Source organism: Streptomyces sp. AM25 (assembly GCF_058146165.1).
In genome coordinates this window covers 230687-287284 of record NZ_JBKIWN010000003.1, presented here as the reverse complement: position 1 = coordinate 287284, position 56598 = coordinate 230687, and the positions used below count along the sequence as shown (strand labels likewise).

At 73.2% G+C, this 56598-nt stretch carries 48 protein-coding genes (2 of these 48 only partly in view); 25 read left to right on the top strand and 23 right to left on the bottom strand.

Annotation, left to right across the window (positions count from 1 at the left end):
* The 5 genes in view from egtA to ACLHRZ_RS05250 are tightly spaced (at most 21 nt apart) and all read left to right on the top strand, a layout consistent with a single transcriptional unit that may run on beyond the window.
* Window positions 1–1037, top strand: partial view of an ergothioneine biosynthesis glutamate--cysteine ligase EgtA gene (egtA, locus tag ACLHRZ_RS05270; RefSeq protein WP_490417059.1) — the 3' portion only. Its footprint begins 241 nt before the window's first position; only the last 1037 of its 1278 coding nucleotides appear in the window; the start codon falls outside the window, past its left edge; its stop codon occupies window positions 1035–1037.
* The gene (gene egtB, locus ACLHRZ_RS05265) at window positions 1037–2368 is read left to right on the top strand and encodes an ergothioneine biosynthesis protein EgtB (protein WP_490417058.1); all 1332 of its coding nucleotides are present in this window, start codon (window positions 1037–1039) and stop codon (window positions 2366–2368) included. Before egtA ends, egtB begins: the two co-directional genes overlap by 1 nt.
* Window positions 2368–3111 (top strand): ergothioneine biosynthesis protein EgtC, encoded by a 744-nt coding sequence (gene egtC / locus ACLHRZ_RS05260; protein WP_490417057.1) that lies wholly within the window; start codon window positions 2368–2370, stop codon window positions 3109–3111. The genes egtB and egtC overlap by 1 nt, the downstream gene beginning before the upstream one ends.
* A gap of 21 nt (window positions 3112–3132) precedes the next feature.
* A complete protein-coding gene (egtD, locus tag ACLHRZ_RS05255) occupies window positions 3133–4107 on the top strand; it encodes an L-histidine N(alpha)-methyltransferase (protein ID WP_490417056.1) in 975 nt (324 codons plus the stop codon).
* Window positions 4104–4589: a universal stress protein gene (locus ACLHRZ_RS05250; RefSeq protein ID WP_490417055.1), complete on the top strand. Its 486-nt coding sequence runs from the start codon at window positions 4104–4106 to the stop codon at window positions 4587–4589. The genes egtD and ACLHRZ_RS05250 overlap by 4 nt, the downstream gene beginning before the upstream one ends.
* Before the next feature lie 272 nt (window positions 4590–4861).
* Here the strand turns inward: ACLHRZ_RS05250 and ACLHRZ_RS05245 are convergent, their stop codons facing one another.
* The 4 genes from ACLHRZ_RS05245 to ACLHRZ_RS05230 all read right to left on the bottom strand — a co-directional run bounded on the left by ACLHRZ_RS05245 (window position 4862) and on the right by ACLHRZ_RS05230 (window position 8182).
* Entirely contained in the window at window positions 4862–6367 is a 1506-nt protein-coding gene (locus ACLHRZ_RS05245; RefSeq protein WP_490417054.1) for an MFS transporter, read from the bottom strand.
* 77 nt (window positions 6368–6444) lie between these two features.
* Window positions 6445–6945, bottom strand: coding sequence for a nucleoside deaminase (locus ACLHRZ_RS05240; protein ID WP_490417053.1), 501 nt, complete (start codon window positions 6943–6945; stop codon window positions 6445–6447).
* 106 nt (window positions 6946–7051) lie between these two features.
* A complete protein-coding gene (cynS, locus tag ACLHRZ_RS05235) occupies window positions 7052–7522 on the bottom strand; it encodes a cyanase (protein WP_490417052.1) in 471 nt (156 codons plus the stop codon).
* Between the two features lie 75 nt (window positions 7523–7597).
* Complete coding sequence (locus ACLHRZ_RS05230) at window positions 7598–8182, bottom strand: carbonic anhydrase (RefSeq protein WP_490417051.1); 585 nt, start codon at window positions 8180–8182, stop codon at window positions 7598–7600.
* A gap of 127 nt (window positions 8183–8309) precedes the next feature.
* Here ACLHRZ_RS05230 and cynR point away from each other — a divergent pair, with 127 nt between their 5' ends.
* The 7 genes from cynR (at window position 8310) to ACLHRZ_RS05195 (ending at window position 22668) form a co-directional block, all read left to right on the top strand.
* The gene (gene cynR / locus ACLHRZ_RS05225; protein WP_490417050.1) at window positions 8310–9215 is read left to right on the top strand and encodes a transcriptional regulator CynR; all 906 of its coding nucleotides are present in this window, start codon (window positions 8310–8312) and stop codon (window positions 9213–9215) included.
* Between the two features lie 74 nt (window positions 9216–9289).
* Window positions 9290–9502: a dodecin gene (locus tag ACLHRZ_RS05220; RefSeq protein WP_490417049.1), complete on the top strand. Its 213-nt coding sequence runs from the start codon at window positions 9290–9292 to the stop codon at window positions 9500–9502.
* 126 nt (window positions 9503–9628) lie between these two features.
* The gene (locus ACLHRZ_RS05215) at window positions 9629–16159 is read left to right on the top strand and encodes an SDR family NAD(P)-dependent oxidoreductase (protein WP_490417048.1); all 6531 of its coding nucleotides are present in this window, start codon (window positions 9629–9631) and stop codon (window positions 16157–16159) included.
* Window positions 16156–20436, top strand: a complete 4281-nt coding sequence (locus tag ACLHRZ_RS05210) for a beta-ketoacyl synthase N-terminal-like domain-containing protein (RefSeq protein ID WP_490417047.1) — start codon at window positions 16156–16158, stop codon at window positions 20434–20436. The genes ACLHRZ_RS05215 and ACLHRZ_RS05210 overlap by 4 nt, the downstream gene beginning before the upstream one ends.
* Entirely contained in the window at window positions 20433–20729 is a 297-nt protein-coding gene (locus ACLHRZ_RS05205; protein WP_490417046.1) for an acyl carrier protein, read from the top strand. The genes ACLHRZ_RS05210 and ACLHRZ_RS05205 overlap by 4 nt, the downstream gene beginning before the upstream one ends.
* The gene (locus ACLHRZ_RS05200; protein WP_490417045.1) at window positions 20726–21514 is read left to right on the top strand and encodes an alpha/beta fold hydrolase; all 789 of its coding nucleotides are present in this window, start codon (window positions 20726–20728) and stop codon (window positions 21512–21514) included. The genes ACLHRZ_RS05205 and ACLHRZ_RS05200 overlap by 4 nt, the downstream gene beginning before the upstream one ends.
* Window positions 21511–22668 carry a glycosyltransferase gene (locus ACLHRZ_RS05195; RefSeq protein ID WP_490417044.1) on the top strand — a complete coding sequence of 386 codons (1158 nt, stop codon included), beginning with the start codon at window positions 21511–21513 and terminating at the stop codon, window positions 22666–22668. Before ACLHRZ_RS05200 ends, ACLHRZ_RS05195 begins: the two co-directional genes overlap by 4 nt.
* 4 nt (window positions 22669–22672) lie before the next feature.
* On the opposite strand, the gene ACLHRZ_RS05190 is transcribed toward ACLHRZ_RS05195, so the two are convergent.
* On the bottom strand, window positions 22673–23731 hold the full coding sequence (locus ACLHRZ_RS05190; protein WP_490417043.1) for a class I SAM-dependent methyltransferase: 1059 nt from the start codon (window positions 23729–23731) through the stop codon (window positions 22673–22675).
* 85 nt (window positions 23732–23816) lie between these two features.
* A complete protein-coding gene (locus ACLHRZ_RS05185) occupies window positions 23817–26948 on the bottom strand; it encodes a cytochrome P450 (protein ID WP_490417042.1) in 3132 nt (1043 codons plus the stop codon).
* Between the two features lie 120 nt (window positions 26949–27068).
* Here ACLHRZ_RS05185 and ACLHRZ_RS05180 point away from each other — a divergent pair, with 120 nt between their 5' ends.
* Window positions 27069–27737: a PAS domain-containing protein gene (locus ACLHRZ_RS05180; RefSeq protein ID WP_490417041.1), complete on the top strand. Its 669-nt coding sequence runs from the start codon at window positions 27069–27071 to the stop codon at window positions 27735–27737.
* Here the strand turns inward: ACLHRZ_RS05180 and ACLHRZ_RS05175 are convergent.
* Window positions 27716–28372: a (2Fe-2S)-binding protein gene (locus tag ACLHRZ_RS05175; RefSeq protein ID WP_490417040.1), complete on the bottom strand. Its 657-nt coding sequence runs from the start codon at window positions 28370–28372 to the stop codon at window positions 27716–27718. The genes ACLHRZ_RS05180 and ACLHRZ_RS05175 overlap by 22 nt on opposite strands.
* A gap of 124 nt (window positions 28373–28496) precedes the next feature.
* Window positions 28497–30050: an acetolactate synthase large subunit gene (locus ACLHRZ_RS05170; protein ID WP_490417039.1), complete on the bottom strand. Its 1554-nt coding sequence runs from the start codon at window positions 30048–30050 to the stop codon at window positions 28497–28499.
* 154 nt (window positions 30051–30204) lie between these two features.
* Between ACLHRZ_RS05170 and ACLHRZ_RS05165 the strand changes: the two genes are divergently transcribed.
* Both ACLHRZ_RS05165 and ACLHRZ_RS05160 read left to right on the top strand, forming a co-directional pair.
* Window positions 30205–32538: a GH92 family glycosyl hydrolase gene (locus ACLHRZ_RS05165; RefSeq protein WP_490417038.1), complete on the top strand. Its 2334-nt coding sequence runs from the start codon at window positions 30205–30207 to the stop codon at window positions 32536–32538.
* Window positions 32539–32634: 96 nt separating this feature from the next.
* Window positions 32635–34077: an amino acid permease gene (locus tag ACLHRZ_RS05160; protein ID WP_490417037.1), complete on the top strand. Its 1443-nt coding sequence runs from the start codon at window positions 32635–32637 to the stop codon at window positions 34075–34077.
* A 98-nt stretch (window positions 34078–34175) separates the two neighbouring features.
* On the opposite strand, the gene ACLHRZ_RS05155 is transcribed toward ACLHRZ_RS05160, so the two are convergent.
* Genes ACLHRZ_RS05155 through ACLHRZ_RS05145 form a run of 3 tightly spaced genes read right to left on the bottom strand, consistent with a single transcriptional unit; the run spans window position 34176 to window position 36845 of the window.
* Window positions 34176–35222, bottom strand: coding sequence for a methyltransferase (locus ACLHRZ_RS05155; RefSeq protein ID WP_490417036.1), 1047 nt, complete (start codon window positions 35220–35222; stop codon window positions 34176–34178).
* Window positions 35219–36511 carry an NAD(P)/FAD-dependent oxidoreductase gene (locus ACLHRZ_RS05150; protein WP_490417035.1) on the bottom strand — a complete coding sequence of 431 codons (1293 nt, stop codon included), beginning with the start codon at window positions 36509–36511 and terminating at the stop codon, window positions 35219–35221. Before ACLHRZ_RS05150 ends, ACLHRZ_RS05155 begins: the two co-directional genes overlap by 4 nt.
* Window positions 36504–36845 (bottom strand): antibiotic biosynthesis monooxygenase family protein, encoded by a 342-nt coding sequence (locus ACLHRZ_RS05145; protein ID WP_490417034.1) that lies wholly within the window; start codon window positions 36843–36845, stop codon window positions 36504–36506. Before ACLHRZ_RS05145 ends, ACLHRZ_RS05150 begins: the two co-directional genes overlap by 8 nt.
* A 115-nt stretch (window positions 36846–36960) precedes the next feature.
* Between ACLHRZ_RS05145 and ACLHRZ_RS05140 the strand changes: the two genes are divergently transcribed.
* Genes ACLHRZ_RS05140 through ACLHRZ_RS05110 form a run of 7 tightly spaced genes read left to right on the top strand, consistent with a single transcriptional unit; the run spans window position 36961 to window position 42090 of the window.
* Window positions 36961–38016, top strand: coding sequence for a methyltransferase (locus tag ACLHRZ_RS05140; protein ID WP_490417033.1), 1056 nt, complete (start codon window positions 36961–36963; stop codon window positions 38014–38016).
* Entirely contained in the window at window positions 38013–38345 is a 333-nt protein-coding gene (locus ACLHRZ_RS05135) for an antibiotic biosynthesis monooxygenase family protein (RefSeq protein ID WP_490417032.1), read from the top strand. The genes ACLHRZ_RS05140 and ACLHRZ_RS05135 overlap by 4 nt, the downstream gene beginning before the upstream one ends.
* Window positions 38346–38357: 12 nt before the next feature.
* Window positions 38358–38753 carry a cupin domain-containing protein gene (locus tag ACLHRZ_RS05130; RefSeq protein ID WP_490417031.1) on the top strand — a complete coding sequence of 132 codons (396 nt, stop codon included), beginning with the start codon at window positions 38358–38360 and terminating at the stop codon, window positions 38751–38753.
* Window positions 38753–40057 carry a beta-ketoacyl-[acyl-carrier-protein] synthase family protein gene (locus ACLHRZ_RS05125; RefSeq protein ID WP_490417030.1) on the top strand — a complete coding sequence of 435 codons (1305 nt, stop codon included), beginning with the start codon at window positions 38753–38755 and terminating at the stop codon, window positions 40055–40057. Before ACLHRZ_RS05130 ends, ACLHRZ_RS05125 begins: the two co-directional genes overlap by 1 nt.
* Entirely contained in the window at window positions 40054–41301 is a 1248-nt protein-coding gene (locus tag ACLHRZ_RS05120) for a beta-ketoacyl synthase N-terminal-like domain-containing protein (RefSeq protein WP_490417029.1), read from the top strand. Before ACLHRZ_RS05125 ends, ACLHRZ_RS05120 begins: the two co-directional genes overlap by 4 nt.
* A gap of 19 nt (window positions 41302–41320) precedes the next feature.
* Entirely contained in the window at window positions 41321–41626 is a 306-nt protein-coding gene (locus ACLHRZ_RS05115; RefSeq protein ID WP_490417028.1) for an acyl carrier protein, read from the top strand.
* Complete coding sequence (locus ACLHRZ_RS05110) at window positions 41623–42090, top strand: SRPBCC family protein (protein WP_490417027.1); 468 nt, start codon at window positions 41623–41625, stop codon at window positions 42088–42090. Before ACLHRZ_RS05115 ends, ACLHRZ_RS05110 begins: the two co-directional genes overlap by 4 nt.
* Here the strand turns inward: ACLHRZ_RS05110 and ACLHRZ_RS05105 are convergent.
* The 7 genes from ACLHRZ_RS05105 to ACLHRZ_RS05075 all read right to left on the bottom strand — a co-directional run bounded on the left by ACLHRZ_RS05105 (window position 42038) and on the right by ACLHRZ_RS05075 (window position 50449).
* Window positions 42038–42730, bottom strand: coding sequence for a response regulator (locus ACLHRZ_RS05105; protein ID WP_490417026.1), 693 nt, complete (start codon window positions 42728–42730; stop codon window positions 42038–42040). The genes ACLHRZ_RS05110 and ACLHRZ_RS05105 overlap by 53 nt on opposite strands.
* Window positions 42727–43815, bottom strand: a complete 1089-nt coding sequence (locus ACLHRZ_RS05100) for a sensor histidine kinase (RefSeq protein WP_490417025.1) — start codon at window positions 43813–43815, stop codon at window positions 42727–42729. Before ACLHRZ_RS05100 ends, ACLHRZ_RS05105 begins: the two co-directional genes overlap by 4 nt.
* A gap of 318 nt (window positions 43816–44133) precedes the next feature.
* Complete coding sequence (locus ACLHRZ_RS05095) at window positions 44134–44571, bottom strand: MarR family winged helix-turn-helix transcriptional regulator (protein WP_490417024.1); 438 nt, start codon at window positions 44569–44571, stop codon at window positions 44134–44136.
* A 72-nt stretch (window positions 44572–44643) separates the two neighbouring features.
* The gene (locus ACLHRZ_RS05090) at window positions 44644–46158 is read right to left on the bottom strand and encodes a cation:proton antiporter domain-containing protein (RefSeq protein WP_490417023.1); all 1515 of its coding nucleotides are present in this window, start codon (window positions 46156–46158) and stop codon (window positions 44644–44646) included.
* Window positions 46155–46514 carry a TcmI family type II polyketide cyclase gene (locus ACLHRZ_RS05085; RefSeq protein WP_490417022.1) on the bottom strand — a complete coding sequence of 120 codons (360 nt, stop codon included), beginning with the start codon at window positions 46512–46514 and terminating at the stop codon, window positions 46155–46157. The genes ACLHRZ_RS05090 and ACLHRZ_RS05085 overlap by 4 nt, the downstream gene beginning before the upstream one ends.
* A 100-nt stretch (window positions 46515–46614) precedes the next feature.
* Window positions 46615–49020 carry an excinuclease ABC subunit UvrA gene (gene uvrA, locus ACLHRZ_RS05080; protein WP_490417021.1) on the bottom strand — a complete coding sequence of 802 codons (2406 nt, stop codon included), beginning with the start codon at window positions 49018–49020 and terminating at the stop codon, window positions 46615–46617.
* Window positions 48971–50449, bottom strand: a complete 1479-nt coding sequence (locus tag ACLHRZ_RS05075) for a glycosyltransferase 87 family protein (protein WP_490417215.1) — start codon at window positions 50447–50449, stop codon at window positions 48971–48973. Before ACLHRZ_RS05075 ends, uvrA begins: the two co-directional genes overlap by 50 nt.
* 97 nt (window positions 50450–50546) lie before the next feature.
* Between ACLHRZ_RS05075 and ACLHRZ_RS05070 the strand changes: the two genes are divergently transcribed.
* Together ACLHRZ_RS05070 and ACLHRZ_RS05065 are read left to right on the top strand one after the other, a co-directional pair.
* The gene (locus ACLHRZ_RS05070) at window positions 50547–51692 is read left to right on the top strand and encodes a molybdopterin-dependent oxidoreductase (RefSeq protein ID WP_490417020.1); all 1146 of its coding nucleotides are present in this window, start codon (window positions 50547–50549) and stop codon (window positions 51690–51692) included.
* Entirely contained in the window at window positions 51692–52087 is a 396-nt protein-coding gene (locus tag ACLHRZ_RS05065; RefSeq protein ID WP_490417019.1) for a hypothetical protein, read from the top strand. Before ACLHRZ_RS05070 ends, ACLHRZ_RS05065 begins: the two co-directional genes overlap by 1 nt.
* Window positions 52088–52203: 116 nt before the next feature.
* Here ACLHRZ_RS05065 and ACLHRZ_RS05060 read toward each other — a convergent pair whose 3' ends face one another.
* The 3 genes from ACLHRZ_RS05060 to ACLHRZ_RS05050 form a co-directional block, all read right to left on the bottom strand.
* Window positions 52204–53199: a GNAT family N-acetyltransferase gene (locus ACLHRZ_RS05060; protein ID WP_490417018.1), complete on the bottom strand. Its 996-nt coding sequence runs from the start codon at window positions 53197–53199 to the stop codon at window positions 52204–52206.
* Between the two features lie 81 nt (window positions 53200–53280).
* On the bottom strand, window positions 53281–53721 hold the full coding sequence (locus ACLHRZ_RS05055; protein WP_490417017.1) for a VOC family protein: 441 nt from the start codon (window positions 53719–53721) through the stop codon (window positions 53281–53283).
* Between the two features lie 71 nt (window positions 53722–53792).
* On the bottom strand, window positions 53793–54155 hold the full coding sequence (locus tag ACLHRZ_RS05050; protein ID WP_490417016.1) for a VOC family protein: 363 nt from the start codon (window positions 54153–54155) through the stop codon (window positions 53793–53795).
* Between the two features lie 78 nt (window positions 54156–54233).
* Between ACLHRZ_RS05050 and ACLHRZ_RS05045 the strand changes: the two genes are divergently transcribed.
* Window positions 54234–54815, top strand: a complete 582-nt coding sequence (locus ACLHRZ_RS05045; protein ID WP_490417015.1) for a nucleosidase — start codon at window positions 54234–54236, stop codon at window positions 54813–54815.
* A 4-nt stretch (window positions 54816–54819) separates the two neighbouring features.
* Here ACLHRZ_RS05045 and ACLHRZ_RS05040 read toward each other — a convergent pair whose 3' ends face one another.
* Together ACLHRZ_RS05040 and ACLHRZ_RS05035 are read right to left on the bottom strand one after the other, a co-directional pair.
* Window positions 54820–55662 carry a MerR family transcriptional regulator gene (locus ACLHRZ_RS05040; RefSeq protein WP_490417014.1) on the bottom strand — a complete coding sequence of 281 codons (843 nt, stop codon included), beginning with the start codon at window positions 55660–55662 and terminating at the stop codon, window positions 54820–54822.
* A gap of 61 nt (window positions 55663–55723) precedes the next feature.
* Window positions 55724–56598: the 3' portion of a hypothetical protein gene (locus ACLHRZ_RS05035; RefSeq protein WP_490417013.1), read on the bottom strand. Its footprint extends 160 nt past the window's final position; 875 of the gene's 1035 nt are visible here — the last part of the coding sequence; its start codon lies off the right edge, out of view; it ends in the stop codon at window positions 55724–55726.

The following is a 56598-nucleotide window of genomic DNA, read 5'->3' as shown; positions in this document are numbered from 1 at the left end:
GCGGCCAGATCGAGCTCAGCTCGCGGCCCGCGGACTCCCTCGCCTCCTGCGTGGAGGACCTCTCCGCCGATCTCTCCCTCGCCCGCTCCGCCCTGCACGACCTGGGGCTCGTCCTGGCCGGGTACGGCAAGGAACCCTGGTACCAGCCCGACCGGGTTCTCATGGAGCCCCGCTACAACGCGATGGAGATCTACTACGACCGGATCAACGGCGCCGGGCGCACCATCATGTGCCGCACCGCGTCCGTCCAGGTCTGTGTGGACGCGGGGTACGAGGAGCCGGGGCCGATGGGGTACGGGCGGCGCTGGCGGCTGGCGCACCTGCTGGGGGCGGTGCTCTCCGCGGCCTTCGCCAACTCCCCGCTGCACCTGGGGAAGCCCACCGGGTGGCGGTCCACCCGGCAGGCCTGCTACGCACGGATGGACCCGGGGCGCACCCTGGCCCCGGCCGAGGACCTCGAACCGCGCTCGGCGTGGGCCGCGTACGCCCTGGACGCGCCGGTGATGTTCGTGCGGTCCGAGGCGGGTCCGTGGCCCGTGCAGCAGGGGCTGGCCCTGCGCCGCTGGGTCCGCACCAAGCGGCCACGTCCGGTCACCACGGGTGATGTGGACTATCACCTGACCACGCTGTTCCCGCCGATACGGCCGCGCGGGCACCTGGAACTGCGCATGATGGACGCACAGCCGGGCGAGGACGGCTGGCTGGTCCCGGTGGCCGTCACGGCGGCCCTGTTCGACGACGCCACGGCGGCCGATACGGCCCACCGCGTGGTGAAGGCCCTCGCCGACACGGCGGGGACGCGGCCGACACCGCGCAATCCGCTGTGGCTCAACGCCGCCCGGCACGGGCTGTCCGACCCGGAGCTGCACGCGGCGGCGGTGGTCTGCTTCGCGGCCGCCCGCGAGGCCCTGCCCAGGCTCGGGGCATCACCCCGCGTCCTGGCGGCCGTCGACGAGTTCACCGCGCGGTACGTGGAACGCCGCCGGTGCCCCGCCGACGACCTGCTCGACCACGTGAACGGCAAGGAGAACCATTGATGCACGCTGCCCCCGGGCCCGGGCCCGAAGCACAGCGGCAGCGCGCGGCGCATGCCCTGCTGTCGGCCCGTGAGCGCACCCAGGCGCTCACGGGCTGCGTGGACGAGCACGAACTGACGGCGCAGCACTCGCCGTTGATGTCGCCGCTGGTGTGGGACCTGGCACACATCGGCAACCAGGAGGAGCAGTGGCTCCTGCGGACCGTCGGCGGCCGCGCAGCACTGCGCCCCGAGATCGACTCGGTGTACGACGCCTTCGCGCACCCCCGCGCCGACCGCCCCTCGCTGCCGCTGCTCTCACCGCAGGAGACACACGGCTACGTCGCCGAGGTGCGCGGCCGGGTGCTGGACCTGCTGGAGCACGCCCCCGTGGACGACGGAAGCCCGCTGCTGGCGGGCGGCTTCGCCTTCGGCATGATCGCCCAGCACGAGCAGCAGCACGACGAGACCATGCTCATCACCCACCAGCTGCGCCGGGGCGCCGCCGTGCTCACCGCCCCCGAGCCGCCGCGGGCCGCCCCCGATGCGGCACTGCCGCCCGCCGAAGTCCTCGTGGAGGGCGGCTCGTTCACCATGGGCACCTCCACCGAGCCGTGGGCGCTGGACAACGAACGGCCCGCACATCCGCGCCTCGTACCCTCGTTCTTCATCGACACCGTGCCGGTGAGCAACGGCGCCTACCTGCAGTTCGTCGAGGACGGCGGCTACGCCGAGCCGCGCTGGTGGCACCCCGAGGGCTGGGAACAGGTACGCCGCCACGAGCCGGCCGCCCCGCTGTTCTGGCAGCGCGAGGGCAACGCCTGGTTCCGGCGGCGGTTCGGGACCGTCGAGCCCGTACCGCCCGAGGAACCGGTCCTGCACGTGAGCTGGTACGAGGCCGCGGCCTACGCGGCCTGGGCCGGGCGGCGGCTGCCCACCGAGGCCGAGTGGGAGAAGGCCGCCCGCCACGACCCCCGCACGGACCGCTCCCGCCGCTACCCCTGGGGCGACGAGGATCCCACCGCCGACCACGCCAATCTCGGCCAGCGCCATCTGCGCCCGGCGCCCGTGGGGGCGTATCCGCAGGGCGCGTCCCCGCTGGGCGTACGGCAGTTGATCGGCGACGTGTGGGAGTGGACGGCCAGCGACTTCCTGCCCTATCCGGGCTTCCGCGCCTTCCCCTACCGCGAGTACTCCGAGGTCTTCTTCGGCAGTTCCTACAAGGTGCTGCGCGGCGGCTCGTTCGCCGTCGACCCGGTCGCCTGCAGAGGGACCTTCCGCAACTGGGACCTGCCGGTGCGCCGGCAGATCTTCTCCGGCTTCCGCACGGCGCGGGACGCGGAGTCTGTCTGATGTGCCGTCATCTCGCTTTTCTGGGACCGGAATCACCGCTCGGCGAGACCCTCGTCGAACCGCCGCACTCCCTCCTGCGCCAGTCCTGGGCACCGCGCCGGCAGCAGCACGGCACGGTCAACGCGGACGGCTTCGGCGTCGGCTGGTACGCGCCCGGCGACCCCGTGCCCGCGCGCTACCGGCGGGCCGGCCCGATATGGGCGGACCTCTCCTTCGCCGACCTGGCCCGGGTCGTGCGCACCGGGGCGCTGCTCGCCGCGGTGCGGGACGCGACCGCGCCGGGCGCCGACGGGGAGGCGGCCGCGGCCCCCTTCGCCGCCGGTCGCTGGCTGTTCAGCCACAACGGGGCGCTGACCGGGTGGCCGGACTCCGTCGCTCCGCTGACCGCCCGTCTGCCCGCGAGCACCCTGCTGAGGCTGGCCGCGCGCACGGATTCGGCGTTCGCCTGGGCCCTGGTGGAGCACCGGCTGCGCGAGGGCGAGGCACCGGGGCCCGCACTGGCGGGCACCGTGGCCGGCCTCGACGCCGCGGCACCCGGCTCCCGGCTCAACTTCCTGCTCACCGACGGCACCTGCATAGCCGCCACCGCATGGGGCGACTCCCTCTGGTATCTGGCCGACCCGTCCGCCGAACGCACCGTCGTGGCCTCCGAGCCGTACGACGACGACCCGCGCTGGACCGAGGTCCCCGACCGCACCCTCCTCATCGCAGACCGCACCGACATCTCGCTGTCCTCGCTGTAACCGGCACAAGGAGCCCCGTCCGTGAGCCCGTTCGTCCTCACCCGTGCCCTCCCCCTCGACGCGACCGCCGCGGCCCTGCGCGCGGACGTGTCCTCAGGGCTGACCCGTACGCCCAAGGAGCTCCCTCCGAAGTGGTTCTACGACGCCCACGGCAGCGAACTGTTCGACGAGATCACCCTGCTGCCCGACTACTACCCGACGCGCGCCGAGCGCGAGATCCTCGCCGACCGTTCCGGCGACATCGCCCGCGCCACCGGCGCCCGCACCCTCGTCGAGCTGGGTTCGGGCTCGTCCGAGAAGACCCGCCACCTCATCCGCGCACTGCCCGGCCTCGACACCTACGTGCCCGTCGACGTCAGCGAGAGCGCCCTGCGCGGCGCGGCGCACACCCTGCTCGCCGAGCACCCGGACCTGTCCGTGCACGCCCTGGTCGCCGACTTCCAGTACGGACTGACCCTGCCGAACACGCCCGGGCCACGGCTGCTCGCCTTCCTGGGCGGCACGATCGGCAACCTGCTCCCCGACGAACGGGCCGTGTTCTTCCGCGCCCTGCGCGCGGCACTCGCTCCCGGCGACGCGCTGCTGCTGGGCACGGACCTGGTCAAGGACGAAGGGACCCTCGTCGCGGCCTACGACGACGACCGGGGGGTGACGGCCGCGTTCAACAAGAACGTCCTGGCCGTCATCAACCGCGAACTCGAGGCGGACTTCGACCCGGACGACTTCGGCCACGTCGCCCTGTGGGACGCCCGGCAGGAGTGGATCGAGATGCGGCTGCGGGCCCGCAGGGACGTCGTCGTGAAGATCCCCTCGCTCGACCTCGCCGTCCCCTTCGCAGCGGGCGAGGAGCTGCGCACCGAGGTCTCGGCCAAGTTCCGGCGCGAAGGCGTGCGCGCCGAGCTGGCGGCGGCGGGCCTGGATCTGACGCACTGGTGGACCGACGAGCAGGGCCGCTTCGCACTGTCCCTGTCCGTCCCCGCTAGCCTCCCTCTGTGAGCAAGGAGCAGAACGAAACACAGGACGCCCCCGTACCGGCGGGCTTCGAGCGCGGCACCGACGGACCCAAGGTGATCGTCGCGGGCGTGGACGGCTCGGACACGTCATGGCGCGCCGCGGCCTACGCGGCGGGCCTGGCCCGCCGGCAGAACGCACTGCTCGCGCTCGTCTACGTGCAGCCGATGCTGACGGGCGGCGCCGCCCTGGGCGCGCCCGTCGCGGAGATGACGGAGGAGGTCGCCGAGGAGCTGCTGGCCGAGATCCGGGCCACGGCGGAGCGGCTGCAGGGCGTGTACCGGCTGCGGTGGCAGTTCCACACCTTCGCCGGCGACCCGTACACGGGGCTGGTGAAGGCGGCCGACGACCTCAAGGCGGACGCCGTGGTGGTGGGGGTCTCGGAGCAGGCGGGGCACCGGATCATCGGGTCGGTGGCGGTACGGCTGGTGAAGGCGGGGCGGTGGCCGGTGACGGTGGTGCCGTAGGGACTGTGCGGGGTTGTGAGGGTCGTGGACGGTGCCGGCCCGGGCTCCGCACTGTTCGACGAGGGCGAGGCCGAGCGTCGAGGGCGGCGAGGGCACGGGTGGCAGTGGCTTCGGCGACGGCGGTGGGCCGGTAGCCCCGTTGCGGGACTACGAAGACGGTAATGGGGGAACCGGCGTGGCGGGGCGCTCGGACGTGCGCGCCGTTGACTGTCCGGGGCTTGATCTCCACCGAGCGGAGCCCGGTGGCCCGGGCGATGTGCTCCAGGGGCCGGTCAGTGGCAGGGGTGTTTCTGCGCTCCCGGGTGGAGACGCGGGCGGAGTGCCGCCCGCTCGCTGGGCAGGCGCCTGCAGCGGGCGCCGGTGGTTTCGTCGTGCCCTGCGCGGTGGTGGTCTCGCCCGTGCCCGGTTGTGTGCCGCGGGCCGGGGCGCAGCGCGAGGGCGGCCAGGGTGAGGATGGTGGCGCCGCAGGCGGTGATGATCCACCAGGCGGGGCGGCTGGTGCGGTCGAAGGCGTCGGTGCCGTGGCCGGTGGTGAGGGTGGCTCCGATGACGGCGACGCCGAGGGCGCTGCCGATCTGGCGGCTGGTGGTGGTGATGGCGGAGGCGACGCCGGCTTGTGCGGGGGGCATGCCGGCGACGGCGGTGTGGGTGATGGGGGCGTTGACCAGGCCGAAGCCCGTGCCGAAGAGGATGTAGCAGGCCAGGAGGAGGGGCGGGTGCTGCTGGGCGTGGAAGGCTGCGGCGAGCAGTCCGGCGAGGGTGGTGGCGGTGCCGGAGAGCAGCAGGGGCAGGCGGGGGCCGTGGGTGGCGGTCAGGCGGCCGGCCAGGGGCGGGCAGGCGATGGTCATGGCGGCCATGGGCAGCAGGTACAGACCGGCCTGCCAGGCGCTCAGGCCGTGGACGTCCTGCAGGAAGAGGGCGGCCAGGAACAGGAACCCGCTCAGCGCGGCGAAGGCGCACACGGCACTGAGGGCGGAGGCGGCGAACGGACCCTGGCGGAAGAAGCGCAGTTCTATCAGTGGCTCGCGGACGCGCAGCTCGGTGACGAGGAAAGCAGCCAGTGCCACGACGGCGGTGGTGGCGCAGCCGAGGACGAGCGGGGAGGTCCAGCCGGTGACGGGGCCTTGGATGATGGCGTAGACGCTGGTGGCGAGCAGCACGACGACCAGGAGCTGCCCGGCCGGATCGAGGCCGCGGGGACGGGGCGCGCAGGACTCGGGCACGCGGCGTGTGAAGGCCAGGGCGAGCAGGCCGACGGGGACGTTGATCAGGAAGATCCAGCGCCATCCCGCGGTGTCGACGAGCAGGCCGCCCAGGAGCGGGCCGACGGCCATGGTGATGCCCTGGACCGCGCTCCATATGCCGATCGCGCGCGCCCGTGCGCGGCGTTCGGTGAAGACGTGGGTGAGGATGGCCATGGCCACGGGCGTGAGCATGCATCCGCCGATGCCCTGGAGGGCCCGGAAGGCGATCAGCCAGCCGAGGGCGGGGGCGGCGGCGCACAGCAGGGAAGCGCCGGTGAAGACGGCCAGTCCTGCGCGGAAGACACGGCGGCGGCCGATGCGGTCTCCGGTGGCGCCCGCGCACAGCAGCAGTGAGGCCTGAACGATGATGTAGGCGTCGACGGTCCACTGCAGTCCGGCCGTGGAGGCACCCAAGTCGTGCTGGAGTGCGGGGAGAGCGGTGTTCAGGGCGGTGTTGTCGAGGCTGACCAGGAAAAGGGCCGAGCAGCACACGGCGAGGACCAACGACCGCTGTCGCACGGTGGGATCGGGCACGGGGCAGAACCTCGGGGAAACGTCGGAACGGGAGGAACGGGCGGCCCGGCGGCCTTTGGTCACCGGGCCGGGGGCCGTCAGGCGGTGGTGGGGGCGCCGGCCACGCGGCGCTCGCCGCCGTTGCGCTCCTGCCAGAACTTGTAGACCTCCACGGCCGCTTCACGGGACTCGTGGCGCATGGGCAGGCGGCGCTCGTCCCACGGCTTGGCGAACTCGCCGTAGAAGGAGTCGAGTTCGAAGTACTTGCGGTCGTCGACGTAGTGGGGCTCGTAGGCGTCGCGGGTGGTGAGGAAGACGACCTCGTCCGGCGAGCAGTAGTACAGCGAGCCCAGGCACATCGGGCAGGGGTGGGCCAGGACGTAGATGGTGGTGCCGGTCAGGTGCTCCGTGCCCAGCTTCGTGCAGGCCTCGCGGATGGCGAGGATCTCCGCGTGGGCGGTGGGGTCATTGCTCTGGGCGACCTTGTTGGGGCTCTCGGCGAGGATCTCGCCGTCCTTGACGATGACGGTCGCAAACGGACGGCCGCCCTCGGCGACGTTCTGCCGGGCAATGTCGATGGTGCGCTGAACGAAGTCCATGAACAGGCCTTTCTGTGAAGGGGGAAAGAAGTGCCCCGAAGGGGCGCGGGGAACTGCGCGATCAGCCACAACCGGCCCGCAGTCAATTCCCCGCGCCCTGACGGAGTCAGAACGGCTTGGTCGGCAGGTACTTGCCGTCCAGGGTGATCACCGCGCGCTCGCCGCCGTCGGGGTCGGCGACCTTCTTCACATCGAGCTTGAAGTTGATCGCGGAGATGATGCCGTCACCGAACTCCTCGTGGACCAGGGCCTTGAGCGTGGTGCCGTAGACCTGGAGCATCTCGTAGAAGCGGTACATGGTCGGGTCGGTGGGGATCCGGTTCGGCATCGAGCCGCGCACCGGGATGGTCTGCAGCAGCAGCGCCGCGTCGTCGTCCAGGCCCAGCAGCTCGGCGACCGCCTCGGCGGCGTCGGCCGGCAGCGGGTGCTGGCCGAGGACGGCAGCGGTGGTGAAGGCCACCGACAGGCCGGAGGCGTCGGCTATCTGCTTCCAGGAGAGGTCCTTACGGATCTTGGCATCCACGGCCTTCGCGGCCAGGGCCTCGCGAGCGGTCGGGTCGAACTGGGCGTGCACCATGAGAAGGGGTTCCTTTCGGGGTGAGCCGGTCCGCGGTCGCGGAGACGGCTGGTTCAGGGGGGTGGTCGGGGGTGATCAGGCCGCGGAGACGGCGCCGGCGCCGGTGAGGTCCTCGACACCGCCGGTGGGGATGTCGTAGACCCAGCCGTGCAGGGTGACCTTCTGCCCGGCCAGGGCACGGGCGACCGACGGGTGGGTGGCCAGGTTCGCCAGCTGCGCCAGCACGTTCTCCCGGACGAGCGCGGCGACTTCACCGCCGGTGGCGCGGGCCTGGGAGGCGTCCGCGTGCCGCAGCCAGTCCGCGATCGCGGGGGCACCGGAGAGGTCGTGGTGCTGGGCGAGGGCGGTCATCGCGCCGCAGGCCGAGTGCCCGCACACCACGATGTCGCTCACGCCCAGCACGGCGACGGCGTACTCGATACTCGCCGCCACCCCGTCGGAGCCGGGAGTGTAGGCGGGCACCAGATTGCCCGCAGTACGGATGACGAACAGCTCGCCGGGTTCGCTGCCGGTGATCAGCTCAGGCACGACACGGGCGTCCGAGCAGCTGATGAACAGCGTGTGCGGCGTGTGGTGAGCGGCAAGGTGGGCGAACAGGCCCTCCTTGGCCGGGAAGACGTCCCGCTGGAACCGCGCAACGCCCTCGGTGAGGTCATGCATGGGGTCACTCCCTTTCGGTGGCTGCCGCCCCGGCGGGGCTGGCGAGATCCACCATGCACGACCTGGATCTATAGCGTCCAATACTCACTAACCATTGATTTTATAGATGTAGTCTATAGTTGTCGGCATGGCTCTGGAACTGCGCCATCTGCGCTACCTGCTCGCCGTGGCCGAGCACGGCAACTTCACCCGCGCGGCCGAGGACCTGCACATCTCCCAGCCCACGCTCTCCCAGCAGATCAAGCAGCTGGAACGGACCCTGGACGTGCAGCTGCTGGACCGCACCGGCCGTACCGTCCGGCTCACCGACGCCGGTGAGGCCTACGTCCATCACGCCCGCCGCGCGCTACGGGACCTGGCAGCCGCCGAACGCGCTGTCCACGACGTACAGGACCTCGCCCGCGGCCACCTGCGCCTCGCACTCACCCCCACCTTCACCGCCTACCTCACCGGCCCACTCACCGCCGAACTCCACACCCGCCACCCCGGCATCACCCTCACCGTGCAGGAGACCACCCAGGACCGCATCGAAACCGGCCTGCTCGCAGACGACTTCGACCTCGGCATCGCCTTCACCGGCACCCACCAGCCCGGCATCACCGCCACCGAACTGTTCACCGAAACCCTCAGCCTCGTCACCGGCACCCAGCACCCCACCGCCGCCGGCCGCCCACTGCCCGTACATCACCTGACCGGACAGCAACTCGCCCTGCTGACCGCCGACTTCGCCACCCGCGGCCACATCGACGCCTACTTCGACCTGCACGGCGTCAGCCCGCGCATCACCGTGGAGGCCAACTCCATCCAGGCCCTCACCGAGATCGTCCAGCGCACGGCACTCGCCACGGTCCTCCCCGACGCCGTCACGCACGACCACCCCCACCTCACCCCCGTCCCCCTCGACCCACCCCTCCCCACCCGCACCGTCACCCTTCTCACCCGCACCGACGCCTACCAGAGCGCCGCCACCCGCGCCTTCACCCGCCTCACCCACGACCTCATCCGCACCCGCCCCTACACACCCGCGCCATAGCCCACCGGACCGGCCCCAGCCCGCCCGGCCCCGTTCAACTCGCGCCGACGAGGTGCACGGGGCACCGTGTACGCATGGGCAACCACACCTACCGGGTGACCGAGATCGTCGGCTCGTCGCAGGAGAGCGTGGAGGCGGCGATCCGCAACGGGATCGACCGCGCCGCACAGACTCTGCGGCAGCTGGACTGGTTCGAGGTCACCCAGGTCCGCGGCCACCTCCAGGACGGCGCGATCGCGCACTACCAGGTGGGTATGAAAGTGGGCTTCCGGCTCGAGGAGCAGTGACCGCGCGTCCCCGTACGGATGAACTTCCTTGATTTTTCTGGACGTTGACGGGCACGGCTCGGCACGCTTGCTGTCCTCATCCAGGGGATTAGGGGGCGGGCTCTCTTGGCGGTGGCGGCGCGTGCAGTGATCGGCGTCGGTCCCTTCGGCCGGCCGGATGCGCGGCTCGCCGCGGCCGTCCATGCGGCGGGCGGGCTCGGCGTCGTCGATCTGGGGGCGGACGGCGCGGCCGCCCGGGACGCCCTGGACCTCGCCCGCGCCTGGCTCCCCGGCGCCTTCGGCGTGCGCGTCCCCGCCGACTGCCCTCTTCCGCCCGAAGAGTTCCTGGACGGTCCGGCGGCCGTGCTCCTCGCCCCCGACGCCCCGTGGCCGGCCGGCCGGTTCCCGGCCGGTGCGGTCATCGCCGAGGTGCGCAGTCTGGACGAGGCCCGGGCGGCCGTGGCGGACGGTGCGGCGGGGCTCGTGGCCCGTGGCAGCGAGTGCGGCGGGCCGGCCGGTGACCTCTCCACCTCCGTCCTGCTCCAGCAGCTCCTCTCCGACGACCGGATCGCCGTGCCCGTGTGGGCCTGCGGCGGCATCGGGCCGCACACCGCCGCCGGCGCGGTCGTCGCCGGGGCCACCGGAGTCGTCCTCGACGTCCAGCTCGCCCTCCTCGACGAGGCGGACACGGATCCCGCAATCGCCGCCGTCCTGCGGTCCCCGGACGGCGCGGAGGCCCGGCACCCCGAGCTCCCGCTCGGCCAGGACGCCTTCCTCGCCCGCCGATTCGCGCACAAGTACCGGACGGCAGCCGTCGCGGTACGGGCCGTCCGGGACGCCGTCGACCACGCGGTGCGCGACCGGCGGGCCCCGGACGCACTGCGCCCCGGCTCCCCCATGAGCCGCACTCTCGGCACACAGCTGCCCGTCGCGCAGGGGCCGATGACCCGGGTCAGCGACCGGCCCCGGTTCGCCACGGCCGTCGCCGACGCCGGAGGGCTGCCCTTCCTCGCCCTCGCACTCGCCGGTGCCGACGCCACCCGGACCCTGCTGGCGGAGACCCGCGCCGCGATGGGCGACCGCCCCTGGGGCGTCGGCCTCCTCGGCTTCGCCCCCGAGGACGTATGCGCCGCCCAGCTCGCGGCCGTGCGCGAACTCCGCCCCAGCCACGCGATCATCGCGGGCGGCCGCCCCACCCAGGCGGCTGCCCTGGAGGAGCACGGCATCCGCACGTTCCTGCACGTGCCCTCGCCCGGGCTGCTGGAACAGTTCCTCGCGGCAGGCGCCCGGCGCTTCGTCTTCGAAGGCGCCGAATGCGGCGGGCACATCGGGCCGCGCAACGGCTTCCCCCTCTGGGAGGCCCAGCTCGCCGTCGTCGAGGACTTCCTGGACACCCTCCCCCACCAGGACCGGCCCGCACTGGACCTGCTCTTCGCCGGCGGCATCCACGACGAGCGCTCCGCCGCCATGGTCGCCGCGCTCACCTCCGGCATCCGCGCCCGCGGCGCCGCCACCGGCATCCTCATGGGCACCGCCTACCTCTTCACCGAGGAGGCCGTCGGCTGCGGCGCCGTCCGCCCCCTCTACCAGCGGCAGGCGCTCGCCGCCGAGCGGACCGCCGTCCTGCGCACCGGCCCCGGCCAGGCCACCCGCTGCCTGCCCAGCCCGTACTGCCGCACGCACGAGGCCCGCAAGGAGGAGCTGAGCCGGCAAGGCGTCCCCGACCGGCAGGCGCGGGACGAGCTGGAACGGCTCAGCCTCGGACGGCTGCGCATCGCCGGCAAGGGCGTCGAGCGCACCGGCGGCACCCTCGTCGCCGTCGACGAGGAACGGCAGCTCGCCGAGGGCCTGTTCATGGCCGGCGAGGCGGCCGTCCTGCGCAGCGCCACCACCGACGTCGCGACGCTGCACCGCCAAGTCTCGGAGAGGGCAGCCGAGTTCTACGGGCAGCGCGCCGCCGCGATCGAGCCTGCCCCTCCCGAGCAGCGGCCGGTTCCCGCGCCGCTCGGCATCGCCGTCGTCGGCATGGCCTGCATGTTCCCCGGCGCGCCCGACCTCCCCTCCTTCTGGGGCAACGTGCTCGCCGGCACCGACTCCGTCACCGAGGTCCCGCCCGAGCGCTGGGACGCCTCCCTCCACCACGGCCCGCAGGCCGCCGCCCACGACGTGTCGGCCTCCAAGTGGGGCGGCTTCCTGCCCCGGATCCCCTTCGACCCGCTCAAGTACGGCATCCCGCCGGCCTCGCTGGCATCCGTCGAACCCGTCCAGCTGCTGGCCCTGGAGGCGGCCGAACGGGCCCTGGCCGACGCGGGCTACGCCCGCCGCGCCTTCCCGCGCAACCGCACCTGCGTGGTCTTCGGCGCCGAGGCGGGCAGCGACACCGCGGACGCGGTCGGCCTGCGTGCCGTGCTCCCGTCCTACCTCGGGCGGCTCCCGGAGGAGCTGGCCGCGCAGCTGCCCGTCCTCACCGAGGACTCCTTTCCCGGCCTGCTCGCCAACGTCGTCGCGGGCCGCATCGCCAACCGGCTCGGCCTCGGCGGCGCCAACTACACGATGGACGCCGCCTGCGCCTCCTCCCTGGCCGCGCTCGGCGCGGCTTGCAGGGAACTGCGCACCGGCACCGCCGACGTCGCCCTGTGCGGCGGCGCCGACCTGCACAACGGCATCAAGGACTACCTGCTCTTCTCGTCCGTGACCGCCCTCTCCCCGACCGGCCGCTGCCGCCCCTTCGACGCGGACGCCGACGGCATCGCACTCGGCGAGGGCATCGCCTGCGTGGTGCTCAAGCGGCTGGCGGACGCCGAGCGGGACGGCGACCGCGTCTACGCCGTCATCGAGGCCGTCGGCAGCTCCGGCGACGGCCGCTCGACCGGGCTGACCGCACCCCGCCGCGACGGCCAGCGCGCAGCCCTGGAACGGGCCTACGCCCAGGCCGGGATCCCGCCGTCCGGCGTCGGGCTGGTCGAGGCCCACGGCACGGGAACGGTGGTCGGCGACCGCACCGAACTCGCCGCCCTCACAGAGGTGTTCACCGAGGCCGGCGCGAAGCCGGGCGCATGTGCCGTCGGATCCGTCAAGTCCCAGATCGGGCACACCAAGTGCGCCGCCGGACTGGCCGGTCTGGTCAAGACGGCCCTCGCGCTGCACACGGGCGTACGGCCGCCGACACTGCAGCTGCGCCGCCCGCACCCCGGCTGGCAGCCGGCGGAGAGCCCGTTCGTCTTCCATGACCGGGCACTGCCGTGGGCACGCCCCGCAGCGGAACGGGTCGCGGGGGTGAGCGCGTTCGGCTTCGGCGGCACCAACTTCCACGCGGTGTTGCGGGCGCACGGCGGAGCCGCGCCGCCGCGGAGCGGCCACGACGCCTGGCCCGCCGAGCTCTTCGTGCTGCGGAGTGCGGACGACGCCCGCGAACTGCTGCGGCTGACCGAGGTCAACGACCGTGCCGGGCGCCCGTGGCGGCTTCGGGACCTCGCCCTGACCGCCGCACGGCGTACCGGGGCGGCTCCGGCCGGTGCGGCCGTGGTGGCCGAATCCCTCGACGAACTCCCCGAGTTGCTGCGAACGGTGGTGGACGGCGCGGCGCGGCCGGGCGTCTTCCTGTCCACCGGGCGCACCACCGGGGAGACCGCCGTGCTCTTCCCGGGACAGGGCAGCCAGCGCCCCGGCATGTTCGCCGAACTCTTCACCGCGTTCCCCGAAACGCAGCGCCACCTCCACCGCGCCCCGGCCGACGCGATGTTCCCGCCCGCCGCGTTCGACACCGCGACGCGGGACGCACAACGCACCCGGCTCGCCGACACCCGCCACGCCCAGCCCGCCCTCGGCGCGGCCTGCCTCGCCGCCTACGAGGTGCTCAGGAGCCTCGGCGTGCGGCCCGGCATGGCGGCCGGACATTCCTACGGCGAACTGATCGCCCTGGTCTCGGCCGGCGTCCTCGTCCCGGACTCCGTGCCCGAGCTCAGCGCCGCACGCGCCGAGGCGATCACCGCGGCGGCGGGCGGCGCGCCGGGGGCCATGGCCGCCGTCGCGGCGGAACCGGACAAGACCGAGGCACTGCTCGCCGAGGCCGGGCTGGCGGGACAGGTGGTCGTCGCCAACCACAACGCCCCGGCGCAGAGCGTCCTTTCGGGCCCGATCCCCGCCGTCGAACAGGCCCTCGCCGCCCTGGCGGGCGCCGGAGTGGCCGCACTCCGCCTCCCCGTCTCCCACGCCTTCCACAGCCCGCACCTCGCCGCGGCCTCCGCCCGGTTCGCCGAGACGCTCGCCGCGCACCCGGTCCGTCCGCCCGCCTTCCCCGTCTGGTCGAACATGACCGCGGCCCGCTATCCGGCCGGTCCGGAAGAGGTGCGGGAGGTGCTCGCCGGGCAGATCGCCGCGCCCGTGCGCTTCGTCGAGCAGGTCGAGGCGATGTACGAGGCGGGGGCGCGCGTCTTCGTCGAGGCGGGGCCCGGCACGGTGCTCACCGGCCTGGTGCGGGGCATTCTCGGCCAACGGCCGCACGTCGCCGTCCCGTTCGAACCGCGGCCGGACGCCGGACTGCCCGGGCACCTGGAGGCGCTGGCCCGCCTCGCGGTGGCGGGCGTGCCGGTGGCGGCGGAGCGGCTGTTCGCCGGGCGGGACGCGGTGGCCGCCGATGCGGCTGCGGTACCGGCCCGGCCGGGCTGGGTGGTCGACGGCCACCTGGTCCGTACCGCCGACGGCGCACCGCTGCCCGGGGGCCTCCGCCCGGCCCGGCGCATCGCACTGTCCACCGCCGCACCGGCGGGCCCGGTGGACGGGCCGGACCTGCTCGTCGAATTCCTGCGCACCAGCCGCGAGTCGGTGGCCGCGCAACGGGACGTCCTGCTCGCGTACTTCGGCGCACACCCGGGGCCGGGGACGCCGGTGGCGGCTCCGGAGGCGCCGCAGCCGCTGCCCGTTCCCGTGCCGGAGGCCGAAGAGGGCCCGTCCAACCCGCTGGACGCGCCGGACGTGCTGGACATGGTCCGCGCGGTGATCAGCGAGCGGACGGGCTATCCGCTCGAACTCGTCGAACCCGGCCTGGATCTGGAAGCCGATCTGAGCATCGACTCGATCAAACGGACCGAGATCGTCGGCGAGCTAGGCCGCCGGCTGAACGGCCAGGCCGGGCCGGGGCCATGGGCCGACGCCGACTTGGAGGAGCTGCTCCGGGCCCGCACGGCAGCCGCCCTTGCGGACCGGTTGCGGGCGGGGGCGGAGACGGGCGGGGAGGACACCGGCTCCGGGGACACGGCCGCAGCCACCGCCCCCGTGCGGTTCCTGCTCCGCGAGACCCTCCTCGCCGACACGCCCGTACCCGGCGACGCGGCGCTGCAAGGGCGCCGCTTCCTCGTGATCGGTGGGGAAACGCCCCTCGCCGACGCGCTCGCCGACCGCCTCGGAGAGCTCGGCGCCACGGTCACGGGCGAGGGGCACGAGCGTCCCGACGGCGTCATCCACCTCACCGCACTCGCACCCGGCGCCGACCCCGTACTCCCCGGCCAATTCCCGCTTTTCCAAGCCGCGTTGCGGGACAGCCCCCGCTGGCTGCTGTGCGCGCGGCCCGCCGAGGAGGACGTCCGCACGGCGGGGCTGGGAGGATTCTTCCGCGCCGTCGCGCGCGAATATCCGGACACGCTCGTCCGGGCCGTCTCTCTCGCCCCCGGGCGCCCCGCACCGGCCCTCGCCGACGACCTCGTCGGCGAACTGCTCGCCCCGGACCGGGCCCCGGTCGTCCGCCACTCCTCCGACGGCACACGGCGGGGCATCGAGGCGTACGAGGCGGCGTGTTCCCGCGGCGACGGCGACACGCTCCCCGCCGGGCTCGGCCCCGGCAGCGTGGTCGTCCTCGCGGGCGGCGCCCGGGGCATCACGGCCCGGCTCGCCGTCGCCCTCGCCGCGGCCGGCTGCCGGGTCGAACTGCTCGGCCGCACCGAGGCGCCCGGCACCCCCGAGGACCCCGGCCTCGCCCGCGCCGGGGACAGGGCGGCCCTGCGTGCCGCGCTGGCCGCGCGCGGCGAGCGTGATCCCGCCGTGATCGAGAAGGAGGCCGGGCGCATCCTCGCCCGGCGCGAAGTCGCCGCCACCCTGGCCGGGATCGAGGCCGCCGGCGGAACGGCGCGCTACCACTGCCTCGATCTGCGGGACGCGGCGGCCGTGCAGAAGACGGTGGCGGACATCCACGCCGAGCGGGGGCGCGTCGACGCCGTCGTGCACGCGGCGGGCGTCGTCGAGGACCGGCTGCTCGCCGACAAGGATCCCGGCTCCTTCGCGCGGGTCCTCGGCACCAAGGTGGACGGCGCGCACGCCCTGTTCTCGGCCCTGCGCAGCCTGCCCGAACCTCCGCGGCTGACCGTCCTGTTCGGCTCCGTCGCCGCCGTCGCCGGCAACCGGGGCCAGGCCGACTACGCCGCCGCCAACGACGCCCTCGCCGTCCTCGGCCGCCAGTGGCGGCAGGAGACCGGGAGCCGCACCGTGACCGTCCACTGGGGCCCTTGGGCGGGCGACTCCGGACACCCGGGCATGGTGGGGCCGGAGCTCACCCGCGACTTCGCCCGGCGCGGCATCGCGCTGATCGACCCGGAGGAGGGTGTACGGGCGCTGCTGCGCGAACTCGCCCACGGCGACGCGGACATCGACGAGGTCGTCCTGACCGCACCGGGCGGACTCGCATGACCGCAGCACGCGAGCCGGTCGCCATCGTCGGCATGGCCGTCACCCTGCCCGGCGCGGACGACCTCGGCGCGTACTGGCGCAACATCGCCGAGGGTGTCGACGCCATCACCGAGGCCCCGCCGGGCCGTTGGGGCGCGGCGGCCGGACGGCGCGGCGGCTTCGTCGACGGCATCGCCGGCTTCGACCCGGCCGCCTTCGGCATGATGCCGTCGTCCGTCGACAGCACGGACCCCGACCAGCTGATCGCCCTGCGCACCGCCGCGGCGGCCCTCGCCGACGCGGGCGACGCCGCCCTGCCCGCGGACCGGGCCCGGGTCGGTGTCGTGCTCGGCCGCGGCAGCTATCTCTCCGTCGGGCAGGTCCGCCTGGACCAGCGGGTACGCACTTCGGCCCAACTGGTCCACACCGTGAGCGAATTACTGCCGGAGCTGGACGAGGAGCGGCTCGGGCGGCTGCGCGCGGCCTTCCTCGACGCGCTCGGCCCGCACGGTCCCGAGGACTCGCTCGGCATCGTCCCGAACTTCGCCGCGTCCCGCGTCGCCAACCGCCTCGACCTGCGCGGCCCCGCCTACACCGTGGACGCGGCCTGCGCCTCCTCGCTCGTCGCGGTGGACCACGCCGTCACCGAGCTGGAGCGCGGGCGGTGCGACGTGATGCTGGCGGGCGGCGTGCACCACTGCGACGACGCCACGCTGTCGGCCGTCTTCGCGGAGCTGGGCGCCCTGTCCCCGTCCCGCCGCATCCGGCCCTTCCACCGCGACGCGGACGGCATGCTCCTCGCCGAGGGCACCGGGATCGTGGTGCTCAAGCGACTGGCCGACGCCCGCCGGGACGGCGACCGGGTGTACGCGCTCATACGCGGCGTGGGCATCGCGGCCGACGGGCGCGCGGCCTCCCTGGTCGCCCCGGACCCCGCGGGGCAGGCCCGCGCGGTGCGGCTCGCCTGGGAGGCGGCCGGGCTGGATCCCGCCGCCCCCGGCGCCCTCGGCCTCCTGGAGGCCCACGGCACGGGCACGCCCAACGGCGACGCCGCCGAACTGGCCGTGCTGGCCGAGGTGTTCGGCAAGAACGGTGGACCGGACGCCGTCATCGGCTCGGTGAAGTCGATGCTCGGCCACACCATGGCGACGGCGGGCGCGGCCGGCCTGATCAAGGCGGCCCTGGCCCTTCACCACCGCGTGCTGCCGCCGGCGCTGCACTGTGACGACCCGCACCCCGCCCTGTTCACCACCCGCTTCCGCCCCGCGCCGACGGCCCGCCCGTGGGAGACCGAGGTGCGGCGGGCGGCGGTCAACGCGTTCGGCTTCGGCGGGATCAACGCCCATGTGGTTCTTGAGGAGTCGCCGGTGCCCACTGCTCGGCCCCGGCGGGCCGCCGCCGTCGCCGAGCGCGAGCCGGTGCTGCGCCTCGCCGCCGACAGCCCCCGGGCCCTCGCCGCGCTGCTCGACACCGATGACGCGGCCCTGCGCGCCGAGCCGGTACGCGGCCAGGGCCCGGCCCGGCTGGCCGTCGCCGGTCCCGGCGGCAAGCAACTCGCGCTGGCCCGCCGGGCCGTAGCCCGGGGGCGGCTGTGGGGCGGGCGCGGCGACGTGTGGTTCGCACCGGCTCCGCTGCTGGGCGCGGGCGGTGGGCGCACCGCGTTCCTCTTCCCGGGGCTTGAGGCCGAGTTCACGCCCCGGATCGACGACGTCGCACACCACTTCGGGCTGGCCCGGCCCGCGACGCCAGGCGTGCGGGTCGGCGATGTTGTCAGGCACGCCATCGCCACGATGGAAGTCGGCGCGCTGCTCCGGTCCGCCCTGCACCGCATGGGCATCGCCCCGGACGCCGTCGCGGGCCACAGTGTCGGTGAGTGGACCGCGATGGCCGTGGCCGGGGTATGCGACACAGCCCCCCTGCGCGAGCTCGCCGAGCAGAGGATTCGGCTGCTCTCGCTCGACTTCCTGGTTGTGGGTGCTCCGGCCACGCGGGTCGAAGCGCTGCTGTCGGAACACCCCGGGACCGTGCTCTCGCACGACGATGCCCCCCACCAGTGCGTCACCTGCGGCCCCCGCGAGCAGATCGAGGCCCTCGCGGCGCGGCTGCGCGGCGAGGGTATCCTCGGCCGCGTCCTTCCCTTCGCTTCGGGCTTCCACACGCCGATGCTCGCGTCCCACCTCGGCCCCGTCCGGGAGGCGGTGCGTCGCTTCGCCGTGCGTCCAGCGAACACACCGGTGTGGTCCGGCACCACGGCGGCTCCGTTCCCGGACGACGCGGACGGCGTCCGGGATCTCTTCGTCCGGCATCTCCTCGAACCCGTCCACTTCCGCCAGTTGACCGAGGCGATGTACGCCGCGGGCTTCCGGGTCTTCGTCCAGGCCGGTACGGGCCAGCTCCCGGCGCTGGTCGGGGACACGCTCGTGGGCCGCGCGCACCTGGCCGTCGCCGCGGGCTCCGCCCGCCGCAGCGGGCTTGCGCAGCTCGACCGGGTCGCGGCCGCTCTGTGGGCGGTCGGCGCGGAACCTGACTTCGGCGCGCTCGGTGCGCCTCGCAGAGCGGTACGGGCCGACCGGGAGGCGGGGCCGGTCTCGCTCGCCGCGGAGACCCGCGAACGGCTGCGCGCGGACGTGCACCGCGACTGCGTCCACGGGACGGAGCACGCCCTGCGCGACCTCGCGCAGCGTGTCCCCGCTGCCGCCGAACTCGACGCGCTGCTCACCGAAACGGCGGCCACGGCAGCCGAGTTGTTCGCCACGACGACGCGGGTGCCGCCCCGCCGTGTGATCAAGGTCGACGTCGAGCGGATGCCGTACCTTCTCGACCACTGCTTCTACCGGCAGCGCCCCGGCTGGCCCGACCTCGGCGATCTATGGCCCGTCCTCCCCGGCACCACGATCGTCGAGCTCATGACGGACGCCGTCGGCATCGCCGGAACACCTGTCGCCGTGCGCGACGTCCGCTTCATGGAGTGGACGCTCGCCGTGCCGCCCACCGCCGTTCAGCTCGCGGTCGCCCTCGGGCGGGACGGCTGGTACCGCGCCGAGTTCGGCCGCCATGCCCGTGGCGAGGTGTGCACGGCCGACAGTCATCCCGCCCCGCCGAAGATCTGGGCCTGCGACGAGCCCGAGACCGTGCCCGCGGTCTCCGCGCGGGAGATGTACGAGCGGAGGTGGATGTTCCACGGCCCGCGCTTCCAGGGTGTCACGGCTATCACCGCGCTCGGCGCACGACATGTCCGGGGCGTCCTCACCACGCTCGCCACCCCCGGGGCCCTCCTCGACGCAGCAGGGCAGCTGCTCGGCTACTGGCTGCTGGCCTCCTGCACCGAGCGCGTGTCCACGTTGCCCGTGGGTATCCGGCGCATCGCCTTCCACGGCCCGGCCCCCGCACCGGGCTCTCGTGTGACGTGCCACGTCCGGATCACCCGGCTCACCGCGAGCCTGTTGGAGGCGGATCTCCAACTCGTCCACGACGGCCGCGTGTACGCCGAGGCCCGCGGCTGGCAGGACCGCCGGTTCGATGCGGACCCCGAATCGGTCGAGGCCTACCGCTACCCGGAGCAATGCGCGCTTTCCGCCGCGCAACCCGGTGGCTGGCGGCTCGTCTTCGACAAGTGGCCCGACCTGGCATCCCTGGAGCTGATGATGCGCAGCCAGCTCGCCGGAGCCGAACAGTCCGCGTACGCGCAACGCCCCCGGCGAGGCAAGCGGGCCTGGCTGCTCGGCCGGGTCGCCGCCAAGGATGCGGTGCGCCACCGGCTCCGGCTGCACGGGACAGGACCGGTCTTCCCGGCCGAGATCCGGGTCCGCAACGAGCCGTCCGGACAGCCGCGTCCGGAAGGGGTGCACGGGCGGCGGCTGCCGCCGCTCGAACTCTCCCTCGCACACTGCCGGGAGGCGGCCGTCGCGCTCGTACGGCCCGGGGGGACCCCGGCCGGCATCGACATCGAGGAAGTCCGCGACCGTTCGGCCACGACCTACGACGCCGTCCTGGCGCCCGGCGAACGAGCCCTGTTCGAGCGGCTCGGCGGCGGACCCGAGCGGCTCGCCCGGTTCTGGGCCGCCAAGGAATCGGCCGCGAAGGCCGAGGGGACCGGGCTGCGCGGAGATCCGCACGGCTTCCTCGTGACCGCCCCGGACCCCGGCCGAGCAGACGCCTTCACCGTCCGTACGCCGTCGGGCCGTTCGCACCCCGTCCTGCTCACGCCGGTCGGCAACCCGCCGGGCCTGCCGGCCAGGAGCTACATCGTCGCCTGGACGAGTGACGAACCGACGAAAGAGAGGCAGCGACAGCCATGACCACCACGCCCGCCGAGGTCGATGAAGCGGCCGTCCTGGCCCGGATCACCGATGCCCTGTGCTCGGTGCTCGACGACTGCGCACCCGATCCCGGTACCGTCACCATGGCGAGTCGGTTCGCGGACGACCTGGAGCTGGAGTCCATCGACGTCGTCACCCTCACCAGTGCATTGCGCGCCCACTACGGGGAACGCATCGACTTCCCCGGGTACTTCTCCTCCCTCGAACTCGAGGAGATCATGGATCTGACGGTGGGGCACCTCGTGCGGCACATCCTGGAGAGTCTGCGGTGACTGCACTTCACGTCCCCGGTGCGCGCCTGAACGCCGAACTCCTGGGCGACCCTGGCGGCCCCGCCGTGGTGTGCCTGCACGGCCTGGTCGCCGACACCCTGGCCGCCTATTACTTCACCATCGCCTCCGGGATCGCGGCCGCCGGCCACGGTGTGGTGATGTACGACCACCGGGGTCACGGCCGCAGTGAACGCCCCCCGGCCGGCTACCGCCTGGAGGACTTCACCGCCGATCTCCTCGCCGTCCTCGACGCTCTCGGCATCGACCGCCCCGTCCTCGTCGGGAACTGCTTCGGCGGGTCGGTCGCGCTCGACTTCGCCGCACACCATCCCGACCGTCTCGCGGGCCTCGTTCTCATTGAGTCCGTCCTGCCCACCGCCGCCTGGGCTCGGGACATGAGCGGATGGCTCGGCCGGATCGCGGACCTGTTGCGCAGCACGACCGGGGCCGAAGGGATCGAGAAGGAGTACGACCGCCGTTCGGCTCGCAGGGCACCCCGAGCCCGTCCGCTGCTCCACGACACGTCTGTCGTGGCCGACATCGCGGCGAGTCGCACTCGGGAGGCGGACCGCTGGCGGGCGGTCGACGTGCCCGTACTCGCCCTCTACGGCGGCGACTTCGATCTCGCCCCGACGGCGCCCGTGCTGGAGCACGCACTGCCGCGCTGCCGCACCGTCGTCATCCCCGGCCATGGGCACGACGTCCTTGTCGCCGCTCCCGGGACGGTCGGCGGTCTGATACTCGACTGGATGCGCGAGGTCCGGCCGCCGGTGCCGGCGCCATGAGCAGGTTTCTGTTCGTCGTTCCGCCGCTGGCTGGGCACATCAATCCGGCAGCCGCCGTCGCGGCCGAACTGACCGCGCTCGGGCATGTGGTCGCCTGGGCCACGGCGCCCGAGGCCCTGCGGCACGCGGTGGGCAGCGGTGCCGTCGTGTACCCGTGCGCGGTGCCGGAGGGGGTGCGGCGGGCGCCCGGGCTGCGCGGGGCGGCGGCTCTGCGGTTTCTGTGGCAGGACTTCCTCGTCCCGCTGGCCGAGGTGATGGTCCCGGGCACGCGGGAGGCGGTACGCGCGTTCCGTCCGGATGTCGTCGTCGCGGACCAGCAGGCCCTGGCGGGAGCGCTGGTGGCGGAACGGTGCGGGGTGCGCTGGGCGACTTCGGCCACCACTCCGGCGGAGGTGGGCGGTTCCGTCGCCGCTCTGCCCAAGGTGGACGCCTGGATCCGCGCCTTCCTGGCACAACTGCGCGAACGGTTCGGCGATCCCGCGGCCACCCATGATCTGCGCTTCTCGCCGGACCTCGTACTGGCCTATACCGTAGAAGAGCTGGCGGGCAGCCCCGCGCCCGTACCCGGGCTGCGCTTCGTGGGGCCAGCGGTCCCCTCGCACCCCGCCGCCCCGGACTTCCCCTGGGCGCGGCTCGTTCCGGACCGGGCCACGGTCCTGGTCTCCCTCGGAACCGTCAACGACGACGTCGGCGCCCGCTTCCTCGCCGAGTGCGCGGCGGCCGTACGCGCACGAGCGCACCGCCTGCAGGCCGTGATCGCCGACCCGGGCGGGGTCGTGGCCGAGAGCGGAGACGCTGCTCTCGTCGTCCTGCCGCGAATCCCCCAACTCGCGCTGCTGGAACGGGCCTCGGCGGTGATCTGTCACGCCGGCCACAACACCGTCGCCGAGTCCCTGTGGCACGGCATCCCGCTGGTCGTCGCCCCCATCCGCGACGACCAGCCCTTCGTGGCCGGGCAGGCCGTGGCATCCGGCGCGGCCGTGCGCGTGCGCTTCGGCCGTGCCGACCGCACCCGGCTGGGCGCGGCGCTCGACACCGTCCTGGAGGCGCCGCACCACCGCGCCGCCGCCCGTCGCCTTCGGGACCGGCTGCGCGCCGCCGGGGGTGCCAGGGCGGCCGCCGGCCATCTCGAAGCGCTCGCTGCCCGGGCTTGAGCGATCAGTTCCGGCGCGCGAGCAGCCGGTAGGCGTTGGAGAAACCGATGCGCCGGGCGAGCGGGGCCGTGAGCAGGTCGAGGCCGTACACCGCCGCAGCGGCCGGAAGGAGGCCCGCCCACATCAGCTTCCGTACGCGCCGGGCCGCGGCGGACGGCGGCTTCGGGTGCCAGGGGGCGTCATCGTGCGGCACAACCCGGGAGAGCAGGAACACGAAGGCCACGGCCAAGTCCACGGGCCGGTGTGCCGCTGCGCGTTCGGCCGTCACCACGGTGAAGCCGCTCTCCTCCAGCGCCCGTCGAAGATTGGCCATGGGCATGAGGTGCAGGTGCTGGGGCTGGAACCATGGAAGCCACCAGCGGCCCAGCAGCCCGGCGAACGCCGATCCGGGGTCGGGAACCTCGATCTGCAGCAGCCCACCCGGGCGCAATGCGGTACCGGCGGCGAGAAGTTGTGCGCGCGGATCCGGGGTGTGCTCCAGGTAGTGGTGCATGGTCACCACGTCGTATTGTTCGGCCAGGGACGGCGCGAGCTCGGTGAACACCCCGCGCAGAGCCTGCTCGATCCGTCCTTCCTTTGCGGCGGTCTCGACCCCCTCGCCCTGGTCCAGACCGTCGAAGAGGGTGTCCGGGAAAACCTCCTTCGCCGCCTGCGGGAAGTGCCCATGGCCCGTTCCGACGTCGAGCCAGCACTCGGGTTCAATGAAGGGCCTCAGCGAGCGCGCAACGGCACGGTGCCGCTTCATGTTGCCGGACCCACCGAGGAGGCGCTGCGTCGTCTCCTGGCCGAGCCCGTCGTAACAGTCGCGGTAGTAGAACTCCAGCCCCTCCCCAGTGAGTTGCGGGTTCTGGAAATGATGCCCGCACGCGAGGCACCGGTCGATGACGAAGGTGCCCGGCTTGCACTGGAGAAGGTCAGGGGTACGGATCCGCTCGCGCAGCCGGTCCGACTCGCACCAGGGGCAGGTGGTCCGTCTCGGCCCGAAGAACCGCTCCACACCGGCGGCCAGGTCGCGTTGGTAGCGGGGACGGAGTGCGGCAATGGTCTCGGCTCGCGTGGTCACGCTCCCCGTCGTATCACCATGCCGCACCCCGCTCCGCCGCTTCACCCCGGAACCACTCCAAGTGGTGACCGGTGGTGATGCGGTGTCAGGAACCGGCCGCGTAGACGTCCTCCACGTAGCGTCCCGCATCGGTCAGTTCACCCAGCCACGCATCCGATGCCCCCGCGCCGGCACCCGTCTTGCGCGCGTACAGGTCGCGCAGGGCCGCCCGGACGCCCGGGGCCATGCGGCTGCCGTCGCCGCAGACATAAATCCGGGCACCCGCCTGCAGGAGCTCCCACAGCTCGTCGCCCTCCGCGGCCATGCGGTGCTGGACGAACGGGCCGCCGTCCGCCTGGGGCAGCCGGCTGAACGCCGGGCGCACCGAGACCGGGCCGGCCTGCAGTTCGTCCGCGTGCAGGAAGTCCGCGTCGGGGGCGTCGCAGCCGAAGTACAGCAGTGCGGGGGCGAGTTCGGCGCCGGATTCCGCGGCTGCGGCCCGGTCGGCGACCGCGCCGCGGAAGGGGGCCAGGCCCGTGCCGGCGGCCACCATGATCACCGGTGCCGGGTCCCGGTGGTCGATGCGGAACGCCTCCCGGCACGGCTGGACGCGGGCGAGGACGGTGTCGCCGGGCCGGACGCGGCAGAGGTGGCCCGAGCCCGTGCCCGTGCGGGACGGGGTCTCCAGCAGCGAGACCATGAGGTCGACGTGACGGGGGTCGCGCTCCGGCGAGGACGATATGGAGTAGTTCCGCGGTCGCAGCGGCGGCAGCAGGTCGAGCAGTTCCGCCGCTCCGAGCGTGCCGCGCAGGGCGGGGTGCTGCTCGATCAGGTCCAGTACGGTGCGCGGGTCGTCGTCGCGCACCGCGCGCAGGGCGGCCTGTTCGGGCGGGCAGGGGTTGTGCGCGGCCAGGGCCTCGCGCTGCCGAGCGGTGGGCCGGTGCTGCAACTCGACGTACCGAGTGAGGAGTTCACGTACCGTCAGGGGCCGGTCGACGGGCAGGGCGTCCCGTCCCGGGGTGCGGGGACGGATGGCGAGCACCGTGTCCGGGTCCAGCCCGAAGAGGCCCGCGGCGCGGTCCACGAGGTGCTGGTCGTTGGCCGGGAGGACGGTCAGGTGGTCCGCCGTGCGGTACTCCACGCCGTCGGGCAGGGCCAGGCGCACGAAGCGCTTGGTGCGCGGGTGGGCGGGGTCGGTGAGCTCGTACGCCTCGGTGACCGTCATGGGCTGCATGCCGTGCCGCGCGGCGAGTGCGGTCAGCGGCCCGCCGGTGACCTCGGTGACGGTGTAGGCGGGGCCGTCGGGCTCCCCGTCCGGCTCCCCCGCGGCCGCCGGGTCGCCGTAGTGCTCCAGGAGGGCCGTGCGCAGGGCGCGCGTGAACTCCTCGACCGTGCCGTTGAGATCGCCCGAGGCGTCCGCCTCCGCGCGGGGCAGCAGGCGCGTGCCCCCGAGGGCGGCGAGGCGTTCGTCGAGGAGGGTGGGGACGCGCTGGTACGTGGCGGCCCAGTTGCGGTCGCCGACGCCCAGGACGGCGTACGGGACTCCGTCGGCGGCGCCCGGCGCGGCGGTTTCGGCGGCCCAGCGGACGAATGCCGACGCGTCGTCCGTGGGGCGGCCGTTGTACGAGGCGGCGACGACCACGACGGGCACGTCCGAGGGGAGTCCGTCCGCGTACGCGTCCAGCGGGGCCAGCGTCGTGGAGCAGCCCAGGCGCTCCGCTCCGTCGGCGAGGCCGTGGGCCAGGTCGCGGCAGGTGCCGTAGTTGGAGCCGTGCAGGACCAGCAGCCCGGTGCCCTGCCGGACCCTGCCCGGCTGCTGCGCGGACACGGCGTCCGCGGCCGGCTTCGACGGAGCCGTGCGGCGGGCCGGGTTGCGGCGCGCGAGCATGAGCGTGAAGCCGTCCGGCTTGAGGGTGAGCGTCTCCTTGACGCGCAGCCGGTAGCCGGTGTGGTCGAGGAGGCGGTAGCGGTGGACGATGAGGCCGAGCAGCATGGTGGCCTCGTGCAGCGCGAACTGCCGTCCGATGCAGGCGCGTTCCCCGGTGCCGAAGGGCTTGAAGGCGTGCGGCGAGCGGGCGGCCTCCGCCTCGGGGTCGAAGCGCGAGGGATCGAAGAGCTCGGGGTTGTCGCCCCAGACCGGGTCGCGGTGCAGCATCGGGGTGAGGACGGAGACGCCCTCGCCCGCGCGCAGCGGGTAGCGGCCGCCGAGCAGGGTGTCCTCCAGGGGCTCGCGGCTGAAGGCGGCCGCCGTGGGCCACAGCCGCAGGGCCTCCAGGAGGACCTGGCGTATCCAGCGCAGCCGTCCGACGTCCTCGAACGTCGGCTCGGGGTCCTGGGTGCCGCCCCACAGCTCATCGGTTTCCTGCTGGGCCAGGCGCAGGGCGACGGGGTCCTTGAGGAGGTAGTGGAGCGCGAAGGACAGGGCGCCGGAGGTGGTCTCGTGACCGGCGATGAGGAAGGTGATGACCTGGTGGCGGATGTTGGCCACGGTGAGGGTGGTGCCGTCGGTCGGGTGCACCGCGCCGAGCATCAGCCCGAGGAGGTCGTCGGTGCGGGTGTCGCCGGAGGCGGTACGGGCGGCGATGACCTCGTCCACGACGCCGGCGAGGAAGTCGGCGTCGGCGCGGAAGGCCGCGTCCTGGACGGTGAAGTCGCCGTCGGGGTCGCGCCCCAGCTGCGTCATGCTCCAGTCCAGGCAGCGCACCATGGCCCCGATGAAGGGGTGCGGCTCGGTGCGGGCGAAGGACTCGAAGTCGTAGCCGAATCCGGCCAGTCCGATGGTGTCGAGCGTCATCCGGGTCATGTCCTCGGCGACGTCGACGGGGCTGCCGGCGGCGAGCCGGGCGTCCCAGGAGTCGGTCAGGCGGCGGGCGACGCGCAGCATGGCCGGGTGGTAGGCGCGCATCGAGCCGAGGGCGAAGGCGGGCATGAGGATGTCGTGCGCCCTGGCCCAGTTGGGCTCGTCGTTGTAGGCGGTGAAGAGTCCGTCGGCGGTGAACTCGCGGACGTTCTCCAGCGCCGGTCCGACGTGCTTGGTGAAGCGCTCCTCGTCGCACAGCTCGGTGACCAGGTCGAGGGAGGAGACGAAGAGCCGGTCGCCGCCGTGCAGCCGGCGCCGGAGGACGGGGCCGTGCCGCCGGGCCAGTCGCATGACCTGTTGCATCGGGGTGTCGGTGGCGCCGACGGCGGAGACGTCCACCGTCGGAACGGGCGCAAGGGCCTCGGTCGTTCGGTTCATACAGCAAGGGTGGGTGCCCCGGGGCCGGTCCGTGGGTCCCGGGACTGCATGATTGTGCAGTGAAAGCCCGGCGCGTCGCTCTTGCGTACGAGCACGGCATGAGCAAGGGGGCGGATGCCGATGGACGAAGACCACGAACACAGTGACCGCAGTGCCGAGTGGTTCGCGTGGCGCAATCACTTCCTGGCGCTGCTCGACCGGCTCCCGGTGCCGATCGCGGTCTGCCGGGCGGACGGCGAGATCACGGTGGCGAACCCGGCCATGGCGGCCGAGTGGGGCACGGTCCCCGGCCGGCTGCGCGGCCGCAGGCTGCTGGACCTCTTCGTGCCCCAGGACAGCACCCAGCTCCGGCGGCTGACCGAGGCCCTGCGCCTGGGCCGCCGCTCCCGCTACGCCTTCGAGGTGCGCTGGCCGACGGGCCGGGACGGCGTCGAGCGGGCGGGCGACCTGCTGGTGGACCTGGTCGGCGAGGCGTCGCCGACGGCCTATCCGATGCTGCTCGCGGTGCTGCGGGTACGGGCCGACGTGCCGCCGCCCGCGCCGCAACCGGCGGTCGGCGTGAGCGAGGTGGAGGGCCGCATCCTCGCCCTGGCGGCCACCGGGGCCACGACGGCCGCGATCGGCACGGCGGTCGGGCTGACCGTCGACGGCGTCAACTACCACCTCACCCGCCTCTCCCGCCGCTGGCGGGTGCCGAACCGCACGGCCCTGGTGGCCAAGGCGTACGTCCTCGGGGTACTCGCCCCGGACCACTGGCCGCCCGAGCCTCAGGCCGCGCGCGGCGGGTGACGCAGCACGCAGTCCCCGCACATGCCGCCGCCCGACGGCACCCGGTAGTAGAGACAGCAGGTGCGGCGGACGAACCCGCGGTCGGTGAACGTCCCGGTGTCCCGCAGCAGCGGATCCTCGAAGAGACCGCGCACCAGGGCGACCGCGCGGTCCGCGTCCTGGCCGCGCCCCTGCTGCACGCACCACGTGTGCAGCACGCGCAGCGAACCGGCCAGCGACGAGCCCGCGTTGCCCCACAACAACCGCGAGGAGACGGGGACCAGGGCACGGGTGGAGTCGTGCAACGGGACCAGGAGGCCGTGCAGCACGGCGGGGGCGATGCGGGAGGACGGCAGCGGTGCCGCCCCGGACAACCGCAGGTCCTCCGGGGCGGTGGCGGCCGGATCCCACCGCACCGGTGCGAGATCGGGGATCTCACCGGTGAGCACGGCGGACCCGAGCGCGACGGACAACAGCCGCCCGGCGATGCCCTGGTAGGCGACGGAGGCGGCAACTCGCCGGTCATCGGTACCGAGCCGCTCGCCGACGACCCGGATCCGGAGGCGGAGGGCGTCCTCGGAGAGGAGGGGGAGCCCTCCGGGCTCGGCGGTCAGGCCGAAGAACGCCCCTATGTCGGCAAGCTGGTCAAGACGCATGCCGACAAGTCTCCCAGGGCGGGCGCCCCGTCAGGGGCGCGGGGCAGCTACTTCCCCAGCTACCGCTGGGGGTGCCCCCAGCGGCTCCGCCGCGTGGGCGCGACCAGCCGGAACGAACCCGCGCCTAAACGACCCGCGGCACCACGCAGTCGATCAAAAACGGCCCCGGCTCCGCGAGCCCCCGCTCCAGCAGCGCCACAAACTCATCGGCCGTGGCCGCCCGCGCAGCAGGAACCCCCATCCCCTCCGCCATGGCCGCGAAGTCCAACGGCGGCCGGGAGAGGTCGAACATCGCGTCGCCCCGTTCCCCGCCACCTGCCTGCCGAAGCTCCATGCCGAGCACCGCATAGGCCCGGTTGTCGAAGACGACCGTCGTCACGTTCAGCCCCTCCCGCGCCTGCGTCCACAGCGCCTGGAGCGTGTACATGGCGCTGCCGTCGGACTCCAGGCACAGCACCGGGCGGTCCGGGCAGGCGAGGGCCGCGCCCGTCGCGACCGGCAGGCCCTGGCCGATGGCGCCTCCGGTGAGGGTGAGCCAGTCGTGCCGGGGCGCTCCGGCCGTGGCGGCGGGGAGCCAGAGGCCGGAGGTGTTGGCCTCGTCCACGACGATCGCGCCCTCGGGCAGCAGGGCACCGACGGCCTGGGCGGCGGACTCGGCGGTGAGCGCGCCCGTGGGGCGGCCGGGGCGCTCGGGGCGCGGGGCCTCGGGGGCGGCCGTCCCGTCCCCGTCCAGCTGCCCGGCCAGCCACTCCAGCGCGTCGGCCGCCGAGCCCACGCCCTTGCCCAGCAGCGGGTGGACGTCGCATCCCTCCGGCACGAGGTCGCTGGCCCGGCCGGGGTACGCGAAGAAGGTGACGGGCGAGGAGGCGCCCGCGAGCACCAGGTGCCGGACGCCCGCGAGCTGGGCGTCGGCGGTCTCCGGGAGGTAGCCGAGCCGCTCGATCTCCGGGAGTCCGCCGCCCCGTTCGAGCCGCGCGGGGAAGGTCTCGCACAGCAGCCGGGCCCCGGTGGCCGCGGCGATGCGGGCGGCGGCGCGCAGCCCGCGTGCACGGGTGGCGTCGCCGCCGAGCAGGATGACCGCCGGCTCGCCGGTGGCCAGCGCGGCCGCGATGCGGTCCTCGCCGGGGTCGGGGAAGGTGCCCAGCCCGGTCACGGCCGCCTCCTGCGGCGGGGTGTGCTCCCAGGTCACGTCGGCGGGCACGATGAGCGTGGCGACCTGCCCCTCCTCGGCGCGGGCGACGGCCTCGGCCACGTCGGCGCCCAGGGCGGCCACGTCGCGGGTGCGGCGCACCCAGCCGGAGACGGCGCCGGCGAGCGCGTCGATGTCGGATTCGAGGGGGCTGTCGTAGGGCTTGTGCAGCAGCGCGTGGTCGCCGACGACGTTGACCACGGGGGTGCGTGCCCGGCGGGCGTTGTGGAGGTTGGCGAGGCCGTTGGCCAGGCCGGGGCCGAGGTGCAGGAGCGTACAGGCGGGGCGGCCGGCCATCCGCCCGTAGCCGTCGGCGGCTCCTGTGGCCACGCCTTCGAAGAGGCAGAGGACGGGCCGCATGCCGGGCACCCGGTCCAGGGCGGCGACGGTGTGCATCTCCGACGTGCCGGGGTTGGTGAAGCACACGTCGACTCCGCTGTCGAGGAGTGCCTGCAGAAGGGTGTGGGCGCCGTTCACCGAAGGGGACATGGCGTCAGTGTGACGGCAGGCCGGTTCCCGGGGAAGCGACTCCGGACCACCACGCCCACCATCCGACGCATCCTTGACACCCCGAACCGCCCACGCGAGCCTCTGCCCGACAACCCTGACGTCGATGTCGACGCACACCTGAGGGGCGTGGACCATGAGATGCACCGGAAGGACGCGGCTGCGCGCGGGCGCCGCCGCACTCGCCCTCGCGGCAGCGCTGGGCGGCACCGCACTCGTACCGTCCCAGGCCCGGGCGGAAGGCCGGCTCACGGACCTGGTGAACCCGTTCATCGGCACCGAGAACGAGGGCAACACCTTCCCCGGGGCGGCCGTTCCGTTCGGCATGGTGCAGTTCTCCCCGGACACCGGTCACGACACCGGGTACGACTACAAGGACGGCCACATCCGCGGCTTCAGCACCGTGCACCTGTCCGGCGTCGGCTGCCGGCTCGGCGGCGACCTGCCGGTGCTGCCCACCACGGGCGACGTGACGCAGACCGACAACGCCCGCTATGCGGCCGGGTTCAGCCACCGCGACGAGAGCGCGAGACCCGGCTACTACCGGGTCAAGCTCTCCGGCGGCATCACCGCCGAGCTGACGGCGACCGCCCGCACCGGGCGGCAGCGCTACACCTTCCCCGCCACCGGCAAGGCCAACGTCCTTTTCGATGCAGGGCAGTCGCTGCACAAGACGGTCTCCAGCTCCGTGCAGGTCGTCGACGACCGCACCGTGCGCACCACCATCACCGGCCGCGGTTTCTGCCAGGACACCAAGCCGTACACCGTCTACACGCTCACCCGCTTCGACCGGCCCTTCGCCGCCTACGGGACGTGGAAGGACGACCGGGTGAGCACCGGCACCCGGGCCTCCAGCTCCGCCGGCCGCAACGGCGCGTGGGTGCGCTTCGACACCTCCCGCAACCGCACGGTCGAGGCCTCCACGGCCGTCAGTTACGTGGACGCGAACGGCGCCGAGCGCAACCTCCGTGCGGAGGAGGCGAGTTTCGACCGCACCGCCGAGGCGGCGGGCGACGCGTGGGAGCGGCGGCTGGCCGACGTGGGCGTACAGGGCGGCAGCCGCACCCTGCGCCGTACCTTCTACTCCTCGCTCTACCGCTCGTTCCTCTCCCCCAACGTCGGCAGCGACACCGACGGCCGCTACACCGGCTGGGACCAGCGCGTCCATCAGGCCAAGGGGTTCACGTACTACCAGAACTGGTCGCTGTGGGACACCTATCGCACGCAGGCGCAGCTGCTGTCGCTGCTCGCGCCGCGCGAGGCGCGGGACATGGCGCTGTCGGTGCTGCGGATCGACGCGGAGAGCGGCTGGCTGCCCAAGTGGGGCTACGGGACGGTCGAGACGAACATCATGACCGGCGACCCGGTGACGCCGTACCTCACCAACGCCTTCGAGCAGGGCCTGCTGACGGGCCACGAGGAGGAGGCGTACCGGGCGCTGAAGAAGAACGCGGACGGGATGCCCCCGGCGTCGTCCCCGGCGGTGGGGCGCGAGGGCAACGCCCAGTACATCAGGGACGGTTACGTGCCGTACCTGCCCGACCGGCCGCAGCAGAAGCCCGGCGACTCGGACTTCCGCCAGGGCGCCTCGGCGACCCTGGAGTACGCGGTGGCGGACGGTGCGCTGTCCCGGATGGCCCGGGCGCTGGGGCACCGCGCGGACGCCGACCGCTACGCGGCCCGTTCCCGCAACTACCGCAAGGTCTTCGACCGCAGCACCGGCTTCTTCCGGCCCCGCGACGCCAAGGGCGCGTTCACCGGTTCCGCCGACCCGGCGAAGAGCCCGGGGTTCCACGAGGGCACGGCCTGGCAGTACCAGTGGCTGGTGCCGCAGGACCTGCCGGGCATGATGGAGCTGATCGGCGGCCGGGACGCCGCGGACAAGCGGCTGGACTCCTTCTTCGCCTACGACCGGCTGTTGCAGGACCCGGAGCGCACCGCGCGCGAGGTGTGGGTCAACGGCCCGTACGACTACTACAACGCCGACAAGTACAACCCGCAGAACGAGCCGGACCTGATCGCCCCGTACACCTACCTCGCCACCGGGCGCCCGTGGAAGACGACGGACGTGGTGCACGCGGCGCTGACCCTCTTCACCGACACCCCGACGGGGATGACCGGCAACGACGACCTGGGCACGATGTCGGCGTGGATGGTGCTGTCGTCGATCGGGGTGTACCCGGTGCAGCCGGGGACGGACGTATGGGGCCTGAGCACCCCGGTGTTCGACCGGGTGGACCTGCGCCTGGACCGGAACTGGTATCCGCACGGGCGGTTCACGGTGACCGCCCCGGGCACCTCGGACCGGGACCGGTACGTGCGGTCCGTGCAGCTCGACGGGCGCGGGCTGGACCGTACGTACCTGACGACGGCGGCCCTCAAGGGCGGTGAGCGGCTGGACTTCACGGTCGGCCCGGAGCCGTCCGGATGGGGGACGGGCGTGCGGGCCGGGGCACCCGCCATCGGCTGATCCGCCGGGCCGGCGCGGGGCGGCGTCTTCCGTCGCCGCCCCCCGCTCGGCGATGATGACCTGCGATCCCCGTCAGGGTCGACGAGAGGACAACGCATGGCCGGGCTCCGGGTGGGCGAGGGCATCCTGCGGCGCAAACCCATCGAGACGATCGAAGAGGCCGAGGCGGCCGAGGCGGCGGGGCCGGCGCTGAACCGTTCCCTCGGTCTGTGGCAGCTGACCGCGATCGGGGTCGGCGGCATCATCGGCGCCGGTATCTTCAGCCTCGCGGGCACCATCGCCAACGGCGTGGCGGGCCCGGCGGTGCTGGTGTCCTTCCTGATCGCTGGGGTCGCGAGCGCGGCGGCGGCCTTCTCCTACGCGGAGTTCGCGGGCCTGATCCCGCGGGCGGGCTCCGCCTACACCTACGGGTACGCGGTGCTCGGCGAGATCGGCGGCTGGTTCATCGGCTGGGACCTGCTGCTGGAGTACACGGCGATCGTGGCGGTCGTGGCGATCGGCATCTCGGGCTACATCAACTTCCTGGTCACGGAGACGCACGCGCACCTGCCGGCCTGGATGCTGGGGGCGCCGGGGACGGGGCACGGGCACCGGGTGGACCTGTTCGCGGCGGTGCTGTGCCTGCTGATCGCCTACCTGCTCACGCTGGGGATCAAGAGCGCGGCCCGGTTCGAGACGATCGTCGTGGGCCTGAAGGTCATCGTCGTCCTGCTGGTGATCGCCGTCGGCTTCTTCCACATCAAGACCTCCCACTACACCCCCTTCTTCCCCTTCGGCCTCAGCGGTGCGTTCACGGGGGCGGCCACGGTCTTCTTCGCGGTGTTCGGCTACGACGCCATGTCGACGGCGGCCGAGGAGTCCAAGGACGCCCAGCACCACATGCCGCGGGCGATCCTGTACTCGCTGGGCATCTCGATGGTGCTGTACGTGCTGGCCTGTCTGGTGCTGACGGGCATGCAGGACTACCGGGACATCGACAAGGCGAGCGGGTTCTCCACGGCGTTCAAGTCCGTGGGCCTGAGCGGGATCGCGGACGTCATCGCGGTCGGCGCGATCATCGGCATCCTCACGGTGATGTTCACCTTCATGCTCGGTGTGACGCGCGTGTGGTTCGCGATGAGCCGGGACGGGCTGCTGCCGCGCTGGTTCGCCAAGACGCACCCGACACGGCACGTGCCGACGCGGGTGACGTGGATCGTGGGCGTCGCGTCGGCGGTGATCGCCGGCTTCATCCCGATCGGCGAGGCGGCCGAACTGACCAACATCGGCATCCTGCTGGCCTTCGCCGTGGTGTGCACGGCGGTGATCGTGCTGCGCTACAAGCAGCCCGAACTCCCGCGCAGCTTCCGCTGCCCGTGGGTCCCGGTCGTCCCCGGCATCGGGGTCGCCGCATCGATCTGGCTCATCACCTACCTGGCGTGGGAGACGTGGGTACGGTTCGCGGTGTGGTTCGTCATCGGGCTGGCGATCTACTTCACGTACTCGTACAAGCACTCGGAACTGGCGACGGCGGACGCCAGGGGGATTCCGCAGGCGTGAGCGCCCCGCTGCGGTCCGTCGACTGCGGACCTTGCGTGGCTGGTCGCGCAGTTCCCCGCGCCCCTCTCAGGGCGCGAGCAACCGTCCACAGTCCGCACTCAGTCCGGAACCGCCACGAGCACATGGGACTTGGGGGTCCCGGCCACCGACACCGTCCGCTCCTCCTTCAGCCGCAACCCGGCCGAGGCCAGCAACGCCTCGTGCTCCTCACGCGTGCGCTCGCGCCCGCCGATGAGCATCATCGTCAGGTCCGCGCACTTGCCCATGTCGAAACCGGGTTCGCTCGAAACCACCTGCTCGAAGAGCAGGAGCCGCGCGTCGTCGCGCATCGCCGCGCGCACGGTTCGAAGGATCTGCGTCGCCTGATCGTCCGGCCAGTTGTGCAGGCAACGGGCGATGACATAGGCATCGTGGTCCCCCGGCGCCGTCTCGAAAAAGCTGCCCTCGGCAAGAACGCAGCGGTCGGCGACCCCCGCGGCCGCCAGCCGCTCCCGGGCGCCCGCGAGGGCCTCGGGCCGTTCCAGCAGGGTGGCCCGCAGGGCCGGATCGTGCCGCAGGGCGAGCTCGACCAGGACGCCGTCCCCGCCGCCGAGGTCGGCGAGCGAGCCGATGCCGTCGAACACCCCGTCCGCCAGGGCCGCCCGGACGAGCAGCGGGAGGCTGCGGGCGAGGGCGTCGTAGAACACCTTGCCGGCGGCCGGGTCCCGTTCCAGGTAGGCGAAGAAGGGCATGCCGTAGACCTTCTCCGAGGCCGGCTGCCCGGTGCGCACGGTGTGCAGCAGCTCGGCGTGCCAGGGGCGGAAGATCTCGTGGTGGAGTTCGAGGAACGGACCGAGCGGGCTCTCGGAGTCCGTGCGCAGCTGCCGTCCCGTGTCGTTGAGCGCGAAGTACCCGGCGGGGCCCTCGGTGAACACGCCGAGGGCGGCGAGGGTGCGCAGCAGCCGGGCCAGGGCCCCGGGGTCGGCGCCGACTTCTGCGGCGATCTCCTGTGCGGGGCGCGGGAGTTCGGTCAGGCGGTCGGCGACGCCGAGCCTGACGGCCGCATGGCCGGCGTGCGCGGTCCAGACGCCGGTGACGATCCGGCCCAGCAGTTGGGCGGCCGCCTGCCGTTCCCGGCCGTGGGCCGCCCGGTCGGCCGCGCTCACCGGGGTGCCCCCGGGAAGGGCGGCGGGGTGACGCCGCGCTCGCGCAGCTTCGTCCGGAATGCCTCGACGTCGGACATGTCGTCGGTGAACTCGCCGGCGATGAGGCCCGAGACGAGGGTGACGAAGTCGATGTGGGCGGGCATCTCGGCGGTGGGGTCGAAGATCTGCTGGGCCTCTTCGTAGTAGTCCTCGCGGTGCTTGGACTGGTCGTAGAAGGCGCGCACGAAGTCGAGGATGCCGTCGAGGAACCGGCGGTAGCCCTGCTCGTACTGCTCCAGCACGGCGTCGGCGGACGCGGGGTCGTCCAGCAGGGCCGCGACGGTGGTGGCCGCGGTCGAGCCTCCGCGCAGGGCCAGGGTGACGCCGGTGGACAGCAGCGGGTCGACGAAGGCCGCGGCGTCGCCGACGGCGATCCAGCCGGGGCCGGAGAACCGCTGCAGGTGGTAGGACCAGTCCTTGGTGGTGCGGTGGCCGCTGACCCGGGTCGCGCTCTTCATCAGCCCGGCGACCCCGCGCGAGCCCTCGACGCGGTCGGCGAAGAGCTCCTCGGGGCTCTCGCCGGCGGCGGCCAGCAGGGCGGTCTGGGTGACGTAACCGATGCTGGTGGTGCCGTCGCTGAGCGGGATGAACCACAGCCAGCCGCCGGGGACGTGCTCGATGAGGATGTTGCCGGCCTCGCGGCCGGGCAGCGTCTCGCAGCCCTGGTAGTAGGCCCAGACGGCGATGTTGCGCAGGTCCTCGTGCCACTCGACGAGCCCGAAGTGGCGGCCCAGCCAGCGCTGTTGGCCGGAGGCGTCGACGACGACCCGGGCCCGTGCCTCCAGGCTCTGCGCGCTGCCGCGGAGCTGGTAGCGGACGCCGTCGAGGCGCTCCCCGGTGAAGAGCGGCTCCTTGACGACCGCCTCCTCGACGACGTCCGCGCCCAGGGTGCGGGCGTGGGTGAGCAGCAGGGCGTCGAAGTCGGCGCGGCGCACCTGGTAGGCGTAGGGGTACGGGCCGCCGTCCTCGAAGGAGAAGTTCCACGACGGGCGGCCCTTGCCCCACACGAGGCTGCCGCCGTACTTCCTGGTGAAGCCCATGCCGTCGAGCTTCTCGCGCAGGCCGAGCCGGTCCAGGGTGGGCCACACGCCGGGGATGAGGGATTCGCCGATGTGGTAGCGCGGGAACTTCTCGCGCTCCAGGACGAGCACGCTGCGCCCCTCCCGGGCCAGCAGTCCTGCGGTGGACGCGCCGGCGGGGCCGCCGCCGACCACGATGACGTCGTACACGGTGGCGGGTTCGTCATTCATGAGCCGTACCTCCTTCTGCAACGTGGCTGTAGACCACGTCGTAGGCGCACTGACTGCCCTGGGTGAGTTCGCCGATGGGCGCGAAGTGCGGGGCCACGGCGGGGTCGCGGACCATGGCCTCGAAGTCCTCGCGCCGGGTCCACTGGGTGTAGTCCACGACCTGGTAGCCGTCGATGCTGCGGTGGACGTTGCCCGAGACGTAGCCGGGGCGGTGCCGGATCAGCTCCTCGTGGGCCTTGACGATGAGGTCCACGAGACGCTGCTGGTCGCGTGGTTTTGTCGGGAACACGTTGATGAATGTGGCGAGTTGAGCTTCCGTCGAGATCTCGGCCATCTTCCGCCGCCCCTCCGTTCGCGCCTCTTGCGCTGTCACCTCCAGTATGTAGAGTCTGTCATTGAGTAAGTCAATGGATGGTCCCGTAAAGCAACTGCCCGAGGGGAACAGACAGATGACCGAGAACTCCGGCCGCCCGGATCCGCGGGCCGCCACCCGCCTGCGCGAACTGGGCATGAGCCTGGGCTTCGCCGGCGCCCTGCGCGCCGCCGTCCGGCTGCACGTCCCCGACGCCATCGGCGACAAGCCCTGCACCGCCGAGGAGTTGGCGCCCCGCATCGGCGCCCACGCCGACACCCTGGAGCGCCTGCTGCGGGCGCTGTCGGTGCACGGCGTCCTCGAGGAGCTGGACGAGCGCCGCTTCGGCCACACCGAGCTGTCCCGGCTGCTGCGCGAGGACGAGCCCGGCGGCATGCGCTTCATCGTCCTGTGGGCCACCGCCCCCTGGACCTGGCAGGCCTGGCCCCGCCTGGAGGAGGCAGTGCGCACCGGGGAGAACGTCTTCGAGCCGCTCTACGGGCGGGACTTCTTCGGCTACCTCGCCGAGGACGACCCCGAGGCCGCGCAGACCTTCGACCGCGCCATGACGCAGTCCAGCCGCATCACCTCGGCCCCGGTGGCCGACGCCCTCGACCTGACGGGCGTCACCAGCGTCGTCGACATCGGCGGCGGCCAGGGGCACCTGCTGCAGACGCTGATGGAACGTCACCCCGGCCTGCACGGCACGCTGTTCGACCTGCCGACCGTGGTGCCTGGCGCCCTGGAGGGGCTGCGCGAGCGGGAGCGGGCCGGGCGCTGCACGATCACCGGCGGCGACTGCCGCGAGACCCTGCCCGACGGCCTGGACCTGTACGTCTTCAAGAACGTCCTGGAGTGGGACGACGAGAGCTCGCTGGCCGCCCTGCGCAACGTGGTGGCCCACGGCGGCCCGGGCGCGCGGATCTCCCTCGTGCAGAACCTGGTCGAGGACAGCTCCGAGATCAAGGTGACCACGGCCATGGACCTCTTCCTGCTGCTCAACGTGGGCGGCAAGAAGCACACCGCGGCCGGGCTCGCCGCCCTGTTCGACCGCGCGGGCCTGCGCTTCGACGGCTACCGCCCGGTGCCCGGCACCAGCCTGCACGTGGTCGAGGGCGCCGTGCCGCGGCCCGGCGAGGAGGAGGGCGCATGAGCCGGGCCGCCGAGGACCACCTGCGGATCCTGTTCCTCGTCCGCGTCGAGGACGGCGCCGAGGAGGACTTCCGCAAGGCCTACGAGCAGATCCGGTGGACCGTCGCCGCGGCCGAAGGCCATGTCGCCGACCAGCTCTGCCAGTCGACGGTGGAGCCGCACGAGTGGCTGATCACCAGCGAGTGGGAGTCGGCCGCGCACTACGCGGCCTGGGCCCGCCACGAGGGCCACCGGGATCTCGCGGCCCCCATCGTCGCCACCACCAGCAGCCGCATCCACAAACCGTTCGCCGTGCGCAGCCGGACCGCACGCGCCGACGGACGGCAGTGAAGAAGGAGCACCATGTCCGTACAGACGTTCCGCGTGGTGGACGCGGGGGCCATCACGCCCAACACCCGGCGCGGCGGCGAGCTGCGCACCCTGCTCGCCCCCTCCACGGTCGCGGCCACCTCGGGCTTCATGGGGACGGCCCTGATCCGGCCGGGCGACTGGATCGCCGAGCACTACCACCCGTACTCCGAGGAGTTCCTCTACGTCGTCTCCGGCGAGGCCGTCGCCGAACTCGACGGTGTGCCGCACCGGATCGGGCCGGACCAGGCCCTGATGATCCCCGTCGACGTGCGCCACCGCGTGCGCAACGCCGGCGGCGAGGACCTGCGCATCGTCTTCCACCTCTCCCCGCTGGCCCCGCGCCCGGACCTGGGGCACGTGGACACCGAACAGCGGGAGCAGCGGTGATGGCCTCCCCGGCCCGGCCCGTCGCCGTCACCGGCACCGGGGTGGTCGCCCCCGGTGCCACGGGCCGGGCCGCCTTCCGCGAGCTGCTGGCCGCCGGGCGCACGGCCACCCGGGCCATCACCCTCTTCGACGCCTCCGGCTTCCGCTCCCGCATCGCGGCCGAGTGCGACTTCGACCCGCAGGGCGCGGGCCTGTCGGTCCGCGAGGCCGGACGCATGGACCGGTACGTGCAGTTCGCCGTGGCCGCCGTGCGCGAGGCGGTGGCGGACGCCGGGCTCGACACCGCCGCCGGGGACCCCTGGCGCACGGGGGTGTCGATGGGCAGCGCCGTCGGCGGCACCACCCGCCTGGAGGCCGACTACGTCGTCGCCTCCGACCGCGGCCGGGACTGGGCCGTCGACCACCGCTACGTCTCGCCGTTCCTCTACCGCGTCTTCTCCCCCGGCCCGCTCGCGGGCGAGATCGCCGAACTCCTCGGCGCGCGGGGCGTGGTGCACACCGTCTCCACCGGCTGCACCTCCGGGCTGGACTCGATCGGCTACGCCTTCCAGTGCATCCGGGAGGGCCGCGCCGACGTGATGGTGGCCGGGGCGGCGGACTCCCCCATCTCCCCGATCACCGTCTCCTGCTTCGACGCCATCCGGGCCACCTCCGCCCGCAACGACGCGCCGGAGAGCGCCTCGCGGCCCTTCGACCGCGAGCGCGACGGCTTCGTCCTCGGCGAGGGGGCCGCCGCGCTGGTCCTGGAGGACCTGGAGCACGCCCGCCGCCGCGGCGCCCAAGTGCACTGCCTGATCGGCGGGTTCGCCACCCGCAGCAACGCCTACCACATGACCGGGCTCACCCGGGAGGGCCTGGAGATGGCCGAGGCGATCGAGCACGCCCTGGCCCAGGCCCGCCGCCGCCCCGAGGAGGTCGACTACGTCAATGCCCACGGCTCGGGAACCCAGCAGAACGACCGGCACGAGACGGCGGCCTTCAAGCGCTCCCTGGGCGCACACGCCCACCGCGTACCGGTCAGCTCCCTCAAGTCCATGGTCGGCCACTCCCTGGGCGCGATCGGCGCCATCGAACTGGCCGCCTGTGTGCTGGCGATGGACGAGGGACTGGTCCCGCCGACGGCCAACCTGGAGCACCCGGACCCCGAGTGCGACCTGGACTACGTCCCGGTGACCGCCCGTTCGCAGCGGCTGGACACCGTGCTGTCCGTCGGCAGCGGCTTCGGCGGCTTCCAGTCGGCCGTGGTCCTCGACCGTCCCGGCCGTTCCGGCCGTGCCGAACGGAAGGTGCTGCAGCCGTCATGACCGGCACGACACGACGACCGGTGATCACGGGGATGGGTGCGCTCGCGCCCACGGGCATCGGCGCCGACGCGGTCGGCACGGCGGCCCGCGAGGGCCTGTCCGGCATCCGGCCGATCACCCGCTACCCGGCCGAGGGCACCCCGCTGTCGCTCGCCGGCGAGATCCCGGACTTCGACCCGCTGCAGCACCTGGAGGGCCCGGTCGTCGCCCAGACCGACCGGTTCACCCAACTCGCGCTCACCGCCTCCGACATGGCCCTCAAGGACGCCGGGCTGACCCCGGCGGAGCTCGCGCCCTACTCCTTCGGCGTGGTGACCGCCAGCTGCGCCGGCGGCGTGGAGTTCGGGCAGAAGGAGATCGAGCGGCTGTGGAGCCGGGGCCCCTCGCACGTCGGCCCGTACCAGTCGATCGCCTGGTTCTACGCGGCCAGCACCGGCCAGATATCCATCCGGCACGGCCTCAAGGGCCCCAGCTCGGTACTGGTCACGGACGAGGCCGGCGGCCTCGACGCGCTCGGCTGCGCCGGGCGGGAGATCGCCCGGGGGACGACGGCCATGCTGGCGGGCGGTGCCGAGGCGCCGCTGTCCCCGTTCTCGATGGCCTGCCAGTTCGGCCACGGCCTGCTCAGCACCGCCCGGGATCCCGAACGGGCGTACCTGCCGTTCACCCGCGCGGCGGCCGGCTTCGTGCCGGCCGAGGGCGGCGCCATGCTCGTCGTCGAGGAGGAGCAGGCCGCCCGGGCGCGGGGGGCCGTGCCGCGCGCGGCGGTGCTGGGCCACGGCACGGCGTTCGCCGGCATGCTGCGCTTCGACCGCTCGGCCGAGGCCCTCGCGGCGGCCGCCCGCACGGCCCTGGCGGAGGCCGGGCTGCCGCCCTCCGCCGTCGACGTGGTCTTTGCCGACGCGCTCGGCGTGCCGGAGGCCGACGCGGCGGAAGTCCGGGCCCTGCGGCTGCTGTTCGGAGCGCGCCGCGCGGAGCAGGTGCCGGTCACCGCGCCCAAGACCGGTACCGGACGCGCCTATTCGGGGGCCGGCGCCCTGGACGCGACGCTCGCCGTGCTGTGCCTGGAGCAGGGCCTCGTACCGCCCGCCCCGCACCTGGACGGCGCGGAGCCCGCACTGCCGCTGAACCTCGTCACCGGGCGGGCCCGCCCGCTGCGGCCGCACACCGCGCTGCTGCTGGCCCGCGGGCTGTCGGGCAGCTGCTCGGCCCTGGTGCTGCAGCGCGCCGGGGACGGGACCTGACCACCAACAGGAGGAAATCATGGGGGACATCATGGAGGAGACCACGGGGGCGGCAACGCCCTCGACACCGGACCGGCTCACCTACGAACAGCTCGCCGTGATCGTCCGCGCGTGCACCGGGGTACAGCTCGACGCCGCGGGACTGCACGATCCGGAGCTGGAGCTCAAGGCGCTCGGCGTCGACTCGCTCGGACTGCTCGGCGTCGTCGCGGAACTGGAGCGGCGCTACCCGGTGCTGCTCGGCCCGGAGGCCGAGCAGGCCGCATCGCCGCGCGCCCTGTACGACCTGGTCAACACACAGCTCGCGAGGGGAGACCGGCCATGACCGCCCGCACCGAGAACGAGATCGTCATCCGCGCCCCTTTCGACCTCGTCTGGGAGCGCACCAACGACGTGGAGCACTGGCCCGAGCTGTTCAGCGAATACAGCACGGCGGAGATCCTCGAGCGCGAGGGCGACCGGGTCCGCTTCCGGCTGACCATGCACCCGGACGGGGACGGCAAGGTCTGGAGCTGGGTCTCGGAGCGCCGCGCGGACCGGGCGGCCAGGACCGTGACCGCCCGGCGCGTGGAGACCGGGCCCTTCGCCCACATGTACATCCGCTGGACCTACGAGGAGGTGCCCGGCGGCACCCGGATGCGCTGGGTGCAGGACTTCGCCATGAAGCCGGAGGCCCCGGTGGACGACGCGTGGATGCAGGGGAACATCGACCGCAACAGCAAGGTGCAGATGGCCCTCATCCGCGACCGGATCGAGGCACTCGGTCCGGCTGGTCCCGCGGGTCGATGAGCGAGGCGGAGATCGCCTTGTTCACCGCGTCCAGCCGGGAGGTCGCGCCGAGCTTGCCGAAGATGTTCCGCAGGTGGTGCTTGACGGTGCCCTCGGTGATGGACAGCCTGCTGGCCGCCTGACCGTTGGTCATGCCCTGGGCCACCAGGGTCATGACCTCCCGCTCCCGGGCCGACAGCAGCCCCGCAGGCGCGGAGACCGCGTGCACCTGCGCCATGCTGGCCCGGGAGACGGACAGGACGATCCGCTCGTCGTCCGCGAGGACCGAGCGCACGGCGGCGAGCAGGTCCTGCCGGCCCACCGACTTCAGCAGATAGCCGCGCACCCCGCAGGCGAGCAACTCCTGCACGGTGCGCGGCTCGTCGTACACGCTCACCATGATCACGCGGGTGGCGGGGGCCACGTCCAGGATGCGGCGGACGGTCTCCACCGCACCGCTGTCCGGCAGGCCGACGTCCAGCAGCGCCACGTCCGGCTGCGTCTCCCCGGCGACCCGCACCGCGTCCGCGTGGGAGCCCGCCTCGCCGACGACGACGAACTCCTCCTCGGCCTCCAGGATCTCCCGCAGCCCCTCGCGGAAGAGCGTGTGGTCGTCCACGACGACGATCCTGGTGAGCGTGCCCGCGCAGGCCCCGGTCACGCGAGGCCCCTGCGCCGTGCGGGCAGCAGGAACTCCACCGAGGCCCCGCGCCCGGGGAATCCGGTGACGCAGACCGTGCCGCCGAGCCGCTCGATCCGCTCCCGCATGCACACCAGCCCCACGCTCTCGGGCGTGGCCGCCGGGTCGAAGCCGATCCCGTCGTCCTTGACCACGGCCCGCGTCTGGTGCGGCTCGATGTCCACGTGCACCGTGACCGTGCGCGCCCGGGAGTGCGCGAAGGCGTTGCGCAGGGCCTCGCGCAGCGCCAGGTACAGCTCGTCCAGCGCGTCCGCGGGCATCCAGGACTCGTGCCCGGAGACCGCGATCTCGATCGCCGTGCCGGGCGTGCGGATGCCTTCCGTGCAGGCCTGCAGGGCACAGGCGAGGCTGTCGGTGCCGCCGTAGGCCCGCAGCTCCGAGGCGAGTTCGCGCACCTGGTCCAGCGCCTCGTGCAGGGCCTGGTGGGCGACGCGCATCTTGTGCCCGGCCGCGGCGTTGCCCTGGTACTGGTAGAGCTCGCACAGCTCCAGGTTCTGCTTGGCGACGCTGACCGAGTAGCCGACGCGGTCGTGCAGGTCGCGCGAGACGCTGCGCCGGTCGTCCAGGCAGGCCTGGGCCGTCTCCTGCAGCAGGGCCCTGGCCTTGGACTCCAGGGCCGCCTTGAAGCGGGCCATGATGCTGTGGTGCAGCGAGACGGCGCCCTCGGCGATCATCCGGGAGCTGCCGGGACAACTGCCGTCCACGGCACGCGTCACGGCCTCGATGACGACGTCGAAGAGCGTGATGATCGCCCGGTGGGCGTCGTTCGGATTCCATGCCGGCGGATAGTCCGGGACCGCGCCGTGGGCCGGCCCCACGCTGCGCTCACCCAGAAAGCTGCCCTCGCTCAGGAGGGCCAGCAGGACGTCGTCCAGGACTGCGCGGGCCTGCCCGACGCAGAAGCGCCGGACGCCCGGGTCGTCGGCGCCGACGCCGATGGCACTGAGGCGCTGTTCGTAACCGGCCACGATGCTGTCGGACTGCACTGCGAGGAGGCGGGCGAGTGCCGGACCCCCGGGCACTTCCTCGGCCACAACTCCGTCCAACTCAGGTCCCCCAACGTGAGTCGTGTTGTTCCCCGTTGCGGCCCGGCGGCGGAATCTCCCGGACCGCCCCTGCCCGGGGGAGGCCGGACCTCCCGTCAGCCTAGCCGTGCCGGGACTGAGCCGGTAAGTCCTCAACGCGCCATTGGTGCCGACCGGTTCCCCGGCATGCGCCGAAAGTGCCATGTCCCCTCCCCCGTGCGACAGTCCCGGGCCGCTCTTCCGGCGGGGCGGGATCTGCCGTTGGGGACGATGGCGTTGAGCTGCGGCGGTGCGCGGGATAGCGTCGTGCGCGGAGGTACGGGGGATGCGGTCGGCCGGTCAGTTCGCGGAGGCCTTCTTGAGGAGCTCGCCGAGGAGCAGCTTCTCCTTCTCCGTGAGCAGCTCCAGGCCCGGCGCGTCGTCCATGATGCGCACCACCTTCCCGCGCAGCCTGCGGCCGGCCGCGGTGAGGATGAGCATCTTCACCCGCCGGTCCGCCGGATCCACCTGCCGCTTCATGAGCTTCTGCTCCTCGAGGCGGTCCACCAAGCCCGTCACATAGGAGGCGTCACAACGAAGTTTGACCGCCAGCTTCCGCACGGTCGGTGCGGATTCGACGAAGTACAGCACCTTCGCCTGGGGAACCGTCAGCCCCAGGACGGCGGCCTGGTCCGCCAGCCGTTCCTGGTGTGACTGCGCAAAGTTCAGGAGGGTGCTGAGAAGGAGGTTGTCCTCGCGCGGGAGCGTGCCCGCCGAAGGCAGTTGCCGGGTGGTCATGGTCGGTCACCTCTGCCCTGATACGTCACTGACCCCTGTCCTCATACAGGATCGAGTCAATCATGGCAGAGGTCAGTGGTCTTCCGACAGAAGGGGTCGGTTCCGGGCCCTCTCCCCGCGGCGCTCCCCACGATCGAGCAGGTCCAGCAGCGGCGCGGTCATGGCCGTGGCCGTGAGCGCGACCAGGACGAGCACGGTGAACAACGACGGTGTCAGCACGCCCAGTTCCAGCCCGATGCCGAGGATGACGAGCTCGGTCAGACCCCGGCAGTTCATCAGCACCCCGACCCGCAGGGCATCGCGCCCGCCGACGCCGCTCAGCACGGCCGCCAGAGAACTGCCGGCCAGCTTGCCGGCGAGGGCGACGGCCAGGGCGGCGCCGAACCACAGCCACATCGCGGAGTCGCCGCCCAGCAGACCGAGTTCGGTCTTCAGGCCCACCGAGGCGAAGAACGGCGGCAGCAGGACCGAGGTGGTGAACTCCTGCATCCGGCCCTGCACGGCGCGCAGTCCGGGGGCGTCCGCGGGGCACAGGGCGCCGAAGAGGAACGCCCCGAAGATCAGGTGCACGCCGATCCGGTCCGTCGCCACCCCGGACAGCAGCACCCCCACCAGGACGAGCGCCAGCAGGGATCCGTCGGGCAGCCACCGCGCAGGCCGCAGCAGCAGGTTGCGCAGCAGCGGCCGGACGAGCAGCACCATGGCGGCGCAGAAGGCGGCGGTCAGGGCGAGGGTGCGCGCGACGCCGGCCGGGGAGGCGTTGCGCAGCAGGGCGACCGCGACGGCCAGCAGCAGCCAGCACAGCAGGTCGGCACCGGCCGCCGCGAGCACCGCCGGCCGCCCCGCCCGGGTGTGCATCATGCCGCGCTCCATCAGGATGCTCGCCAGCACCGGGAACGCGGTGACGCTCATGGCGACGCCCAGGAAGAGCGCGAAGGGCAGGAACCCCACCCCGCCCGGCGCGAGGGTGCCGTACATGGCGCAGGCCAGTCCGACGCCCAGGCTGTAGGGCAGGGCGGTGCCGCAGAGGCCGATCACGGTGCCGGCCCGGCCGCCGCCGCTGCCGGGCGACGCGCCTGTCCCCCGCGGACCGCGCGCCGCACGCGACTCGCCCGCGAACTCCAGGCCGACGAGGAACATGAACAGCGCGAGGCCGATCTGGGCGAACGCGTCGACGTAGGGCAGCAGTCCGGCGGGGAACAGCGTCCGGTGGACCTGCGGCGCCACGGCCCCCAGGACCGAGGGGCCGAGCACGATGCCGGAGACCATCTCGCCGACGACGCGCGGCTGCCGCAGGAAGCGGGCGAACGCCCCGCCGACGGCCCGGGCCGCGGCGACGACCACGGCGAGGGCGAGCAGCAGCCGCCACGGCTCCGGTGCCTTCCCGGCACCGCCGCCGTGGCCGCCGCCCCGCGCACCGGGATGCGCGGGCCACTGGGCGCCGTGGCGCAGCAGCAGCCCCGCGAGGACGACCGGCCCGGCGCCCAGCAGCAGGACCAGCCCGAGGCGCGGGACCCGGCCCGGCCTCTGCGGCCCGCCCGTGCGAACGGGCTCCGGCGCCGTCCGGGACGGCGGCAGGGCGTTCACCTGCCGGGGTCGGCCTGCGGGGCGAGCACGACGCCGTGGCCGCGCTCCCATTGGTAGAACTGCCGGGCCGACGCACGCTCCGCGTTTCCCCAACTGCCCTCGAAAGGCTGGATGTAGGCGTCGAGTGCGGTGCTCAGGCGCTGGAACTCCGGGTTCCCGTGCGCCTTGTCGATGGCGGCGCCGACCGGGGCGGCCGACTCCACCAGGTGGATGTAGACGTCGTGGAAGGTGAAGAGCTTGCGGGTGTGCACCCCGATCTCCGCGGGCAGCCCGGTGGCGTCCGATGCGGCGAACAGCCGGGCGATCTCGCCCTCGCTGCCCGGGAGATGACGGGCGACGATCAGTGTGGTGTGCATGACGGGAGTCCCCCTCGGCGTCCCTCAACCGGTCATTGACCTACTCCATACTTGAGCAAGTCTATGAATTCTCCGGGAGCGCACAACCCCCTCTTCCTGCCTACGACTTCAGACGGCGCGCGAGATACCCCGCCGTCACACTCCCTGCCACGGCGGCCACCTGCGCCGGAGTGCCGGTCGCGACCACGCGTCCGCCCTCCGTCCCGCCGCCCGGCCCCAGGTCGACGACCCGGTCGGCGCCCGCGACCACGCTCATGTCGTGCTCGACGACCACGACGCTGTTGCCCGCGTCGACGAGCCCGTGGAGCTGGCGCAGCAGCAGTTCGGTGTCGGCCGGATGCAGCCCGGTGGTCGGCTCGTCGAGCACGTACAGGGTGTGCCCCCGGTGGGCGCGCTGGAGTTCGGCGGCGAGCTTGATGCGCTGGGCCTCCCCGCCGGAGAGCTCGGTCGCCGGCTGGCCCAGCCGCAGGTACCCCAGTCCCACGTCCTGGAGCGTGCGCAGGCTGCGCAGCGCCGCGGGCACGTCCGCGAGGAACTCCGCGGCGGCGTCGACGGTCATGGCCAGCACGTCGGCGATGCTCCGGCCCCGGTACGTCACCTCCAGCGTCTCCGGGTTGTAGCGGGCGCCCTCGCAGGCGGTGCACGGGGCGTAGGCGCCGGGCAGGAAGAGCAGTTCGACGGCGACGAACCCCTCGCCCTGGCAGACCTCGCAGCGCCCCGCCTGCACGTTGAAGGAGAAGCGGCCGGCGGTGTAGCCGCGGGAACGGGCCTCGTCCGTCGCCGCGAACACCTTGCGCACCGCGTCGAACAGGCCGGTGTAGGTGGCCAGGTTGGAGCGCGGGGTGCGGCCGATGGGCTTCTGGTCGACGCGGACGAGACGGTGCACGGCCTCCAGGCCCTCGGCCGCGAAGGGGAGTTCCTCCCGCTCCAGGTGCGCGGCGACGGTCCCGGCGAGCGCCTCGCCGACGAGCGTCGACTTGCCGGAGCCGGAGACGCCGGTGACGGCCGTGAACACACCGAGCGGGACGTCCACGTCCACGCCGCGGAGGTTGTGCCGGGTCACGCCGCGCAGCCGCAGCACGCCGGAGGGCTCGCGGGGCGTGCGGGACGGCACACGGCTCTCCTCGGGACCGGGGAGGAGGAAGCGGCGGGTGGCCGACTCCGGCACGTCCGCGAGCCCGGCCAGCGGGCCGCTGTAGAGCACCTGCCCGCCGTGCTCCCCGGCCCGCGGCCCGACGTCGACGATCCAGTCCGCGCGCCGCACCACGTCCATGTGGTGCTCCACGACGAACAGCGAGTTGCCCGCGCCCTTGAGCCGGTCCAGCACCGTCAACAGGGCCTCGCCGTCGGCCGGATGCAGCCCGGCGGAGGGCTCGTCCAGGACGTAGACGACGCCGAAGAGCCCCGAGCGCAGCTGGGTCGCGAGCCGGAGCCGCTGCAGTTCGCCGGCCGAGAGGGTCGGCGTGGGGCGGTCGATGCCGAGGTAGCCGAGGCCGAGTTCGGTGAGCACCTCGATACGGGCCACCAGGTCGCGCGAGAGGGTGGCGGCGACGCCGTCGCCGTCGGTCTCCTTCCGCAGCAGGTCCGCGAGCGCGGACAGCGGCAGTGCGGCGAGCCGGGCGATGTCCTGCCCGGCGAACGTCACCGCCAGCGCCTCGGGCCGCAGCCGCCGTCCGCCGCACTCCGCACAGGGCCGGTGCACCAGGTGCCGCTCGGCACGGGCCCGCAGGGAGGCGCTCCTGGAGTCGGCGTAGGTGTGCAGCACGTAGCGGCGGGCGCTCATGTACGTGCCCTGGTACGGGCGCTGGATGCGCTCCGCGTCCCGCACCGGATGGACGGTGACGACCGGCTGCTCGTCGGTGAACAGGATCCAGTCCCGGTCGGCCTGCGGGAGCTCGCGCCAGGGCCGGTCGACGTCGTACCCGAGGGCGGCGAGGATGTCGCGGAGGTTCTTGCCCTGCCACGCGCCCGGCCAGGCGGAGACGGCCCCGTCGCGGACGGACAGCGACGGGTCCGGGACGAGCGACTCCTCGGTGACCTCGTGCACCCGCCCGAGCCCATGACAGGCCGGGCAGGCCCCGGCGGCCGTGTTGGGCGAGAAGGCGTCGGAGTCGAGCCGCGCGGCGCCCTCCGGGTAGTGCCCGGCACGGGAGAAGAGCATCCGGAGGGAGTTGGACAGCGTGGTGACCGTCCCGACCGAGGACCGGGAGGTCGGCGCCGAGCGGCGCTGCTCCAGCGCGACGGCGGGCGGCAGCCCGGTGATCTCCTCCACCTTGGGCACGCCGATCTGGTGGATCAGGCGGCGGGCGTACGGCGCCACGGACTCGAAGTAGCGCCGCTGGGCCTCGGCATAGAGGGTGCCGAAGGCGAGGGAGGACTTGCCGGACCCGGAGACGCCGGTGAAGACGACGAGGGCATCGCGGGGGATGTCGACGTCGACCCCCTTGAGGTTGTGCTCACGGGCGCCGCGGACGCGGACGGATCCGGACGGGTCCGGGGTGATCATGGGCGCTGTTCTCCGGGATGGTCGGCGCGGGGCACGATCCATTTTGCCCCAGCCCCGCCCGCCTCTCCCGTACCAGCCACCCCACGACCACCAGCGCCGCAGCCACCCCGTACGCCACCGTCCCCAGCAGATCCGGATCCCCCACGGCCCGCCCGCCCACGTACTTGGCGACCCCCGCGACCGCCACCCCCAGCCACTCCCACCGTCCGTCCAGCGCCACCAGCACCACGAGCAGCAGCGCGTACCAGGAGTACCCGGGCGTCAGCAGCAGGAACGCCGTCCCCGTCACCACCAGCGCCCCCCGCCACGGCCGCTCGGGGTCCCCGCGCCACAGCACCCACCCCGCCGTCACGGCCAGCACGGCGAGTGCGGCGGGCAGCGCCCAGGCGCCGGGCAGGACCAGCCGCAGCAGGGCGTACCGGTTGCGCGCCGACGCGTCGTCGTAACCCTCCTCCTCGGTGTAGCCGCCGAGGTAACCGAAGACCGAGGAGTGCGAGGCCAGCACGTACGGCAGGTAGCCGAGCCCCACGACCGCGGCCGCGGACAGCAGGACCTGCGCCCCTCGTCGGGGATCGCGCAGCGCCCCGCTCAGCGCACCCGGCAACGTCACCGCGGGCAGCAGCTTCGTGGCGATCCCGCCGCCGAGCAGCGCACCGCCGGCGACCGACCGCCGGGTGAGGACGGCGAAGCCGGCGGCCGTCAACAGGGCTGCCAGCACGTCGACATGGGCGTTGTTCACGGCCTCGACGGGCACCGCCGGGCACCACGCCCAGTACGCGGCCCACCGCTCCCGCCCGTCGCCGCGCCGCCGCAGCGCGTACAGCAGCAGTCCCGACGTCCCGACGGCCAGCAGCGCCCCGCCGATCTGCAGCGGCTTGTGCCGCGCACCGGGCGGCGAGAGTTCGTGCACGAGAAGGAAGTAGCCCTCGGCGACGGGCGGGTAAATGGTGTGCACGGACGGGCGGTTGATGCGCGTGCAGGCGACCGCCTCCTGGCCGCCGTCCGCCGGGATGCGCGCGCGTCCCGGCCCGGCGCACTCCGCCCCCTCGGGGAAGAGCCAGCGGTCGCGCAGCGGCCGGAGCGCGGGGTCGGCCGGGGCGTGGTCGTACGGCGAGATCCCGGCGGCCTGCACCCGGCCGTCCCAGGCGTAGCGGTACGAGTCCGTGCTCGTGCGGGGCTCGGCCAGCAGCCCGGTGACCGCCACCGCGACCGCTCCCGTCAGCACCAGGGGTGCCACACACCGCGCGGGCACCCGGCGCAACGCCCAGGCCGCCGCGGCGAACAGCGCCCAGGCCGCCGCGTACCAGCCGGTGAGCGCGGCGGGGTCGGTGTCGTAGGCGTCGCTGCGGATCGCCGCCGCGAGGACGGCGGCGAGGGCGGCGAGGAGGGAGACGGTGACGAGGGAGGCGCGGTTGATCACGCCGTTCAGCCTGGCACCGGAGGGGTGCCCGGCGGGGCCGCGCGGCCCGGCCGTCCGCGTTTCGTAAGGTGTTCACCTGCCCTTACAGCCCCCGGAACGCGGTCTGATGGAGGGCATGAAAATCCCCCGGCCCCCGCTCCCCGTCTTCTCCGGGCGGCTGCACGACGCCCGCACGGCCACGTCGATCGGACGCTGGCTGGGAGCGACGATCGCCGTCTGCTTCGTCACGGGCCTCATCAGCCACTACGAGCAGCACCCGCCCGCCTGGCTGCTGAACTCCCTTCCCAGCCGCCCGGTGTGGGGCTACCGCGTGAGCCAGGGCCTGCACGTGGCAAGCGGAACAGCAGCGATTCCGCTGCTGCTCGCGAAGCTCTGGACGGTGTATCCCCGCCTCTTCGTGTGGCCCCCGGTGCGCTCGGTGCGGCACGCACTGGAGCGGCTGTCGGTGGCGGTCCTGGTCGCGGCGGCGCTGCTGGAGCTGTTCACGGGGCTGCTCAACGCGGCCCAGTGGTATCCGTGGCCGTTCTCGTTCGTCCCGGTGCACTTCGCGCTGGCCTGGGTGCTGACCGGGGCCCTGCTGCTGCACCTCGCCGTCAAGGCGCCGGAGATCCGCGCCCATTGGCGCCGCCGCTCCCCCGGCACGCTGTCGCTGCCCGCCGAGGACGCCGTCGACCGGCGCGCGCTGCTGACGGCGCTCGGCGTGTCGGTGGGGGCGGTGACGGTGACGACCGTCGGCCAGTCCGTCACACCCCTGTCCCGGCTGGACCTGCTGGCGCCACGGCACCCGGACCACGGCCCGCAGGGCCTGCCGGTCAACCGGACGGCCGTGCTGGCGGGCGTGGATGCGCGGACCGTACAGGGCTGGCGGCTGCGGGTCGACGGCCCGCGCCCGTACGAATTGACCCTGGACGGGCTGCGTGAACTCCCCCAGCAGGACGTCGTGTTGCCCATCGCATGCGTGGAGGGCTGGAGCAAGTCGGCGCACTGGACGGGCGTGCGGATACGGGACCTGCTGGACCGCGCGGGTGCACCGCCGGGAGCGCTGGTCCGTGTGACGTCGCTGGAGCGGCACGGGGCGTACCGCGTGATGGTGATGCCGCACACGTACGCCCGCGACCCGCTCACGCTCCTCGCCCTGCGGCTGAACGGCGAGGAACTCTCCTTCGACCACGGCTACCCGGCCCGCATCATCGCGCCGAACCGGCCGGGGGTGCTGCAGACCAAGTGGGTTGCACGGCTGGAGGTGTTGTGATGCGGGTGGCCTTCGGTTTCGCCGGGGTGGCGCTGATGGGCGTGGGGGTGTGGTCGCTGCTGTACGGGGCCGCGCCGCAGGATCCGTGGCCGGTGGTGCGGTGGCTGGCCGGGGCGGTGGTCGTGCACGACGGGATCGTCGTACCACTGACACTGGCGGTGGGGTGGGCGGTGGCCCGGCTGCCCGGACGGAGGGTCGTGCGGGGCACTCTTCTGGTGATGGCCTGCCTGACGGCGGTGGCGTATCCGGTGCTCTTCCGGCCCGGACCGCGGCAGAACGCGTCGGTTCTGCCGCTGGACTACGGGCGCAACTGGGGTGTGGTGATCGCGGTGACCGTGGCGGCAGGGGTGGGGGTGGGATGTCTGCGGTGGTGGCGTGGACGTCTGCGGAGGTGATGCGGCGGGGGGGGCCCGGCAGTTGCGCTGCCGGGCCCCGCCCGCCCCGGCTCATCAGCCGGCGCTCTTCGGCCGGGAGCTTCCGGGGACCGCTTCGGGCGTTGAGCGCTCAGCACTCAGCACTCAGCGGGAAGTGCAGTCCGGCGGCTGCGGGCCGTCCGTGGCTGGTCGGGGCGCTTGACGAGCGGCGCGTCCCGCGAGAGCTCCCGGAAGCCGAGGCCGTAGTAGAGCCCGCGCGCCGCGGGGTGCCCCGGTGCGCCCAGGCAGGCGACCGTTGCGTGAGTGGCCCCGGCCGCCCGTGCCCGCTGCATCCCGTGCAGCAGCATCGCCCTTGCCAGCCCGCGGCGCCGGTGGTCCGGATGCGTCCCGACCGGCTCGAACTCGACGGTCCTGTTCGCTTCGTCGAGCCACATGATCGTCGAGGACGCCATCGTCCCGTCCGGCGCCTCCACCAGGATGTGCAGGTCGCCGCGGTAGGCCGCCGTACGCCGGACGCCCTCGTAGCTCTCGGCCGTGTACGCCGAGGGGGCCCAGGCGTCCAGATGGGCCCGGACCGCGGCCTCCGGTCCGGCCTCGTCGGCGGTGCGGAACCGGAATCCGTCCGGCAGCACCGGCTGCTCCACGTCGGTGAGGGTCCGCTCGTTGAGCCGGGTCCAGTCGCCGGCGTCGCCGAGCGAGGCACGGTCGGTCCCGTAGCCGTGTGCCGCCCATCGCTTCAGGGCGAACACGTCGGCGGCACTCGGCCGCACCGTGCGTTCGAGACCGGCCGCCACAGCCTCGTACCAATCGATCACTTCGTCGACCAGCCCGGCGTGGCCGGGATGCACCTGGTACGTCAGCGAGGCGCCGGTCACCTCCTTCACCGACCCGTCATTGCGCCTCACCCGGCACGGAAGGCGGGCCCAGGCCCACGCCACCGGATCACCGCCGGAGAACCACAGCCGACGCGGCCAGGTTGCGCCGCGGGCGGCGTGCCCATGGCCCCAGACCCAGGCCAGTTCCCCGTACGACGCGTCGGCGCCGACCAGGTCCGGACGGATGGCGGTGACGCCCTGCGCCAGGCCCTGCATGATCGGCACGTCCTCGGCGGTCAGGAGCTCGAAGTCCGTCATGGTGCGCCACTGTGCCCGGACTCCGCGAAGCCGTCGAACCGTTTTCCGGGGCCGCCGGGCGCAGCGGCCGAAGCGGCCCGGTCAGCCGGGATCCGGCACCGGATCCGTCCCGAACACCCACGGCGCCAGCACGACGAGCCACCCGTCCGGATCCTCGAACAGCACCGCCCCGCGCTCGGGCCAGTACGGATTGGCCGCCGCCACGGGCCGGTGCCCCCGCTCCTCCATGCGCCGCACGACGACGTCGCGCGCCTCGGCCCCCTCGAGGTACAGCACCAACTGGTTCTCGGGGTGCGGCTCGGGGATCCGCGGCGGTGCCCCGTGCTGCGTGATCTCCATCTGCACGGGCGCGCCGGGGAGCCCGAACACGACACCGTCGTAGCCGGAGTGACCACGCCAGTCGGCGAGCACGGGGAGGCCGAGGTCGTCGCGGTAGAAGGAGAGGACGTCGTCGTACTCGGCGGTCGGCCGCGCGAACCGCACGGCGCCGACGGCGAGATGGGCGGGCCAGGTGGTGGTCATGGGGGCAGCGTGTCATGCGTGGGGGCGGGGTTCGTCGGGCGGGCGTACGAGGGGGCCCTGGGCCATTGGTCCTAGGCAGGTCGGTAGTACTGGACCAGGCAGAACTCATGCTCTTCGGGATCGGCCATCACTACGACCACGCCCTCGTCGTAGTCGTGCCGTTCGCCGGTGAACCGGCCGCCGAGGGAGACGACTTGGGCGATGCCCTGGTCGATGTCGTCCACTGCGATGTCGAGGTGCAGACGCACCTTCCCGCGCTTCGGCCCGGTCACGGGCTGGAATATGAGACGCGGCTGCGGGTCGCCGGTATCGCCGAGGTAGACCCAGCCGGGCTGGGACGGCCCCTGCGGGCGGTCCAGCAGCACGCTCCAGAAGCCCGCCACCCGTTCCACGTCGACGCAGTCGACCGTCACTCCGACCCAGCGGTTCGCCATGCGGCCAGCACTCCCTATGTCCGGCTATGTCCGGCCGGAGAATTGATCACCGTCACAAGCGCCCCGTAATCTGGCCGGATGCAGCTCATCGGAGAAATATCCGCAGACCGCCCCCTGATCGTGCTCGCGGTGCAGGAAGAGGCCGCCCACCTCGACGGTACGCTTCCCGTGTTGCTGACCGGGATGGGCAAGGTCAACGCGGCCACTGCCCTGGCGACCGTGCTCACCCGCGGGCCGAAGCCGTCCGTGATCGTCAACCTGGGCACGGCCGGTGCCCTGACGGCGGGCTGGGCCGGCAGCACCCAGGAGATGGCCGTCGTCGTCCAGCACGACCTGGACACCGATCTGCTGCACACGCTGACCGGCGACACCTTCGGCGGCCCGATCAAGCTCGCCGGTTCCGGTACCGGCCCCACCCTGGCCACCGGCGACACCTTCGTCTCCGAGTCGGCGGCCCGCGAGCGGCTCGCCGCACATGCCGACCTCGTCGACATGGAGGGGTACGCGCTGGCCTCCGTGGCCCAGCAGGCCGGGGTGCCCATCCGGCTGATCAAGCACGTCAGCGACGAGGCCGACGAGGGTGCCGCGCGCAGCTGGCGCGAGTCCGTCGACGACTGCGCGCGGGTGCTGGCCGAATGGGCCCGGAACAACCTCTCTTGATCTGTCAGGCGGTGGTGACCGGCTCCTGCAGCTCGGTCACCCACCCGGCCCGGTCCTCCGGCACCTCCAGGTAGAGCTCCCTGGCGAAGCCGGCGGACCGGTGACCGTTGGCGTCGATCCACCGGGCCAGGGTCTGGACGGTGGGCATGACGTCGTCCATGGAGCCGCGGTGGACGACGGTCGCCGCGCTGTCGATCGCGGGGAGATCGACGAGCCCGAGTCCGAGGCCGTCGCCGACCGCGGTCACGCTCGTGGCGACCGGCATGGCGGCGTGCACGAGGATCGCGTCGCCGCCGCCGTCCGCGTCCGGCGCGCTCTCGTAGTAGGCGATCCCCGGCCCCACCGGGGTCACCCCCGCTGCAGCCAGCCGCCGGCACAACTCCTCGAAGAGCGGCCCGACCACCGGGCCGATCTGCTCGGGCTCGTACCCGGCGGCGACACCGCTCAACTCGGCCACGCGGACGGCCGGTATGCGCTTGACGACGACATCGTCGGTGCTCATGCGTCCCTCACTCTCGATCGTCCGGAGCCTCGCCTCGACCTGCGCCAGCCGCGCCGCCGAAGCGGCCGCGGCCGCTTCGAGCTCGGCCCGCCGCAGCCGCAGCATGCCGCGCAGCTGCTCGGTGCTCACCTGCTCGTCCAGGATCACCTGCACCTGCTGGAGCGTGAATCCGAGCTCCTTCAGGGCGATGACCCGGTTGAGCCGGGCGAGCTGGCCGGCCTCGTAGAAGCGGTAGCCGCTGGCGGGGTCGACCTCGGCCGGGCGCAGCAGCCCGATGGCGTCGTAGTGCCGCAGCATGCGGACGGACACGCGTCCGTGCCGGGCGAAGTCTCCGATACCGAACATGGTGTCTCCGAGTCGAGGGCCTCACACGATGTCAGGGTCAAGGGGAGACTTCCAGGGATTGCTATTTGCCGGTGCTCTGGTGGAGCCACGGCGAGGAGGTGGCCCAGAAGATGATGTCGGCCCCGAGGTAGTCGTCGGCGAAGTCGACGAACTCCTGCCGTGTGTAGGGCTTCCCCGTGACGGGATTGGTGTACTCGAAGTCGGGTTCCTGAACGGCCATCGCCACGAGGCCGAGCTGCCCCCGGTACTGGTTCAGGTACCGGTACGCATTGTTCATGTGTGGCTTGTTGTACGGGAGCAGGTCCGGTCCGCCGACCCCCACGCCGTGCTTCTTGGCGAACTCGAACGACCGCTTCATGTAGCCGTTCTCGTCGCCCCACCCGCACGGCCAGAAGTTGATGTACTGCACCACGGTGCTGGTCTTGAACACCTTCTTGGCGTAGGCCGCGTTCTCCAGCTCCGCGTTGAAGTACGTGTCACAGGTGAAGTGGGTCTTGTCGTTCTTCGTGTCGATGGAGACCGAACTCTCCGGCAGATTGACGCCGGCGACCTTGCCGTCGAATCGCTGCGCCAGCGCCTTCAGCAAGTGCTGGAACCGGTTCTGGACGTTCTTGTTCCACTGCGCCGCGACCGAACCGGGCGGACCCGGGACAGGCCCGTCCTCGTTGAGCTGCGGGGCGACCCCGCCCGCGTACTTCGGATCGTTGAGCAGGTACTGGGGAACGCGCGCCGGGGGCGCGAAGAAGCGGTCCTGGAGCTGGATGAACACCTTCTTGTGCTGCGACTCGACCTCGCGCACCACCCGGTCGACGGCCGAGAAGTCGTAGTGGTTCTTCTCCTTCTCCAACATCCCCCACGGGACGACCACTTGCACGCCCTCGATGTCGGACCGGCCCAGCAGCGGCTTGGCGTTCTCGTCGAACTCCCCGATGGACG

Excerpts from the sequence above, each read along its gene's own strand:
- egtB (WP_490417058.1), top strand. The coding sequence starts at position 1,037 with ATGCACGCTGCCCCCGGGCCCGGGCCCGAAGCACAGCGGCAGCGCGCG.
- egtC (WP_490417057.1), top strand. The coding sequence starts at position 2,368 with ATGTGCCGTCATCTCGCTTTTCTGGGACCGGAATCACCGCTCGGCGAG.
- ACLHRZ_RS05240 (WP_490417053.1), bottom strand. The coding sequence starts at position 6,945 with ATGGACTTCGTTCAGCGCACCATCGACATTGCCCGGCAGAACGTCGCC.
- cynS (WP_490417052.1), bottom strand. The coding sequence starts at position 7,522 with ATGGTGCACGCCCAGTTCGACCCGACCGCTCGCGAGGCCCTGGCCGCG.
- ACLHRZ_RS05230 (WP_490417051.1), bottom strand. The coding sequence starts at position 8,182 with ATGCATGACCTCACCGAGGGCGTTGCGCGGTTCCAGCGGGACGTCTTC.
- cynR (WP_490417050.1), top strand. The coding sequence starts at position 8,310 with ATGGCTCTGGAACTGCGCCATCTGCGCTACCTGCTCGCCGTGGCCGAG.
- ACLHRZ_RS05220 (WP_490417049.1), top strand. The coding sequence starts at position 9,290 with ATGGGCAACCACACCTACCGGGTGACCGAGATCGTCGGCTCGTCGCAG.
- ACLHRZ_RS05210 (WP_490417047.1), top strand. The coding sequence starts at position 16,156 with ATGACCGCAGCACGCGAGCCGGTCGCCATCGTCGGCATGGCCGTCACC.
- ACLHRZ_RS05205 (WP_490417046.1), top strand. The coding sequence starts at position 20,433 with ATGACCACCACGCCCGCCGAGGTCGATGAAGCGGCCGTCCTGGCCCGG.
- ACLHRZ_RS05195 (WP_490417044.1), top strand. The coding sequence starts at position 21,511 with ATGAGCAGGTTTCTGTTCGTCGTTCCGCCGCTGGCTGGGCACATCAAT.
- ACLHRZ_RS05185 (WP_490417042.1), bottom strand. The coding sequence starts at position 26,948 with ATGAACCGAACGACCGAGGCCCTTGCGCCCGTTCCGACGGTGGACGTC.
- ACLHRZ_RS05180 (WP_490417041.1), top strand. The coding sequence starts at position 27,069 with ATGGACGAAGACCACGAACACAGTGACCGCAGTGCCGAGTGGTTCGCG.
- ACLHRZ_RS05175 (WP_490417040.1), bottom strand. The coding sequence starts at position 28,372 with ATGCGTCTTGACCAGCTTGCCGACATAGGGGCGTTCTTCGGCCTGACC.
- ACLHRZ_RS05170 (WP_490417039.1), bottom strand. The coding sequence starts at position 30,050 with ATGTCCCCTTCGGTGAACGGCGCCCACACCCTTCTGCAGGCACTCCTC.
- ACLHRZ_RS05165 (WP_490417038.1), top strand. The coding sequence starts at position 30,205 with ATGAGATGCACCGGAAGGACGCGGCTGCGCGCGGGCGCCGCCGCACTC.
- ACLHRZ_RS05160 (WP_490417037.1), top strand. The coding sequence starts at position 32,635 with ATGGCCGGGCTCCGGGTGGGCGAGGGCATCCTGCGGCGCAAACCCATC.
- ACLHRZ_RS05150 (WP_490417035.1), bottom strand. The coding sequence starts at position 36,511 with ATGAATGACGAACCCGCCACCGTGTACGACGTCATCGTGGTCGGCGGC.
- ACLHRZ_RS05145 (WP_490417034.1), bottom strand. The coding sequence starts at position 36,845 with ATGGCCGAGATCTCGACGGAAGCTCAACTCGCCACATTCATCAACGTG.
- ACLHRZ_RS05140 (WP_490417033.1), top strand. The coding sequence starts at position 36,961 with ATGACCGAGAACTCCGGCCGCCCGGATCCGCGGGCCGCCACCCGCCTG.
- ACLHRZ_RS05135 (WP_490417032.1), top strand. The coding sequence starts at position 38,013 with ATGAGCCGGGCCGCCGAGGACCACCTGCGGATCCTGTTCCTCGTCCGC.
- ACLHRZ_RS05130 (WP_490417031.1), top strand. The coding sequence starts at position 38,358 with ATGTCCGTACAGACGTTCCGCGTGGTGGACGCGGGGGCCATCACGCCC.
- ACLHRZ_RS05125 (WP_490417030.1), top strand. The coding sequence starts at position 38,753 with ATGGCCTCCCCGGCCCGGCCCGTCGCCGTCACCGGCACCGGGGTGGTC.
- ACLHRZ_RS05120 (WP_490417029.1), top strand. The coding sequence starts at position 40,054 with ATGACCGGCACGACACGACGACCGGTGATCACGGGGATGGGTGCGCTC.
- ACLHRZ_RS05115 (WP_490417028.1), top strand. The coding sequence starts at position 41,321 with ATGGGGGACATCATGGAGGAGACCACGGGGGCGGCAACGCCCTCGACA.
- ACLHRZ_RS05110 (WP_490417027.1), top strand. The coding sequence starts at position 41,623 with ATGACCGCCCGCACCGAGAACGAGATCGTCATCCGCGCCCCTTTCGAC.
- ACLHRZ_RS05095 (WP_490417024.1), bottom strand. The coding sequence starts at position 44,571 with ATGACCACCCGGCAACTGCCTTCGGCGGGCACGCTCCCGCGCGAGGAC.
- ACLHRZ_RS05085 (WP_490417022.1), bottom strand. The coding sequence starts at position 46,514 with ATGCACACCACACTGATCGTCGCCCGTCATCTCCCGGGCAGCGAGGGC.
- uvrA (WP_490417021.1), bottom strand. The coding sequence starts at position 49,020 with ATGATCACCCCGGACCCGTCCGGATCCGTCCGCGTCCGCGGCGCCCGT.
- ACLHRZ_RS05070 (WP_490417020.1), top strand. The coding sequence starts at position 50,547 with ATGGAGGGCATGAAAATCCCCCGGCCCCCGCTCCCCGTCTTCTCCGGG.
- ACLHRZ_RS05065 (WP_490417019.1), top strand. The coding sequence starts at position 51,692 with ATGCGGGTGGCCTTCGGTTTCGCCGGGGTGGCGCTGATGGGCGTGGGG.
- ACLHRZ_RS05060 (WP_490417018.1), bottom strand. The coding sequence starts at position 53,199 with ATGACGGACTTCGAGCTCCTGACCGCCGAGGACGTGCCGATCATGCAG.
- ACLHRZ_RS05055 (WP_490417017.1), bottom strand. The coding sequence starts at position 53,721 with ATGACCACCACCTGGCCCGCCCATCTCGCCGTCGGCGCCGTGCGGTTC.
- ACLHRZ_RS05050 (WP_490417016.1), bottom strand. The coding sequence starts at position 54,155 with ATGGCGAACCGCTGGGTCGGAGTGACGGTCGACTGCGTCGACGTGGAA.
- ACLHRZ_RS05045 (WP_490417015.1), top strand. The coding sequence starts at position 54,234 with ATGCAGCTCATCGGAGAAATATCCGCAGACCGCCCCCTGATCGTGCTC.
- ACLHRZ_RS05040 (WP_490417014.1), bottom strand. The coding sequence starts at position 55,662 with ATGTTCGGTATCGGAGACTTCGCCCGGCACGGACGCGTGTCCGTCCGC.